The organism is Burkholderia sp. BCC1998, assembly GCF_905339875.1.
Classification (GTDB): Bacteria; Pseudomonadota; Gammaproteobacteria; order Burkholderiales; family Burkholderiaceae; genus Burkholderia.
In genome coordinates this window covers 1-56,513 of sequence record NZ_CAJPHE010000025.1, presented here as the reverse complement: position 1 = coordinate 56,513, position 56,513 = coordinate 1, and the positions used below count along the sequence as shown (strand labels likewise).

The window sequence follows — 56,513 nt, the reverse complement described above, 5'->3', positions numbered from 1 at the left end:
CGGCCGCGCTCGCCGGCCCCCGCAAGCGCGGCCGAGCAGGCGATCAGCCCTTGCGTCATCGCGGTGCCGAGCAGCCCGACCGCGACCATGCCCGCCAGCAACGCGACGCGCGTCGACGCGGCAGCCACGCCGATGCAGGCCGCCGTCAGCAGCAGAAGCTGGACGGCGAGCAGGCGTTTGCGGTTCAGCAGGTCGCCGAGCGGCACGACGAACAGCAACGCGAGCGCGCAGCCGAGCTGCGTCGCCGTGATGACGCCGCCGACTGCCGCCTGCGATACGCCGAAATCGCGGGCGATCGAATCGAGCAGCGGCTGCGCGTAGTACACGTTTGCGACGCTTGCCGCGCAGCAGACGGCCAGCAGCGCGACGAGCGTCGTGGATACGCGCGCGCGATCGGCCGGGCGCGCGGCACGCGATGTCGCGCTGGACGCGACGGTTCCCGAACGACAAGACGATTCCATGGGCTGCCTCGCACTCGCTTAAGTAGTTGCAATTTGAAACCAGTGTGAGTGTAGGAAAAGTAGTTTTAAAATGCAACTTGTGGGGCGGCGGGCAACGGGTCCGCGCACCGACGTGCCGGGCGCGTGGGAAGGCGACCGGCGCGACAGCGGAGAACAACATGGCCAGGCAGAAAAGTCTTGCGGATTCGCCGTGCCCGGTGGCACGGGCGACCGATATCGTCGGCGATCGCTGGGCGTTGCTGATCGTGCGCGACGCGTTCGACGGCGTACGCCGGTTCGGCGATTTCCGCGCGAGCCTCGGCGTCGCGAGCAACATCCTGTCGGACCGGCTCAGGATGCTGGTGGACGCGGGCGTATTCGACGTCGTGCCCGCGTCGGACGGCAGCGCGTATCAGGAGTACGCGTTGACGAAGAAGGGCGAGGGGCTGTTTCCGGTGATCGTGATGCTGCGGCAGTGGGGCGAGGCGAACCTGTTCGAGCGCGGCGAGCCGCATTCGGTCCTGGTCGAGCGCAAGACGGGTCGTGCGATCCGCAAGCTCGCACTGCGGCACGACGATGGTCGGCCGCTGAAGGCGGCGGATACGGTCGTGCGGAAGGTGGGCGACGAGCGGGGGTGATACGGGCGTGATGATCCCGGACGTGATGACCCCAGACGCCGTGCCGAGGACGCCGTGCGACGCAAGGACCGTGTCTTTACCGTTGCGCGGCGTCGCCGCATCGGTCGCGCGCCCGGTGGCGGCCGAGAGTCCCGTTCAAGCGGCTGCAGCCCCCGCCCGATGCGCACCGCTTTCATGCGCGCCACGATGTCGCGCGCGATGACAACGACTGTCGAAAACCATCCGGCCATGACGCATGGGCGCGATCGGCGCGATCGGCGCAATCGCGTTCGCTATTGCAGGAAAACGGGTGGCGTCTGGCCGCTCAGTGCCGTTCGCCGCGCCAGCGCCCCGGCGCGACGCCGAAGCGTTTCGTGAACGCGTGCGTGAAGGTGCTCTGGTCGGCGAAGCCGACCATGCCGGCGATGTCGACGAGCGGATGGCGGCCGTCGGCGAGCAGCACGACGGCGGCGTCGAGCCGCAGCCGCTGCAGGTAGCGATGCGGGGTTTCGCCGAACGCGTCGACGAACAGTTGGTGAAACCGGCGCATCCCGTAGCCGCAGTGCGCGGCGAGATCGGCGATGCGCAGCGGCTCCGCGAGCCGCGCGCGCAGCCAGCGGTCGATGCGCGCGAAATCCAGGCCTGCCGCGGGCGCGGCGAGGCTGGCGTCGCCGAGCAGCGCGTCGCACAGACGCGCGGCGGCCTGCCACTGGAAGCGATGCGCGTGCCGCGTGTCGCCGGCCGGGCCGTCGAGCTGCGCGGCCGCTGTCGCGACCTGCGCGACGAGCGACTTCAGCGCCGGGTCGATCGACACGGCACGCGCGCTGTCGAACAGGCGCTGCGGCACCGCGAGCGACGCGGCGGGCAGGTCGAGCACGAGCTGCCGATTGTCGCCGAGGCCCGCGTAATCGTGGCGCGAGCCGGCCGGAATCAGCCAGGCCGCGTGCCGGTCGATGCGCTGGCCGACGCCGTCCACCGCCATCACCATCGCGCCGTCGACGCCGAGCACGACCTGGTGAAAGTCGTGCACGTCGGACGCTTCGCACGTGTCGTAACGGCGCAGCGCGATGGCGGGAGACGGGATGCGTTCCATCGGAAGGACGTCGGCCGGCGTCGTCAGACGGCGAGCAGTTCGACTTCGAACACGAGCGTCGCGTTCGGCGGGATCACGCCGCCTGCACCGCGCGGGCCGTAGCCGAGTTGCGGCGGGATCGTCAGGCGACGCACGCCGCCGACCTTCATGCCCTGCACGCCTTCGTCCCAGCCCTTGATGACCATGCCGCCGCCGAGCACGAACGCGAACGGGTCGTTGCGGTCCTTGCTCGAGTCGAATTTCTGACCGTCGGTCAGCCAGCCCGTGTAGTGGACGCTGACGGTCTGGCCGGCTTGCGCTTCCGCGCCAGTGCCTTCGGTCAGCTCTTCGATTTTGAGGCCCGATGCGGTCGTGGTGACAGACATGACTTCTCCTGAAAGGGGTTGGGTAAAACCGCTATTGTAGGCGAGCGCGCAGGGGGCCGCCGCAGGCGGCGAGGGCACGGCCGCGTGCCTGTCGCACGCCGGTCGCGGCGGCGCTCACGCATCTCGCGCTACACACGAATGGAACGCATGTTTGAATTGTTCCCGGACCGGCTCGAAGGAGTTGCACCGCGCGAACGCCGCACGCGTATGAATCGGCGCTATCCGGCCGCTCGGCGTCGCGTCGATAAACCGCCGCGCGACGCCGCAAAACGCCCGTCGCGCGGGGCTTGCGCGCCGATTGCGATTCGCGAGCGCGTCGCCCGCCTGCCGGTTGCGCACGGTTGCGCGCGTTCGAATCGCGACCCGCCCGAACGCCGCCCGAACGTCGTTTTTGTCACGTTGCCGACCGTGCCCTGTTTGGAAGCGCGCATCTACCGCGCGGCTTGCGCGCGGCGTCGGCCGGCGCCTATCTTTACAGCTATCGATGTCAAGATTTGGGCGTTGCGCGATGCGCTGCCCGGGCGCACGCCGGCACGGCCGCAATGCTCGCAACGGCCGGCCGGGCCGCCCGGAAACAAGGAGAACGACGAACATGAAGTCAGCCGCTTCCGCCACCGCGGCCGAGGTGATGCCGGTGCGCCGCGACCTGCGCTTCGACCTGCCGGTCGAACGCGCGAAGGACTGGCACGGGCTCGGCCCGCACGTGACGCACTTCTTCAACGCGCTGTCGCTGCTGTTTCCGGCCGGCGAACGATTCTTCATGGATTCCGTGCGCCACTATCGCGACCGGATCGACGATCCGGTGCTGAAGCGGCAGGTGCTCGGCTTCATCGGGCAGGAGGCGATGCATACGCGCGAGCACGTCGAATACAACGAGCTGATGCAGGCGAACCGCCTGCCCGCGCGCAAGCTCGACAAGCGCATCTGGACCGTGCTCGGTTACATGAAGCGCAAGCTGCCGCATTCGGTGCAGCTCGCGCATACGGTCGCCGCCGAGCACTACACGGCCATGCTCGCCGACTGGCTGCTGCGCGATCCGACGCGCCTCGAAGGCTCGGTCGACGGCTACCGTCAGATGTGGGTGTGGCACGCGCTCGAGGAAACCGAGCACAAGGCCGTGTCGTTCGACGTCTGGAACGTCGCGATGAAGCCGGGCCTGCGCCGTTATCTGATCCGCATCGGCGTCTATCTGCTGACGACGCTGACGTTCTGGCCGACGGTGTTCCTGCTGCACGCGACGCTGTTGTCGCGCGATCGCGACATCGAGCATCGCGTGCGCGGCATGCTGCGCATGCTCGCGTTCCTGTACGGGCCGCGTCGTGGGCTGTTTCCGCGGATCGCGGGCGAGTGGCTGAGCTTTTTCCGGCCCAGCTTCCACCCGTGGGACCGCGACAACCGCCATCACCTCGCGCGGGTCGACGCGCTCGTCGCCGCGTACGGTGAACACGACGGCGCGTCGGCCGGCCGTGGTCGCGCCAACGCGCTCGCGCCGCTCGCATCGGGAAGCTGACCCGCTCGCCGCGCTGCCCGGCGCGTGTTGCATTCCTGCATCATCCCCGTTTTATCCGACGATTGACCGGCATCAAGCGGAAACGGTTGCGGGTACCGGGCCGGTGCGGCCGACCGGGCGTGCCGGCCCGTGCCGCCGGTCCGATCCCGTGTGCCCGGCCTCGCGTGCCGTCCCCGCGCGCCAGCACTGGCGCGGCGTCGGGTGTTCGCGATTGGTCCGGCCTCGCTTCGCGCCCGCCGCGCCACCGGGATAACACCCATCTAGCCGCGCGTCGGCGGCGTCGATATACCGTTCATGAAAGGGTTCGCCCGGCACGCGATTATTCCCCGGGGGGATTTTATTCGGACGAAAATGCGGCCAATATGTCGGTTCGATCGACGTCCGTCGGACGCGGCGGCGAGCCAGCGCACGATACCAACGCCAAGCGGGGAACAACGATGGTTGCAAGGTCACCCGACGCAAGCGGGACGGCGGCGTCCGAGACGCCGCTCGTATCCGTCACCGCTCCCGAGGCCGGACGCAAGCTGTTCGTGATCATGCGTTCGCCGGACGAGCCGTTGCTGGCGCAACTGCGCGGGCTCGGCTGGGATATCTCGGTCGCGAAGACGGCCGGCGCCGCGCAGAACATGACGTCCGGCGTGAACGTCGCCGCCGGGCTCATCGATTTCTCGGGCTTCACGTCGCGCGACTATCCCGCGCTGAAGGCGTGCCTGAGCCAGCCGGCGATCGGCTGGATTTCCATCGCGCAGGCCGGCATCACGATCGGCGCTGCCGTGCGCGAACTGATCCGCAGCTATTGTTTCGATTACGTGACGCTGCCGCTGCCGTACGAATGGATTTCGCACGTGCTCGGCCACGCGCGCGGGATGGCCGCGCTCGATCGCGTCGACGGCGCCGCATACGCGGCATCGATCGGCGAGCACGGGATGATCGGCAACTGCGAAGCGATGCAGCAGCTGTTCAGCACGATCCGCAAGGTCGCGAAAACCGACGCGAGCGTGTTCATCTCCGGGGAGTCGGGCACCGGCAAGGAGCTGACGGCGCTCGCGATCCACGAGCGCTCGGCACGCGGCAAGGGGCCGTTCGTCGCGATCAACTGCGGCGCGATCCCGCATCACCTGCTGCAGTCGGAACTGTTCGGCTACGAGCGCGGCGCGTTCACCGGCGCGAACCAGCGGCGCGCGGGCCGGATCGAATCGGCGAACGGCGGCACGCTGTTTCTCGACGAAATCGGCGACATGCCGGTCGAAAGCCAGGCGAGCCTGCTGCGTTTCCTGCAGGAAGGGAAGATCGAGCGGCTCGGCGGCCAGGAATCGATTCCGGTCGACGTGCGGATCATCTCGGCGACGCACGTGGACCTCGACGGCGCGGTCGAAGCCGGCCGCTTCCGCGCCGACCTCTATCACCGGCTCTGCGTGCTGCGCATTCACGAGCCGCCGCTGCGCGCGCGGGGCAAGGACATCGACATCCTCGCGCATTACGTGCTGCAGAAATTCAAGGGCGACAGCGGCCGCAAGATCAGCGGCTTCACGTCGGCCGCGCTCGACGCGATGCGCCGCTACGAGTGGCCCGGCAACGTGCGCGAGCTGATCAACCGGGTGCGCCGCGCGATCGTGATGGCCGAGAGCCGGCTGCTGACACCGCACGATCTCGGGCTCGAGGTTCCGGGTGAAACGGAGCCCGTGACCCTCGAGCAGGCGCGTTCGCTCGCCGAGCGCGTCGCGATCGAGAACGCGCTGCTGCGCAACGATCACCGGATCAACAAGGCCGCCGCCGAACTCGGCATCTCGCGCGTGACGCTGTACCGGATGATGATCGAGCACGGACTCAACGACCACGACAACTCCGGCGACAACGGCGGGAAGGACGGCTCGCCGCCCGACGACGCCGACCACCAGCGAGTCGGCTGAAGGCGGCCCGGAAGCGTCCGCGGCTGGTCCGTGCGCGGGCGTCCGGCGGCATGTAAAGGGCGTGAAACGTTTCCTGCCGGCGGCTGTGCAAAAAGCCCCGGCAAACGCGGGCGGCGACGCGCGGCCCGCGCCGGGAAAATTTTCCGGCTCGTCCGCGCGCCTTGTCCGGCAAGGCGTTGCCGCCACGCGACCGAGGCCGCTCGCGCCCGGCATGTTTCAGTTTCGCAACGTCCGGCATGTCCCGCCCGTCCGAGCCGCACACTGGTCCGATGAAAGGCTTGTGCCGCCGGCCCCGAACGAAGCTGGCGCGCTCCTTGCACAGGTTGGGGTGCGAGAGTCGACGACGCGACGTCCGGCCGGTTCGGCAGCGAACCATTCGAGAACCGGCCAGGACGCAGTCCGCGGGGATGACGGCCGGACGGGCAGCATGGCCCCGCTCCGGGCGGCATGGGCCGTCGTCGTCGGATCGTCGGAGCACCGGCGGTGTCCGGTTGCCGGCACAAGCAACGACTCGAATACGGGGTAGAAAAATGAACGATCTCAACACGCCGCGACCGGCAGGCCGCGATCGCAGTGATTCGACCCATCGCCGGTCGACCGCGCACCTTGCTGCCGGCCGGCACGCGTCGACAGGCCACCTCTCCGCGCCCGGTGCGAGGCGGATCCGGCTGATACCCGGTCATCCGCGCCGGGCCGGTGCTTTCCCGCTCGCCAATCCGGTCCGCATGGGGATGTGCACGCGGGCGCCGATACCCCGGCGCCCGGTCTTCGCTTATTGACGACGTCGAGCGCCTGCGGTCGCCAGCGCAGGCGATCCGTTTGCCATGCGAATGACGTGCGGCATCCGGTTGCGCGATACGGACGATGAAACCGGTGCGACGGCGGACGTCAGGGAGGCGTCGCCGTCCGGCGAGCAGGGGAGGGGCGGTCGGGCCGCGCGCGACGGGCATCGCACCCGTGCGCGCGCGGCGCCGCTTCAGCCGCCGTAGATGTCGAAGTCGAAGTACTTCGACGCGAGCCGCTTGTAGGTGCCGTCCTTGACCATGTCGAGGATCGCGCGATCGATCTTCGCCTTCAGGTCGGCGTCTTCCTTGCGCAGCCCGATACCGGCGCCGATGCCGAGCACCTTCTCGTCGACGAGTTCGGGCCCGACGAACTGGTAGCCGGCACCGCGCGGCGACTTCAGGAACCCGATCGCGGCCTGCACCTCGTCCTGCAGCGCGGCGTCGAGGCGGCCAGACGTCAGGTCCGCGTACACGCCGTCCTGGTTCTGGTACGACACGACGTTCGCACCCTGCTTCGCCCAGTACGCCTTCGCATACGCTTCCTGCGTCGTGCCCTGTTCGACGCCGATCGACTTGCCCTTCAGCGATTCGGCCGTCGGCAGCAGCGGCGAGCCCTTCTTCACGACGAGCCGCGTCGGCTGGTTGTAGATCTTCGTCGTGAAGCCGATCTGTTCCGCACGCTGCGGCGTGATCGACATCGACGACAGCACCGCGTCGAACTTCTTCGCCTTCAGCGCCGGGATCATCCCGTCGAAATCGTTCTCGAGCCACACGCATTTCGCCTTCAGCCGTGCGCAGATCTCGTTGCCGAGGTCGATGTCGAAGCCGACGAGCTTGCCGTCGGGCGCCTTCGATTCGAACGGCGCGTAGCTGGCGTCGGTGCCGAAGCGCAGCGTGGTCCAGTCCTTCGCGACGGCGGGGCCTGCCGATACCGCGAGCAGGGCGATCGAAACGGCGGCAATCAGTCTCTTCATGGTGGTTCCTTGGCGTGGTCTATCCGGTTCTGGGCGACACGGTTGCTGCGGGGACGCACCGCGTCCCGGTACGCTGTCCGCACGGACATTAACGCAGAAAATAAAATCGCAGTCCAGAATGGACAAAAAATATCGATCCTTCGGGAGGAATGCCGGCACGTCGGGGGACGACCCTTGCAAAAATACGAAAATGGACTAATCTTGTTAGTAAATTCGTTTCGAGACTAACGATCATGTCACAGCCCGCCTTCGATCCGCATTCCGCCCCGCGGCAGGCTTCGGTCGCGCAGATGTCGGCGGCCGGCCTGCGCGCGTTCTTCAACATCGCGCGCGACTGGGAGCTGACGATCGACGAACAGATCGTCCTGCTCGGCTCGCCCGGCCGCTCGACGTTCTTCAAGTGGAAGGCGTCGCCCGAATCGGCGCGCCTGCCGCGCGATACGCTCGAGCGGCTATCGCTGCTGCTCGGCATCTACAAGGCGCTGCAGATCCTGCTGCCGCAGCGGGCCGCGGCCGACACCTGGGTCAAGCGGCCGAACGACGCCGCGCCGTTCGGCGGCAAGCGCGCGCTCGACCGGATGCTCGCCGGCAACGTCGGCGACCTGGTCGCCGTCCGGCAATACCTCGACGCGATGCGGGGTGGCTGGGCGTGACGATGCCGATCGAAGCAGTACAGCACTGGCCCATGACCGTCGTCGACTGGGCACCTGCCTATCGCGTGATTCCCACTCGTTTTCCAGCCATCAACCTGTTCGACCGCGTCGCGTCCGCCGAGGATTTCGATGCGCTCTATGCGCTCGAATCGCTGACCAACGATCGCATCCGCAACGAAGTCGGCACGCTCGAACTCGTGCCGCCGGCGGAGCGTCGCTACGGCCCGGGCTGGGGGCCGATCATGGCCGCGTTCACGCATCTGAATCCGCAGGGCAGCCGCTTTTCGGACGGCAGCTACGGCGTGTTCTACTGCGGGCGGTCGCGCGATACGGCGATCGCCGAAACGCGCTATCACAGCGGGCTGTTCCTGGCCGCGACGAAGGAGGCGCCGATGCGTCAGCAGATGCGGCTCTACACGGTGTATGCGCAGGGCGACGTCGCCGACGTGCGCACGTGGCCGCAGCGCAGCCCGGCGCTGCTCGATCCGCTCGATTACGGCGCGGGGCAGGCACTCGGCCGCGCGGTGCGCGACGCGGGCGGCGCGGGGATCGTCTATCCGTCGGTGCGCGACCCGCGCGGCGAGTGCCTCGCGGCGTTTCGCACGACGCTGCTGCGCGATTGTCATCACGCTGCGTATCTCGAATACAACTGGAACGGATCCGCGATCGATGCGGTGTTCGAGCTGAACCAGGTGGGTTAGCGCAGTGCTCGCGCACGCAAACGCGCGCGTGAGCGTGAGTCCGCCGAGCGTTGCCGGCCCGCGGCCTGCGCAGGCCCGTTATCGGCGTGAACGTGGGCCTAAGGCAGCGGCAGGTCGCCCGCATGACGCGCGCGCGCGTCGGCCTGCGTCAGCGACCACGTGTCGCCCGTGCGCGGCTCGACGATCGTCAGGCGTCCCGACGGTGCGAACGCGCCGGTGTCGATGAACCATTGCGCGCCGATGCGCTGCGGCGCACGCACCGGCGTGTGGCCGGTGCAGGTCAGCGACAGGCCGGCCTGCCGGGCCGGGTCGACGAGCCCCTGGACCAGGTCGCGCCCCCAGATCAGCCGCTCGCGCACGTCGGGCGAATAGCTGCCCGCGTCGAGTTCGGCGTCCGGACCGAGGAATTCCGCATGCAGCACGTTGAAGCGCGCGGGGCCGTCGCCGATCACGCGTACGAGCGGCAGCGCGTCGACGCGCGCCGCGTGCGCGTGCAGCCGTTCCGGCGTGAGGTCGGCGCCCCAGTCGCCGCCGATCCCGCGCCACGCATCGTGCGACAGCTTGCCGCGCGCGACGAGGCTCAGCACTTCTTCGTGATTGCCGCGCACCACGTGGCACCACGGGCGGTCGAGCAGCTCGAGCGCGGTTTCGGACGCGGGGCCTCGGTCGACGAGATCGCCGACCGAGAACAGCCGGTCGCGAGCCGGATCGAAGCCGATGTCGTGCAGCAGCGCGCGCAGCACATCCACGCAGCCGTGCAGATCACCGACGACGAAGTCGCGGCCGGCCGCGTTCGCGGGATGGTGGCAGAGGACGGGAGTCATCCCGATATCTTAGGCGCTCACGCCAGTCGCAACGTCATGCAGGAATGGCGATAATCGGGGCGGTACCCGCCGGCGCTGCCCGGCGGGCCGTTCGCACGCGGGCCGAACCCTTTCCATCCGCTTTCGGAATCACACGATGACGCTTTATCCGCAGGTATTACGCAACCGGCCGCGAATGGTCGCCGCCTTCGCCGCGGGCGTGCTGTGCGCGCTGCTGCTGCCGTTGCAGTTGAGACCGACCGCGCGTGCGCTGATCGGCTGGGATTGCACGGTCTGGCTGTATCTCGTGCTGATGTGGGGGCGCATGGTCACCGCACATCACCACCAGGTGCGCGAGATCGCGATCCGCGAGGACGAGAACGCGACGACCGTGCTGACGGTGATCTGCATTGCGACGGTCGCGAGCGTCGCCGCGATCGCGATCGAGCTCGCCACCGCGAAGAACGTCGGCTTTCGTGCCGGGCTCGGCCACTATGCGGTCACGGGCGCGACGCTGTTCGGCGCATGGTTCCTGATCCCGACGATCTTCACGCTGCACTATGCGCGGCTCTATTACGGCTCGCCGAGCAGCGATCGCGCGCTGCGGTTTCCCGACCGCAACCCCGAGCCCGACTACTGGGATTTCCTGTATTTCGCCTTTACGCTCGCGGTCGCGTCGCAGACGGCCGACGTGTCGCTCGCGAATCGCGCCGCGCGTCGCGCGGTGCTCGCGCAGTCGATCCTGTCGTTCTACTTCAACATGGCCGTGCTCGGGCTGTCGATCAACGTCGCGGCAGGGTTGCTGAGCTGACGCGGATGACTTGAGCCGTTCTTACCGATCGCCGCGCTCGAGCTCGGCGGTCGGCGGCCCGCGCGTGGCTCGCTATCGAGACAGCGAGCGATCGGCGGATGCGTGCCGCCGTCGCCACGCGCCATCGCGGCTTCGAGCGGAAAGCGCGTCCGGATGGTGGCCGCGCTGACGCTGCGACTCGCCGCGTCGCCCCGACTCACGCCGCCTCATGCCGTCACGCGCCGCGCCGCACCGCGATCCACGCGCCCCAGAACAGGCTCGAGAAAAAGCGCAGCGGCGCATCGAAGCCCGCATCGTGCAGCAACGCGAAGACGGCTTCCTCGGCAGCGGGCGGATCGGCGCCCTGCAGGATTTTCGCCAGCTGCGCACGCACGGCGTCGGGCGTCGCGCCCTTCATCCGCCAGCGCTGCTGCCACGCGTCGAGCAGGCGAGGGTGCTCCGCATAGCGGCGATAGTTGGCCGCGATCACGAGCGGTGCACCGGGCTTCAGGCGGCGCGCGATCGCATCCAGCAGCGCGGCCTTCGCCGCATCGCCGGGGACGTGATGCAGCACGCCGATCAGCGTCGCGCCGTCGAACGCCGGCGCATCGGGCAGCGCGTCGACGCCGGCCTCGACGAATCGCGTGCGGGCGGCGAACCCCGCCGCTTCGACGTTGGCACGCGCGAGCGCGAGCATCGGCGCGGACGGATCGACGGCCGTGAACTGCCAGCCCGGTTCGAGCGCCGCGGGCACGCAGATTTCCTGCCCCGTGCCGCCTGCGCCCACGACGAGGAGCCGCGCATCGCGTACACCGATCGCCGACGCGAGCATGCACGCGGCGAGTTCGTGGCACGCGTCGTAGCCGGCGAGCGCGATGCGGGATTGTTCGGCGTATTCGTGCGCGCGTGCCGGATCGAACTTCGCGGCGCTGGCGGGGAGCGACATGGAGATTCCTCGAATTCTCGCGCGGGCGGGGTGCCCACGCGCATCGCACCGAGCGTAAGCGCGGGGCCGCGGCGCAACAAGGCGAGCGACCATTCCGGTATGCGGACTACCCGATTCGGCGCGCATCGCGCGCAATCGATGCCGGGGGTCGATTCGCATTTAAAAATGTGAGGATTCGATGCGTCGCGATCGTGAAAGCGGCGCATACTTTTCTTCCCCCCTGCCTGGCCGTCGCATGCCGGGCCCGATGCGCCGCGCGAATCGCGCGGCCATGCCGCTCGGCACGCACGAGGAGCGCATCATGTCAGATTGTCCGCACGATCCGTATGCGCAGCACTACATACACTGCCTGCCGTCCGGCGCGCAGCCCTGCGGCGCGCTCGGCACGTCGCCGCGCACGCATTTCCGCGTGTGGGCGCCGGGCAGTACGCACGTTCAGCTCGAACTCGATACCGGCTACGGCCCGACGCTCGTCCCGATGACGGCGGCCGGTCCGCACTGGTTCGAAGTGTTCGTCGAATGCGGTGCGGGCGCGCGTTACCGTTACCGGCTCGACGATGTCGTGTCGATTCCCGATCCCGCGTCGCGTTCGCAACCGGACGGGCTCAACGGCCCGAGCGAGGTCGTCGATCCGCGCGCGTTCACATGGCGCAACACGTTCTGGCGCGGCCGCCCGTGGGAAGACATCGCGCTGTACGCGATTCGTCCGCACGCGGTGGGCGGCTTCGACGGCGTGCGCCGCCGGTTGCCGCAGCTCGCGCGCCTCGGCGTGACCGCGCTGGAGTTGCTCGCGTCGCCGCACGACAGCCTGCCGTTCGCGCCGCTCGCGTCCGAGGGCGGCCCCGATGCGTTGAAGGCATTGATCGACGCCGCGCACGGCTACGGTCTCGCGGTTCTGCTGGAACTCGATTACGCGCGCTTCGGCAGCGGCACCGACGCACTGCGCCATTACGCGGTGCCGTTCTTCCATACGCGCGACGATCCGCTGCAGGCGGCGCCGCTTGCGCTCGACCATCCGGAAGTCTGCGACTTCTTCTGCGACAACGCGCTGTACTGGATCGACGAATACCGTTGCGACGGCCTGCGGTTGCGCGAGGCCGACCGGATCGGCACGTCGTGGCTGCGCGAGATCGCCGACCGCGTGCGCGCGGCCGTGCCGGCCGACCGGATGATCCACCTCGTGCTCGGCAGCGAGCGTCATCCGGTGCACCTGGCCGATACGCATTTCGATGCGCAGTGGAACGGTTGCGGAGAACGCGCATTGCACCGGCTGACGGGGCGCGACACGTCGGCGCACGAAGGGATTTCGCCCCACCAGTCGATCCACACGCTCGCGCGCGCGCTGACCGCCGCAGGCGCGGCGTTCCAGCCGGCGGCGGCGGGCGACGGCCCGTGCGCCGAAGGGCTGTCGCTCACGTCGCTGGTGCTGTCCGACGGCGCGTGGCGCGACAGCGAACAGCGCGACAGCGAGCAGGCGGCGGGCCTCGCGGCGCTTGCGTTGTCGCTGCTCACGCCGCAGATCCCGCTGATCTTCGACGAAACCGCGCGCGATGTCGATCGCGCGCATTTCGTGCAGTCGGCGCTCGCGGTGCGCGCGAAGCTGATCGCGCCGCGGCTGTCCGATTGCCGGCCGCAGGACGCGCATGCGCTGAAGGCGAGCGGTGACGGCGATGCCGACGCGCTGCTCGCGTCATGGCGGCTCGCCGACGACGAGACGCTGACCATCGCGTTGAACCTGTCGCCCGACGCGGTGCCGTTCGATGCGCCGCGCGGGCAGGTCGTGTTCGAGACGCCGGCACGCGCACGCGACCGGGTCGACGAAGGGGAGTTGCCGCCGTATTCGCTCGTCGCGTGGCTGACGGGCGACGTCAACCGGTACGCGCTGACGCACGACGTGCGTCGGATCGACGACCGCGCATGGCGCGCGATGCGTCCCGTTCCGCACGCGTGATGCCTGGCATGCCGGGCGCTGGCGCGCCCGGCCGCGCTTACCAGAAACCGCGAATGCCCGCGACGCCGTACGCGCCGTGGCGGCGCGCGTCGTCGAGATGCGCGCGCGTCATGCCGCCGAGCGCATAGACCGGCATCGCGGCCTGCGCGGCCAGCGCAGCGAATTGCGTCCAGCCGAGCGTCGGCGCGCCGGGATGGCTGAGCGTCGGCAGCACGGGCGACAACGTAACGAAATCCACGCCCGCGCGCGCGGCCAGCACGAGATCGTCGGCCGCATGGCAGGCGGCCGACATGCGGCGAGCGGCCGGCAGCGGCCGGTGCGCGACGGCGCGCAGCGCGGCGCCGTCGAGATGCCAGCCCGCGCCGTCGAGCCGCATCACGCCGGCCGCGTCGATCGGCCCGTTGAGCATCAGTTGCGCGCCGGCCGCGTCGCAGCGCGCGAGCGCATCGGCGGCCAGCCGTGCGAACGCGGCCGCGTCGAACGACTTCACGCGCAGCTGCACGAGCGTTTCGCCGCGCGCGAGCACGGCCGACAGCGTGTCGAGGAATGCGTGGCAATCGGCGGCCGACGCGGACGCCGGCTCCGGCGTGATCACGCAGCAGCGCGGCAGCGTCGGCGTCATCGCGCGCGGCCCGCGGCGGCCGTCATTCGTCGGCCTCCTTCGCGATCTTCGGATAGACGCGCACCAGCACGATGCGCGGACCGTTCATCTTCTTCACGACGACGTCGAAGCGATCGAACGACACGCGCTGCCCTTCGGTCGGCAGATCGCTGAGCGCGTGAATCACCAGGCCGCCGACCGATTCCGCACGCCCTTCGTCGATGTCGATGCCGAGCGCCTGCTCGAGCGACACGACGGGCAGGCTGCCCTTTCCCATCAGCGTGCCGTCGTCGAGGCGGCTCCAGTCCGCGTCGCCCTGGCGGAACTCGTCGTGGATCTGGCCGACCAGCGCACCGAGCAGGTTGTCGAGCGTCAGGAAGCCGATCGGCTTCTCGCCCTTGTTGCCGACCAGCGCGAAGTGCGGCGCGCCCTTGCGGAAGCGGCGGAACAGTTCCAGCGCCGGCGTGTCGGGCTTCACGTACTGCACCGGGCGCACGTAGTCGGACAGGTCTTCGAGCGCCGCGCCGGCGTGACGCGCGAGCAGCAGGTCCTTCAGGTGGATCAGCCCGCTCACCTGTTCGCGCGACGCATCCTCGAACAGCGGATAGCGGCTGAAGCGGTGCCGCGCGACGATTTCCATGTTGTCGGGCAGCGGCAGGTCGCGGCGCAGGCCGATCATTTCATGCGCCGGCCGCATCAGGTCCGACACCGTCATCGACGAGAAATCGAGCGAGTGCGCAAGCGTGTTCCACTCGTCGTTGGTGTACGTGCCGCGCGCCGGCTGGGCCGCGTTGCCCGCGCTGCGGCGGCTGCGCAGGATCAGCTTCAGCTCGTCGGTCGAGTAGTGCGCATCGCCGCCATGGTCGGCCGACAGGCCCGCGAGCTTCAGCACCGCGTTCGCGCTGGTGTTGAGCACCCAGATCGCCGGATACATCGCCCAGTAGAACGCGTAGAGCGGCAGCGCGACCCACAGGCCGACCTTCTCCGACTGGCGGATCGCCATCGATTTCGGCGCGAGCTCGCCGACCACGATGTGCAGGAACGAGATCAGCGAGAACGCGAACACGAGCGAAATCAGGTGCACGATGCGCTCGGACTGCACGCCGATCAGGTCGAGCAGCGGCCCGATCAGTTCCGCGAACGCCGGTTCGCCGACCCAGCCGAGGCCGAGCGACGCGAGCGTGATGCCGAGCTGGCAGGCGGACAGATACGCGTCGAGCCGGCCGTGCACGATCGCGAGGATGCGCCCGCGCAGGCCGTGCTTGCGGGCAAGTGTCTTGACGCGCGTCGCGCGCAGTTTGACGAGGCCGAATTCGGCTGCGACGAAAAACCCGTTGAGGGCCACCAGGAACAACGCGCCGATGAGCGCGAAGATCTGTAACAAAGAATCGCTCCAGTCATGACAGGCCCAACAGTATAGGGCCGGAAAGGGAAATGTAATGTGTCGGGCGGCCGATGGCTTACACCGGCGCCTCGCAGGGGACGGTGAGCGACAGGGTGACGGCGGCGACGTCGGCGAACGGGGCGTGGGTGAACGAGCCGCCGTGCGCGAGCGCGACACGCTGGCACAGCGCGAGCGCCGCTGCGACGCGCTTCGCGTCGCGCGGGTGCAGCATCTCGCGGCGCGCGAACGGTTCGAATGCATGCGGCAGCGCCGGATCGGCGAGGGCGGCGGCGTTCACGTCGCAGGCGACGTGCGCGACGTACTGCGCGCCGTCACGCGCGCACGTGAACGTCACGCGGCTGCCGGCGGCGCTGGCTTCGACGGCCGTCGTCAGCATCGTCCAGAGCGCCTGCGCGATGCGCTCGCGGTCGGCGGTCAGCGACGGCTCGCCGTCGGGCAGCGTCGCGTCGACGCTCACCTGTCGTGCGTCGGCGAGCGCGCAGCGCACCAGTGCGAGCGTGTCGTCGAGCAGCGGGCGCAGCGCGAACGGCTGTGCGGCGATCGCCAGGGTGCGCGTGGCCGCGCGCGGTGCGTCGAGCACGTCGTCGATCAGCGCGACCTGCTGGTCGATCCCCGCGCGGATGCCCGCGAGCGCGCGTTGCAGGTTCGGGTCGGCGCTGGCGAGCTGGCGCTCGAGCACGTACGCCCAGCTGTGCATCGCGTTCAGCGGGCTGCGCAGGTCGTGCGAAGCGATGGACAGCGCCTGGTCGCGCTGGAACAGCGCGGCCTCGGCGGCATAGTGCGCTGCGCGTTCGCGCAGCAGGTCGGCGGCGGGATCGACGGGAGTGGACGTCACGGGGCTGGCCTGTCGGAAGCGGTTGGCATGAAAAGCACGCGAACCGCCATTATAGGGATCGTGCGTGTCACGCCGGCAGCGCGTCCTCGTCCTTTTTCCGTGCGTCGCCGTTCGGCAGCAACTGGCAGGCGAGCAGGCCGGCGAGCATCAGCGCGCAGCCGACCAGCGCGCGCAGCGTCAGCGTCTCGCCGAGCGCGGCCCAGCCGGCGATGGCCGCGAACACCCCCTCCATGCTGAAGATCACGGCCGCGTGCGCCGGCGCCGCATCGCGCTGCGCGACGACCTGCAGCGTATAGCCGACGCCGACCGACAGCAGCCCGCCGTACAGCAGCGTCGGCAGCGCGCGCTTCAGCATCGCGAGGTTGACCGGCTCGATCGCGAGGCCGGCCGCGAGGCACAGCACGCCGCACGCGACGAATTGCAGGAACGCGAGCACGAGCGGATCGTGCCGCTTCGCGAAATGGCCGACGGTCATCACGTGCGCGGCGATGACCACGGCGCCCGCGAGCTGGAACCAGTCGCCGTAGAGCACCGAGAAATGCTCGTCGATGCTGAGGAAGTACAGGCCGAGCGCCGCGAGCAGCGCGCCGAACCACGTGCCGGCGCCGATCCGGTGGCGGACGAACACGCCCATCAGCGGCACGATCACGACGTACAGCGAGCTGATGAAGCCCGCGTTCGCGACCCGCGTGTACTGCAGGCCGACCTGCTGCAGCGAGATCGACACGGCGAGCAGCACGCCGAGCGCGAGGCCCGGCGCGAACAGGGCCGGCTCGCGGCGAATCGCCGCGAACTGCGCGCGCGAGCCTGCGTTGACCATCAGCAGCGGGAGCAGCACCAGCGCGCCGAGCAGGAAGCGCAGCCCCGTGAACAGGAACGGCCCGATCACGTCGAGGCTCAGTCGTTGCGCGACGAACGCCGAGCCCCAGATCGCGGCGGCGGCGAGCATCAGCAGGTTGGCACGGAGGTGCTTGCGGGCGTCGGGTTTCATCGGAATTCGTCAGGGGATTGCGGGCAGCGGAACCGCGTAGTTTACGCCGAGATTGCAAGGCTGTCGGAAAACCTGCGAAGTGCGGCCGCCGCGCGGGCGTCGCGCACGCGCGAATACAGCACGACCTGCGAATGCGGCAGCGGCGGCAAACCGAATTTCGTGCCGACGTCGACCAGCGTGCGCGGCGCGACCCGCCGGGCCAGCGGACAGACCGCGAGCCCGGCCGCGGCGGCGGCCGTGACCGCCGCGACGCCGCCGCCCGTAAAGCGCTCGCGCCACGGCCGCCCCGCATGCTCGAGCGCACGCAGCGCGGCGGCCCGCACGCCGCACGGCCCGGCCAGCACCGCGAGCGGCAGCGGCTCGCCCGCGCGCGGCGCCCAGTCGGGCGCGGCGAGCCATGCGAGCGGTTCGGTGAACAGCAGCGTGCCGTCGTCGCGCGGCGGATCCTCGCCCGGTTCGTGTCGCACGATCGCCGCGTCGAGCCGCCGTTCGTCGTATTGCGCGAGCAGGCTCGCCGACATGCCCAGATGCATCTCCAGCGACAGCCCGGGATCCTGCCGGTGCAGGCTCGTCAGCACGGCCGGCAGGTCGGGCACCGCGACATGCTCGCTGACCCCGAGCGACAGGCGGTGCGTGCCGGCCGAAATCGCGCCGAGCGCCTGGTCGTGCGCGTCGAGCAGCGCGCGGGCGGCCGGCAGGAAGTTCTCGCCGTCCGCCGCCAGCTTGACGACGCGCGGCGTGCGTGCGAGCAGCGGCTTGCCCAGGTGCGCTTCGAGCCGCTTCAGCTTCAGGCTGACGGCCGATTGCGTGGTGCCGAGCGCGTCGGCGGCGCGCGTGAAACTCGCGAGATCGGCGACCAGCACGAATGCGCGCACCGCATCGAGGTCGAGGACTTTCATTTCAAATCTAAATGAATGAAATATCGGATGATGACTGTTCATTATAGTTCTGCGCGCCTAACCTGACCTTGCGTTTCCGATTCTCAACGTCACCGAAAGGAGCAGGACCATGCCATTCACCCGTATCGCCGTGCGCGAAGGCAAACCGGCCGCCTACCGTGCGGCGCTCGTCGACGGCGTGCACCGCGCGCTGATGCACACGTTCAACGTGCCCGAGGACGACATCTTCATGGTCGTGACCGAGCATTCGGCCGAGAACTTCTTCTTCGGCCGCCACTACCTCGACATCGAACGCAGCGACGATCTGGTGATGGTCCAGATCACGGCGAACAACACGCGCACGCTCGAGCAGAAGCAGGCGCTGTACCGGACCATCGCCGAGAATCTCGCGCGGCAGCCCGGCGTGCGGCCGCAGGACGTCTTCATCAGTCTCGTCGAAGTGCTGAAGGAGGATTGGTCGTTCGGCAACGGCATCGCGCAATACGTCGTCTGATACGTCGTTTGATGCGTGACAGGGGCGACAGGGCCAGATCGTCGCCAACGCATATTGGCCGCGTGTACTATGGAAGCTGCTTCACGGACGACGCCGGCACGGAGGACGTGCCGGCGATTCTTCATGTGCAGGAGCCTCCATGTCGCGTGTGCTGGAAATCGTGTTGTGCCTGTCGCTGGAAGGTTGGCCGGTCAGGGCGGGAAGCCGGGCCCGTGGTGAGCAGCGCGACTTCGGCGCCGAACTCGTCCGTGCGTGGCGGATCTGTCCGCAGGTGCGGATGCGGCGCGGCCAGGAACGCGTGACGATCGAGCCATGCCAGGTCGAGGAAGCCGAGCCGAGCCCCGGCGAGTGCTGGTGGACGTGGATCGAGTCGAACGCGCACGGCCGGCGGGTCGTCGCGTCGCGCACGAAGGCATTCGCGCCCGGCGTCGTGGAGCGCGAACTGTTCGATGCCGAACACGCGGGCATCGCGGTGGCCACGCCCGCATCGGCGCCGATCGCCGATGCGGATGCGCCGCAGGCGACCGGCGAGGGCGACCGCGTGACGCCCGACGCCGTTGCCGAAGCGGCGCTCGCCGCATCGTCCGGGCCGGCGCCGCTGCGGCTCGTCAGCGAGCGGCGGCGCGGGCGCTGGGCGGACGACAGCGGCGTGGTGGTCGAGATGACGCTCGACGACATCATTCTGCACCGTGGCACCGAACCACCGCGCCGCCAGGTCGAGCTGCGCCTCGCGGCGCCCGACTGGGAAACCGTCGCCGCGCGCACGGCCGCGCTGCGCGCGCTGTTCGCCGCCGCGCGCGAGCTCAGCGGCGCATGGCCCGCGTTCGTGCAGCTCACCAGCGTGATCGATCGCGCGTGCGCGGGCGAGCCCGCCGTCGCTCGGCCGGTCAAGGCGCAACTCGTCGACCTGACCGGCATCCGCACGCAGCGGGCCGCGCTGTTCGCGCTGTCCGGCGACATCGCCGCGCAATGGCTCGGCAACGAGGGCGGCGTGCTCGATCGCGACGATCCCGAGTTCGTGCACCAGATGCGCGTCGCGCTGCGCCGGCTGCGCACGCTGATGCGCTTCTTTCCACGCTTCGCGGACGAGCAATGGAAGAACACGTTCGGCGCCGACTTGCGCTGGGTCGCGTCGCTGCTCGGCACGGTGCGCGACTGGGACGTGTTCTCGACCGAAAGCCTGCCCGCGCTGATCGCAGCCGACGGCGGCAGCGCCGACTGGGACGGCACGCTCGACGCCGCGCGCGTCCAGGCGACGGCGGCGCGCGTCGAACTGCGCCAGGCGTTGCATTCGGCGCGCTATGCGCGCCTGACGCTCGGCTGGCTCGAATGGCTGAGCGCGCTCGCGCTGCCGCCGGCCGCCGGCGACGACGACACGCCGTCGCTGCGGCGCCACGCGACCAAGCGCGTGCGGCGGCTGTTCGGTCACCTGTATGCATCGCCGTCGCTCACGTCGCTCGACACGGCCGCGCGGCACCAGGTGCGGATCGACGCGAAGCGGCTGCGCTATGCGCTCGAGTTCTTCGCGTCGCTGGCCTCGCGTCGCACGCGCAACGAAACGGTCAAGACGCTCGCGCGCGTGCAGAGCGTGCTCGGCGAGGCGAACGACACGATCGTCGCGCTGCATCATCTCGAGCAACTGGCGGCGCCCGCGTACCAGCTCGGTTTCGTGCGCGGCTACGGTGCGGCGCTCGAGCAACGCGCCGCGCGCGACGCCGAGGCGCTGCTCGCGAGCCTGCGCCCGCCGAAGCTCGACGGCAAGCCACGTTGAGCGGCGCGCGCTCACTATAATGGCCACCCGTTTTCTTCCGACAGACCGATGAGCGACGCATCGCCTCCTTCCTCTTCCGCCGGGCCGCTCGAACTGGGCGGCGAACTGTGGCTGCGCGCGGGTGAGCAGACGCTCGGCGGCGCCACCCGCATCGCGCTGCTCGCGGCGATCGGCGACACCGGGTCGATCACGCGCGCGGCAAAGGCCGTCGGGCTCAGCTACAAGGCCGCGTGGGAGGCGATCGATACGATGAACAACCTGGCCGGCGAGCCGCTCGTGACGCGCTCGACAGGCGGCAAGGGCGGCGGCGGCACGACGCTGACGCCGCGCGCGACGTCGCTGATCGCCGCGTTCCGCACGATCGAGCGCGAGCATCGCCGCTTCATCGACGCCGCGAGCGCGGCGGTGTCCGGCTTCGACGTCGACTGGGCGCTGATCGGCCGGATCGGGATGAAGACGAGCGCGCGCAACCAGTGGTTCGGCAAGGTCGAGTCGATCGTGCGCGGCACGGTGAACGACGAGGTGACGCTCGTGCTGCCGGGCGGGCAGGCGATCGTCGCGGTGCTGACGCACGAAAGCGCCGACGCGCTCGGCCTGCAGCCGGGCGCGGACGCGTGCGCGCTCGTGAAGGCGTCGTGGGTCGTGCTGGCGGTCGACGACGACGGCGGAGCCGACGCGACCTTGAAGGTGTCCGCACGCAACCAGTTGCACGGGACGGTCGAAACGGTCACGGCGGGCGCGGTGAACAGCGAGGTGACGCTGGCGCTCGACGGTGGCGGGACGCTCACGGCCGTGGTCACGAACGACAGTGTCGGCGCGTTGCAACTCGACGCCGGCCGGCGTGCGATCGCGCTGTTCAAGGCATCGAGCGTGATTCTCGCGGTGACGGGCTGATCGCACGACGGCGGCGCGCGCCGTCCCTGTCGATGACCGTGGGCGGACGCGGCGAAACCGGCGCCGCCCGACATGCAGGAGGCGCCGGTTTCGATCCCCTTTTCAGCTCGTTCCAGCTTGTGCCGCACGTGCGGCTTCTCTCAGGCTCCAACGTGGCCACATGGGCCACCGCCTTCGCGCGATCACGTGACGCGCGTCGGCCACTCGGCGTGCGGCGTTGCGGCCTGCACGCGTCCTTCGCTCAATTGCACGACCTGGTCGCCGAACGCGGCGACGTCGTCGGGATCGTGCGAGATGAGCACCATCGGGATATCGAGCCGCGCCTGCAGTTCGGCGAGCTCGTGGCGCATGCGCTGGCGCAGCGCGCCGTCGAGCGCCGCGAACGGCTCGTCGAGCAGCAGGATGTGCGGCTGCGCGACCAGCGCGCGGGCAAGCGCGACGCGCTGTTTCTGCCCGCCCGACAACTGCGACGGGAATTGCCCGGCGAGCGTGTCGAGTTCGAACGCCTGCAGCCAGTACGCGACTTCGGGCGGCACCGCCTTCGCACGCGGGTTGCGCAGGCCCGGCGTGAGCCCGAACGCGATGTTCTGGCGCACGTTCAGGTGCGGAAACAGCGCATAGTCCTGGAACAGATACGCGACGCGGCGTGCACGGGTCGGCACGTCGATGCCGCGCGCGGAATCGAACAGCGTTTCGCCGTTCAGCGTGATCGTGCCTTCGTCGGGTGACAGCAACCCGGCGATCGCCTGCAGCGTCATGCTCTTGCCGGCGCCGGACGGCCCGAACAGCACGACGCGCTGCGTGCCGGCCGTAAACGACACGTCGAGCGTGAAGCGGCGCTCGGCGTTCGCGTAGGTCTTGCGGATATCGACGGCGACGCTCATGCGGGCCTCCGTCGTGCCGCGCCGTGCGTGCGGGAAACCGCCCGCGCGACGGGGCGGCGGGTTGCCGCGACCGGTGCGGCGCAGCGGTACGGATGCGGCTGGCGCGTCATGTCGGCTGGCTCCGTCCGGCACGCGACGGCACGAGCCAGCCGGTCGCGAGCAGCACGAGCACGCAGGTGATCGACGTCACCAGCACGAGGAAATTGGCCGTGCTGTCGTCGCCGGCCTGCACCGCCGCATAGATCGCGACCGACAGCGTCTGCGTGCGGCCGGGCAGGTTGCCCGCGATCATCAGCGTCGCGCCGAATTCGCCGAGCGCGCGCGCGAAGGCAAGCAGCGCGCCGGCCAGGATGCCGCGCGTGGCGAGCGGCAGCGTCACGCGGAAGAACACCGCGGCTTCGCCGAGCCCGAGCGTGCGTGCCGCGCGCTCGAGATGCGGGTCGACGCTTTCGAACGCGGCGCGTGCCGATTTCAGGATCAGCGGAAACGCGACGACCATCGACGCGATCACCGCGCCCTGCCACGTGAAGACGAGTTCGATGCCGAGCGTGTCGAGCCACGCGCCGAACACGCCGTGCCGGCCGAGCAGCACGAGCAGGTAATAGCCGAGCACCGTCGGCGGCAGCACGAGCGGCAGCGTCAGCAGCGAATCGACCACGTCGCGCAGCGGCGAGCGCCAGCGCGCGAGCACGAAGGCGGCGGCGACGCCGAGCACGATGTCGAGCGCGGTCGCCCAGCCGGCGACCTTCAGCGACAACAGCAGCGGTACCCAGGCGTCCTGCATCATGCTGCGCTCACTTGCCCGCGGGCTTGAAACCGAACGTCGCCAGCACGGCCTGGCCCTGCGGCGACGCGACGAAGTCGATGAACGACTGCGCCTGCGCGGCATGGCGGCTGTCCTTGACCACCGCGATCGGATAGGTGATGGCCGTCTGCGTCGGCACGGTCAGCGCGACCTTCACGCGGCCCGGCATGATCGCCGCGTCGGTGCCGAACACGAAGCCCGCGTCGACTTCGCCGCGCGCGACGTAATCGAGGCTCTGGCGCACGTTGGCGGCCAGCACACCCTTCGCGCTGACGGCGTCCCACACGCCTGCCGCGCGCAGCGCGCCTTCGGTGTAGCGGCCGACCGGCACCGACGCCGGGTCGCCGTACGCGATGCGCTTCACGCCGGGCGCCGTCAGGTCGTTCAGCGACGTCGGCGCGGCCGCACGGCTGTCCGCCGGCACGATCAGCACGAGCGAGTTCGCCGCGAAATCGCGGCGCGTGCCCGGCACGATGACCTTTTCGCTGACCGCGCGATCCATCGCCTTCTGGTCGGCCGAGGCGAACACGTCGGCCGGTGCGCCCTTGGCGATCTGCTGCATCAGCACGTCCGACGCGCCGAAGTTGAACAGCACCTTGGTGTCCGGATGTTGCTTCTGGAACGCATCGCCGACGGCCTTGAACGCGTTCGTCAGGCTCGCGGCCGCCGACACGACCAGCTCGTCGGCAGCGCAAGCCGGCGCGCTGAACGCGATGCCCGCGGCAAGCGCGGCGAGCGGCAGCAGGCGGAGCAGGGTGCGGCGAAGCGGGCGGACGGTCGAGCGCATGGTCGGGGCGTTTGAGTGGTTGGAAACCGTAATCGTAATATAGGGCGGGTTATAACGCTCGACATACCGCTAATGCGACGGCGCGCATGACGATCTTCAGACTTGAAAGGCGACCGGATGACGTGCGTGCGGCCCGTCACGCGTGCAGCAGCGGCTGCGACGAATCGGTGCGCTGCAGCGACGACGGCTGCGATGCCGGCCGGTAGTTCGGATTCGCTTTCCAGCGGGCGCGGACGAACGGCCGCTCGTGCCCCGACAGCTCCAGCGCGACCCTGGTGACCCAGCGGTGCGACGGCACCGTGATGCCGTGCAGTGCGACGGTGACGAGCGCGAGGCTCGCGACGACCGCCGCCACCGACCAGCGGTGCGGCACCGCGTGCCACGAGCCGGCGATGAACGCCAGCGCGGCGATCGCGCCGACGATGCAGCCGGTGATCGATTCGGACGGCGAATGCGCGTCAAGCGCGACGCGCGACACGCCGACCGCGATGCCGGCCGCGAGGCCGAGCGCGATGCCGGCGATCCGCACCGGCGTGCGCGTGCGGATCAGCGCGAGGAAGATCGCGACGGGATAGACCGACGTCGACAGCATCGCGTGGCCGCTGAATCCCGTGAAGTCCCACGCGCGGATGCCGATGCCCCAGCCGAGGAAGGCGATCTTCGTGAGCGCGACGACCCCGATCGCGGCCGCGAGCACGCCGAGCCACGCGGCCGCGCGCTGCCACGAGTAGCCGAGCGCGAGCCATACGGCGATCGTGATCGCGAGCGGCAAGGTCAGGCCGGCGCCACCGAACGCGGTGATCGTGATCCACAGGTGAGAGGGCAGGTCGAACATCGGGAGGGGAACGAGCAGGGGCGGGACGAATGCTTAAATCAACGCGCGAGCCGGGAAGAACGACTACAACGGATACAAGCGGCCAAACCCCAGTATAGCGCCGCGTGTGTTCGAGGCCCGTTTTTTGCGCCGAGGGGAACTCTCCGCGCGCAGGAAAAATCCCAGAAACAATGTTATGGTGCATTGCACAAAGTCGAATGATGCACCCCGTGTCGTATCCCTATTTTTCCTGACTGCGAGCCCGATTGATGACCAAAAGTCTGACGAAGGTATGGCTAGGCGGCATGAAACGAATGCTGTCTCCGGCCGCCAAACGCGCGGCGCGCGAGGCCCAGCGGATCGCGCGCGATACGCTCGAGGCCGCCGCATCGCCCGCCGCAACCGATCTGTCCCCGCCACGCGAGTCGCGCGTGCGGCCGCGCGCGGCCGCCTGGGCGGCCGGCGAGTGGACGCGCGGCGAGCATCCGATGGCGCCCGCGCTGGGCCGCCTGGTCCAGCAGCTCGCTTACGGCCTGTACGTTCCGCCTGGCCGGCGGCGCGGCGCGATACCGCTGGTCGTGATGCTGCACGGCTGCCAGCAATCGGTCGACGAGTTCGCGCAGGGCACCCGGATGAACCTGCTGGCCGACAAGTACGGTTTCGCGGTGCTGTATCCGGAGCAGTCGCTGCGGGCGCATGCGCACGGCTGCTGGCACTGGTATGAAGACACCGACCGCGCGGGCCGCGGCGAGGCGGATGCGGTCGTGTCGCTCGTCGATGCGCTCGTCGACGAGCACGGCTTCGATGCATCGCGCGTCTACGTCGCCGGGCTGTCGGCCGGCGCGGGCCTGGCGGCGCTGCTCGCACTGCATCACCCGGACCGCTTCGCGGCGGTCGCGCTGCATTCGGGCCCCGCGCTCGGCGAGGCGAATTCCGGGATCAGCGCGATGGACGTGATGCGGCGCGGCCTGCGGCAGAACCCGGCTGCGGTGGTCGACACGCTGGTCGACACCGGGGCATATCCGGGCATGCCCGTGCTGATCGTGCAGGGCGACGGCGACCATGTCGTCGCGCCGAAGAATGCGGACCAGCTGACGGTGCAGTTCATGCGCCTGAACGGGCTCGCGGACAGCCGCGGCGCACTGCGCGGCGGCGAGCGGGTGGAGACGCGCGAGGCCGGCGCGCAGATCACCGACGTGCGTCGCGACGGCGAGTCGATCGTGCGGCTCTGTCACGTGAAAGGGCTCGATCATGCATGGTCGGGCGGCGACGAGGCGGTGCCGTTCCACGCGGCGGTCGGCCCCGATGCGAGCGCAATGATCTGGACCTTTTTCGAAGAGAATCGCCGCACTGTGGCGACCTGACGACGCACCTTCCGATCGATGCTGGCCAAAGGCTAGGGTTTTCCCTATAATTCGGGAAAACCCTAGTCAAAGAACCTCTGGATTGCGAGATCGACCATGTACCTGCTGAGCCACCTCTTCCTGATGCTGACCAAGAACGCTGAAAAGGCCGCGAAAGAGCGCGCCGACGCGTACCTTTCCGAAGCAACCGACATCTACGATCTCGAATTCCGCATGCGCAAGATCGATCGCGAAGCGGCGATGAACCGTCCGTTCTCGTTCGGCTCGCGTTAAGCAGCGCAGCGGGGGCCGGCATGTCAGCCGGTCCGGCGAATCACGCAAAAGGGCGTGTGCGGCAAGCAGCCGCACACGCCCTTTTTGCATTCGACGTCGTGCGTCGCGTCAGACGACCGTCAGGCGCACCGGCACGTTGTTGCGGGTCGCGTTCGAGTACGGGCACACGTGGTGCGCCTTGTCGACCAGCGCCTGTGCATCGGCCTTGTCGAGCCCCGGCAGCGACACGCGCAGTTCGATGTCGAGCCCGAAGCCGCCTGCGTCGTTCGGGCCGATGCCCACTTCCGCGGTCACTTGCGTGTCGGCCGGCAGCGTCTGCTTGTTCTGGCCCGCGACGAATTTCATCGCGCTGAGGAAACAGGCCGAGTAACCTGCGGCAAACAGCTGTTCCGGGTTCGTGCCCTCCGCGCCCGTGCCGCCGAGTTCGCGCGGCGCGGCCAGCTTCACTTCCAGCCTGTTGTCGGCGGATACCGCGCGGCCGTCGCGGCCGCCCGTGCTCGTGGCGCTGGTCTTGTACAGAATGTTCATGGTGCAGCTCCTGTCGGAAGAATGGGAGGAAGCGGTCCGGTCGGACGGGTGTCGCCGGCCACGAGGAAAATATAGAACACAAATGATTTGTGTGCAAATGAAATTTTGAAGAAAAGGCCCGGCAGTGCCGGGCCGTTTGCGATCGCGGGTTCGTCAGCCTTCGTTCGCGGCCGACAGCGCGTGGCGCAACTGCTGGAGATCCGCGCGCAGCCTGACCAGGAACTCGGGCGTTTGCTGCATCGCGCAAAAGAGATCGGCGGGCACCGAGCGCGCCTTGTCCTTCAGCGCGCGGCCTTCCGTTGTCAAGCGCACGTTGACGATGCGCTCGTCGGTGACGCTGCGCACGCGTTCGACGTAGCCGAGCGCCTCGAGCCGCTTCAGCAGCGGCGTGACGGTGGCCGGATCGAGGTCGAGGCGGGCGGCGATGTCCTTTACGGCGATGTCGTCGCGCTCCCACAGCACGAGCATCGCCAGATATTGGGGATAGGTCAGCGACAGCTTGTCGAGCAGCGGTTTGTACGCCTTCGTCATCGCATGCGATGTCGAGTAGAGCGCGAAGCACAGTTGCTCGTCGAGCGTCTGGGGCAGCGGGGGCAGGCGGTCCATGATTCGGGCGGCGCGGCGGACGCGCTAACGATTTGTACGCAAATTATTTTGCGCGCAAAAGATTCGGTTGAACAGGGGTGGGGCGTGGCGCGGAGGACCCGCGCCGGGCTGGCCGGGAGGGGGATGGACGGCCGGCGGCGGGCGCCGGCCGAACGGCGTCAGCGGCCGGTGGTGGGCGTCGCCGCGCCCGGTTCCTGCACGCCGAAGCAGCCGCGATAGGTCGCGTAGAACGAGCAGTACATCATCGTGACGATGAGGATCGTCACCGGCATCATGATCGTCAGCACATAGGCGCCGGCGCCGAGCGCCTGCAGCAGCAGCGACAGGCCGAACGACGTGCCGAGCGCGACGCCGAACCACAGCAGCCCGTACACGACGAATGCGCCGCGATTGCGCCAGCAGCTGACGATGCTGAAGAACAGCGCCTTGGCGGGCGGAATGTCGTGCCACGCAGTGAGCACCGGCGCGAACCAGAACAGCATCGCGACCGGCGCGTAGAGCAGCGTCGCCAGCAGCAGCGCGCCGAGCGTGCCTTGCGCGGCGAGCGTTTCCGGCGTCGGACTCGCTTCGTTCGTGGCGCCGAGCATCATCTGGAGCAGCCCACCGCCGTCCACGAGGGACGACGCGGCGAACACCAGCACCATCAGCGCGACATAGACCACGCCGAGCACGAGCAGCCGCTGCGTCGTCGCGGTGCCGTACGAGCGGAAGCCGTCGATGAGGATCGTCGGCATCACCGGCTTGCCGGCCACCGTGTCGCGGCATGCGGCCATGAAGCCGACCGCGATGCCGGGGATGAACAGCAGCGGCAGCGCCGCGCCGATCACCGGCACCATCGACACCAGCGTGATCGCCAGCAGGTACGTGAAAAACAGCGTGATGAACGCGAGCGGGTTCCGGCGGAACAGCCAGATGCCTTGACGGAACCAGACATAGCCCGCTTTCGCGGGCACTTCGATCAGTTGCATGCGGTATGGGTCTCGGGAAGCGCGGGCGTGTGGGCGATACGCTCACGCAGGATGCGTTCGAAATGACCGGGATCGTGCGGTTTGAGCATTTCGGCCGCGCGCGGCAGGTAGAAGTCGTACAGGCGCGACACCCAGAAGCGGTACGCGCCCGCGCGCAGCATGTCGCTCCAGTGGCGGCGCTCCTCGGCCGTGAACGGCCGGACCGTCTGGTAGGCGCGCACCAGCGCATCGGCGCGCGCGACGTCGAGCACGCCCGTCGCGAGGTCGACGCACCAGTCGTTGACGGTGACCGCGACGTCGAACAGCCATTTGTCGCAGCCCGCGAAATAGAAATCGAAGAAGCCGCCGAGCCGTACGTCATGACCGGTGCCGGGCGCCGCGTGCGCGAACAGCACGTTGTCGCGGAACAGGTCGCAGTGGCACGGGCCGCCCGGCAGCGCCGCGTAGTCGTCCGACGAGAAGAACGCGGCCTGGTGCGCGAGTTCGTCCTCGAGCAGCGTGCGCTGCGCGTCGGAAACGAACGGGACGATCGCCGGCACGTTCTCCTGCCACCACGGCAGGCTGCGCAGGTTCGGCTGGTGACGCGCATAGTCGCGCCCCGCGAGGTGCAGGCGCGCGAGCATCTGCCCGACCTCGATGCAGTGTTCGACCCCCGGCGCGAGTTCGGCGGCGCCGTCGAGCTTCGTGACGATCGCCGCCGGCTTGCCGTGCAGCTCGCCGAACAGTGCGCCGTCGTCGCGCGGGACCGGATCCGGCACCGGCACGCCGTGGCTCGCCAGATGGCGCATCAGGTCGAGGTAGAACGGCAGCTGTTCCGCCGTCAGCTTTTCGAAGATCGTCAGGACGTATTCGCCGCGCGTCGTCGTCAGGAAGAAGTTGCTGTTCTCGATGCCGGACGGAATGCCGCGGAACGCCAGCACGTCGCCCAGTTCGTAGTGGCGCATCCATTGCGCGAGATCGGAGTCGGAAACAGCGGTGAAAACGGCCATGCGAGATGCGTCTGGTCAGTTGTCGGCACGCGCGCGGCGTGCGGCGCGACAGGAGGTGAAGGGAATGCCGGCGCGCCGCGTCGGGACCGACGCGGCGCGGCAGGAAATCAGTAGCGCAGGTTGACCGACGGCAGGCGCGTGATCGGGACGCCCGCGTCGTGCGGCTTCGGCGACGTGTCGAGCGTCGAGCTCATCTGGTAGCGCGTGCCGAAGTTCGACTTCACGTCGATCTCGACCGGCTTGCCGCGATCGCGATACTCGGTGACCTCGGTGCCGCTCTTGCTCTTGGCATGGAAGCTCGGCGTGCGGCGGATGTCGGCGAAGTCGACTTTCGACGTGACTTCGGCGCCCGGCCGGTTGATCTTGCGGAGATCGGGCAGGCCGGCGGCCTCGTTGGCCTCGGCCCGGGCCTGCGCGTCGGCGTCGGGCGTGCCGCCGGCGGCGTAAGCGGCGCCGGCAGCGGCAAACGTGCCCGCGAACACGGCGGCAGCGGCGACGAGAATGAGCGGCTTCATGATGAGTCTCCAGTGAACCTTCCGATTTTAGCAAATACTGCGCGCGGCCCGGCCCTCGCGTGCAAGCGGCGTGCAAGCGGGCGGCCATGAGCGTGACCGGGTTCCGTGGTAATGTCGTCCGATCAGACGAGGTGATGAAAATGAAGAACGATTTGAGCCGCCGGCATCGGGTGCTGACGCCCGAGAGTCCGCCCGTCGAAGCATTCGACGATTCCGTCGCCGCCGTCGCGCGGCTGTCGGCCATCTACGACACCAACACGGGCTTCCTGCGCGATGCCTTCGCGCGTTATCGCCGCCACGAACCGATCACCGAGCACGTGCGTGCGTGCTATCCGTTCGTGCGGATTCGTACCGACGTCAACACGCACGTCGATTCGCGCCGTTCGTACGGTTTCGTCGCGGGTCCGGGCGTGTTCGAGACGACCGTCACGCGCCCCGACCTGTTCGCGAACTACTATCGCGAGCAACTGCGCCTGCTGTCGAAGAACCACCATGTGAAGATCGAGATCGGCGTCTCGTCGCAGCCGATTCCGGTTCACTTCGCGTTTCCCGAAGGCATCCACCTCGAAGGCGAGCTCGACCGCGACCGCCTGCTCGCGATGCGCGACATCTTCGACACGCCCGACCTGTCGTACCTCGACGACCGCATCGTCAACGGCACGTTCGAGCCGGCGCCCGGCGAGCCGCATCCGCTTGCGCTGTTCACCGCCGCGCGCGTCGACTTCTCGCTGCACCGGCTGCGTCACTACACGGCGACGTCGCCCACGCACTTCCAGAACTACGTGCTCTACACGAACTACCAGTTCTACATCGACGAATTCGTGAAGCTCGGCCGCACGATGATGACGGAAAGCGACGATCCCGAGGTGCGCGCGTACCGCAGCCAGTACAGCGCGTTCGTCGAGCCGGGCGACGTCATCACGTACAACGCGAACCTCGGCAGCGAGCCGGCCGAGGGCGCCGCACCGCCGCGGCTGCCGCAGATGCCCGCGTATCACCTGAAGCGCGCGGACGGCAGCGGGATCACGATGGTCAACATCGGTGTCGGCCCGTCGAACGCGAAGACGATCACCGATCACATCGCGGTGCTGCGTCCGCACGCGTGGGTGATGCTCGGCCACTGCGCCGGCCTGCGCAACACGCAGCGCCTCGGCGACTACGTGCTCGCGCACGGTTACGTGCGCGAGGATCACGTGCTGGATGCGGACCTGCCGCTGTGGGTGCCGATCCCGGCGCTCGCCGAAGTGCAGCTCGCGCTCGAGCGCGGCGTGGCCGAGGTCACCCGTCTCGAAGGCGCCGAACTGAAGCGCGTGATGCGCACGGGCACGGTCGCGAGCGTCGACAACCGCAACTGGGAGCTGCGCGATCACCGCGAACCCGTGCAGCGGCTGTCGCAGAGCCGTGCGATCGCGCTCGACATGGAAAGCGCGACGATCGCCGCGAACGGGTTCCGGTTCCGCGTGCCGTACGGCACGCTGCTGTGCGTGTCCGACAAGCCGCTGCACGGCGAGCTGAAGCTGCCGGGCATGGCCGACACGTTCTATCGCGGGCAGGTCGACCAGCATCTGCAGATCGGCGTGAAGGCGATGGAGATCCTGCGCACGAACGGGCTCGACAAGCTGCATAGCCGGAAGCTGCGGAGCTTCGCGGAAGTGGCGTTTCAGTGATGTGAACGCCGCGCAAGCCGCGGGCGTAACGACAAAGGCCGCACGCGAACTTTCGTTCCCGTGCGGCCTTGTTCTTTGTCCTGCAGTGCGCGAGCCCGATCGAACCCGCGCTCGGATGCTCAGCACTCGCCCTTCTTCGCGTGTCCCGGCGGGCAGTGGTAGCCGCCGTGACCATGATGGCGCTCGTGATCTTCCCACTCGCGGCGTTCCCAGTAGCGGCGGCCGTCCCAGTAACGATCGCCGTGCCAGCCGACGATGACCGCGGGCGCCGGTGCGACCACGACAGGCGCGGGCGCGACGACGACCGGCGCGGGCGTGCCGATGTTGACGTCGACGTTGACGGCGTGGGCGAGGCCGGACAGCGAAACACCGAGGCCGGCGAAGGCGAGGGCGATCAGCGAACGTTTCATGTTGTTTTCCGTGATGTCGTTGTCAAAAGGCCGGCGCGACGCGATGGACGCGAGGGGGGATCGTTCCACCGGGGGGACGCCACGCCGACAAGAGGCAGTGTGCGGGCGCCGCACGGAAAATGCGAGCGGCATTTGTTACGGCAGATTGACGTCAGGCCGGCCGGCTGGACCGATGGCCGGCAGCGTGATTTGACAATGGTCGGTCGCGGGCGTGGCACGCGTCGAATGCGTTGTGCGGCACCGGCCGCCCGAATTTGACATTCGACGGTGCGCGGCTGCGTTGCGGGATTAACGCGGCGTTACAAAATGACGCGCGGCAGGTGGCGGAATCGCCATGCCTGCCGCGCGGGAAGCGGGATGCCGGCCGTGAAGGCCGGCCATCGAGCCGATCGAATTACAGATAGAACATGCGGTCTTCTTCGGGCCGCGGCGGATGATCGTCGCCGTCCGCGCCTTCTTCCTCGCCGCTGTCCTCGTAGAACGCGAGCACGGCGTCGAGCACCTGGTCGGGATCGTCGATCACCTGCATCAGGTCCATGTCTTCCGGATTGATGAGGCCGTTCGGGATCAACTGGTCGCGGAACCATTGCAGCAGCCCCTGCCAGAACGTGCTGCCGACGAGAATGATCGGCACGAGGCGCGACTTCTTCGTCTGGATCAGCGTGAGCACTTCGGACAGTTCGTCGAGCGTGCCGAAGCCGCCCGGCATCACGATCACCGCGTCGGAGTTCTTCACGAACGTGACCTTGCGCGTGAAGAAGTGGCGGAAGCGCAGCGAGATGTCCTGGTAGTGGTTGCCGGCCTGCTCGTGCGGCAGCTCGATGTTCAGGCCGACCGACGGCGCCTTGCCGGCGTGCGCGCCCTTGTTCGCGGCTTCCATGATGCCGGGGCCGCCGCCGGAGATCACCGCGAAGCCGGCGTCGGACAGCTTGCGCGCGATCTGCACGGCCAACTTGTAGTGCGGCGTATCGGGCTTCAGACGGGCAGAACCGTAGATGCTGACGGCCGGGCGGATCTCCGACAGGTACTCGGTCGCCTCGATAAACTCTGCCATAATCGTGAACATCTGCCACGATGCGCGCGCCTTCTTGGCCGTCGCGCGTTCTTGATCTGCGAGCGAACGCAGACTCGGAATCACTTTTCTCTTGTTCATAATGCCTGAAGAACGAAATCTGGAAGGTAAGACCCTGCTATTGGTTGACGGTTCGAGCTATCTGTATCGGGCTTACCATGCGATGCCTGATTTGCGTGGCCCTGGCGGGGAGCCGACCGGAGCGCTCTACGGAATCATCAACATGCTGCGTCGTATGCGCAAGGAAGTCAGTGCAGAGTATAGCGCTTGCGTGTTCGATGCAAAGGGCAAGACGTTCCGCGACGACCTTTATGCCGACTATAAGGCAAACCGTCCGTCCATGCCGCCCGATCTTGCATTGCAGGTCGAACCGATTCACGGCGCCGTGCGCGCGCTCGGCTGGCCGCTGCTGATGGTCGAGGGCGTCGAGGCCGACGACGTGATCGGCACGCTCGCACGCGAAGCCGAACGGCACGGGATGAACGTGATCGTATCGACCGGCGACAAGGACCTCGCGCAACTCGTCACCGATCACGTCACGCTCGTCAACACGATGACCAACGAGACGCTCGATCGCGACGGCGTGGTCGCGAAGTTCGGCGTGCCGCCCGAGCGGATCATCGACTACCTCGCGCTGATCGGCGACACCGTCGACAACGTGCCCGGCGTCGAGAAGTGCGGGCCGAAGACGGCCGTGAAGTGGCTGTCGCAATACGACAGCCTCGACGGCGTGATCGAACACGCAGGCGAGATCAAGGGGGTGGTCGGCGACAACCTGCGTCGTGCGCTCGACTTCCTGCCGCTCGGCCGCAAGCTTGTGACCGTCGACACGGCCTGCGATCTCGCGCCGCATCTCGAATCGATCGAAGCGTCGCTGAAGAGCGACGGCGAAGCACGCGACCTGCTGCGCGACATCTTCGCGCGCTACGGCTTCAAGACGTGGCTGCGCGAAGTCGACAGCGCACCCGCCGAAGGCGGCGGCGCCGATGCGCCGGAAGGTGACCCCGCCCCGGTGGTGGCCGCAGACATCGTCCGCGAGTACGACACGATCCAGACCTGGGAGCAGTTCGACGCATGGTTCGCGAAGATCGACGCGGCCGCGCTGACCGCGTTCGACACCGAAACCACGTCGCTCGACCCGATGACCGCGCGGCTCGTCGGCCTGTCGTTCTCGGTCGAGCCGGGCAAGGCCGCGTATCTTCCGGTCGCGCATCGCGGTCCCGACCTGCCCGAGCAGCTGCCGATCGACGACGTGCTCGCGCGCCTGAAGCCGTGGCTCGAATCGGCCGACCGCAAGAAGGTCGGCCAGCACCTGAAGTACGACGCGCAGGTGCTCGCGAACTACGACATCGCGCTGAACGGCATCGAGCACGACACGCTGCTCGAATCGTACGTGCTCGAATCGCACCGCACGCACGACATGGACAGCCTCGCGCTGCGTCATCTGGGCGTCAAGACGATCAAGTACGAAGACGTGGCCGGCAAGGGCGCGAAGCAGATCGGCTTCGACGAAGTGGCGCTCGAGCAGGCCGCGGCGTATGCGGCCGAGGATGCGGACATCACGCTGCAGCTGCATCAGGCGCTGTATCCGCAGGTCGCGCGCGAGGCGGGCCTCGAGCGCGTGTATCGCGAGATCGAGATGCCGGTGTCGCTCGTGCTGCGCAAGATGGAGCGCACCGGCGTGCTGATCGACGACGCACGCCTGCAGGCGCAAAGCAGCGAGATCGCGACGCGGCTCATCGAGCTCGAGGGCCAGGCGTACGAACTGGCGGGCGGCGAGTTCAATCTCGGCTCGCCGAAGCAGATCGGGCAGATCTTCTTCGAGAAGCTGCAGTTGCCGGTCGTGAAGAAGACGCCGAGCGGCGCGCCGTCGACCGACGAGGAAGTGCTGCAGAAGCTCGCCGAGGATTACCCGCTGCCGAAGCTGCTGCTCGAGCATCGCGGGCTGTCGAAGCTGAAGTCGACCTACACCGACAAGCTGCCGCGCATGGTGAATCCCGCAACGGGCCGCGTGCACACGAACTATGCGCAGGCGGTCGCGGTCACGGGCCGTCTCGCGTCGAACGACCCCAATCTTCAGAACATTCCGGTGCGCACGGCCGAAGGCCGGCGGATCCGCGAGGCGTTCATCGCATCGCCGGGGCATCGCATCGTGTCGGCCGACTATTCGCAGATCGAACTGCGGATCATGGCGCACATTTCCGGCGACGCGTCGCTGCTGCGCGCGTTCTCGCAGGGCGAGGACATCCACCGCGCAACCGCCGCCGAAGTGTTCGGCGTGACGCCGCTGGAGGTCAATTCCGACCAGCGCCGGATCGCGAAGGTGATCAACTTCGGGCTCATCTACGGGATGAGCGCGTTCGGCCTCGCGTCGAACCTCGGCATCACGCGCGATGCGGCGAAGCTCTACATCGACCGCTATTTCGCGCGCTACCCGGGCGTCGCGCAGTACATGGAAAACACGCGCGCGGTGGCGAAGGAGAAGGGCTACGTCGAAACCGTTTTCGGCCGCCGCCTGTGGCTGCCGGAGATCAACGGCGGCAACGGCCCGCGCCGTCAGGCCGCCGAGCGCGCCGCCATCAACGCACCGATGCAGGGCACGGCGGCCGACCTGATCAAGCTGTCGATGATCGCGGTGGACGACTGGCTCACGCGCGACCGGCTCGCGTCACGGATGATCATGCAGGTGCACGACGAACTGGTGCTCGAGGTGCCCGACGCAGAACTGTCGCTCGTGCGCGAGAAGCTGCCGGAAATGATGTGCGGCGTGGCGAAGCTGAAGGTGCCGCTGGTCGCCGAAGTGGGCGCCGGCGCGAACTGGGAAGAGGCACACTGACGCACCCCCGTGCGATTCCCGTTTCCCGCGGCATATTGTTGCAGGGATGCTGAATATCGAGATGGTTTGCTTGTGGTCAACGCGCAAGCTCCCGGACAATGCAAGTCAGTCAGGTCATTGTCGCGGGGGCAGCGCGCCCTGTGTTCCGGCATCGAACGCATCGAAGTGTTTCGAACTGCACATCGATGATGTCCGAACCGGTTAATCCAACGGGCGGCGCGAACGCATCGCGTCTGCCTCGTGCGGCGGCAGCAGTTTCGAATCGCAAAGGGGGAATCAGATGCATCGGATCATCATCGTAGGCGGCGGCGCAGGCGGCCTGGAACTGGCGACGCGGCTCGGCGACCGTTACGGCGCGCGCGGCAATCGTCCCGCACGTGCGCTCGTCACGCTCGTCGACCGCAATCCGACCCACATCTGGAAGCCGTTGCTGCACGAGGTCGCGGCCGGCAGCATGGACCCGTTCACGCAGGAGCTCGAATACGCGGCGCAGGCGCGTTGGCATGGCTTCGAGTTTCAGCAGGGCGAGCTGACCGCGCTCGACCGCACGGCGAAGCGCATCACGCTGTCGCCCGTCAACGACAGCGACGGCGCGGAGCTGCTGCCGGCACGCGACCTGGAATACGACACGCTCGTGATCGCGATCGGCAGCACGACGCACTTCTTCGGCGTGCAGGGCGCGGCCGAAAACGCGATCGCGCTCGATACGGTCGGCGAGGCCGAGCGCTTCCGCAAGCGCCTGATCGCCGCGTGCATGCGCGCCGAGCATCAGGCGCCGGCGCAGCCCGCGCCCGGGGCGGCGGCCGAACCGCGCATCCAGGTCGTGATCGTCGGTGGCGGCGCGACGGGCGTCGAGTTGTCCGCCGAGCTGCGCAATACCGCGCAGGTGCTGTCCGTCTACGGGCTGCACAAGCTCGACCCGCAGCACGACGTCGGCATCGTGCTGATCGAATCGGGGCCGCGGATTCTGCCCGCGCTGCAGGAGCGCGTATCGACGGCAACGGCCGAGCTGCTCGAAAAGCTCGGTGTGCGCTTGATGCTCGCCGAGCGCGTGACCGAAGTCGCGCCGGGTTTCGTGCACACCGCGAGCGGCAAGACGGTGCGTGCGGATCTCACGGTCTGGGCGGCCGGCATCAAGGCGCCGTCCGTGCTGTCGAATCTCGACGGCCTGCAGGTCAACAAGCTCGGCCAGCTCGACGTGCGCCGCACGCTGCAGACCTTCACCGACGACAACGTATTCGCGCTCGGCGATTGCGCGGCCTGCGTGTGGCCCGGCAACGAGCGCAACGTGCCGCCGCGCGCGCAGGCGGCGCACCAGCAGGCGAGCTTCCTGCTGAAGGCGATCGGCTGCCGGCTCGACGGGCGTTCGCTGCCGGAATTCACGTATCGCGATTTCGGATCGCTCGTGTCGCTCGGTCATTTCAGCGCGGTCGGCAACCTGATGGGCGGGCTGATCGGCGGCAACATGCTGATCGAAGGGTTGTTCGCGCGCTTCATGTACATGTCGCTGTACCGGCTGCACATCGCGGCGCTGCACGGCTATCCGCGCATGATGCTCGATACGGTCGCGCACTGGCTGCGCCGCACGACGCTGCCGCGCGTCAAGCTGCACTGACGCGGCTGCACGTTCGTGCGCCAGGCGGGCAGGGAATGCGCATCGCGCGCATTTCCTGCCCGTTGTCGTTTCAAGTGCAGGGTGGTCGTGCGTTCGCGTGCCGGGCCTGTTTATTGCGCATCTCTATTGCGCGTCGTTTCGTCCCGACCCGCCAGCATTCGAGCGCGTGAAAGCGTTTGCCGCATGTGCGCCGCGGATGAACTTGCCGGGCCGGATCGCGGTTGTCGATACCGTTACGGACGCCGCCGGATTACGCCTTCGTAATCGAGTCTTACACATCTGACAGTTGACGTGACAACGGATTATTGGGCATCTTGTGCGGGTTTCCGCTTGCGGCGGAGTGTCAACCGCCGCGACATCCGCGCCGTCCGCCGGCGCGATGCCCTGTCAGGTCCAAGCCATGACCGTGACGGCGGCGCCCAATCGAGGAGTGCATTCATGTTGAAACCCGAAGTCGACAGCCTGGTTCCCCGTGTTCCGTTCTCGCGCCGCAAGTTCATGCAGGCCGCGCTGGGCGGCACCTTCGCGGCGGCCGTGCTGCCCGTGTCGGCGCAGACGATCACGACCGACAGCGCCGGGCTGGACGTCGACACCATCGAGATCCGCTCGGGCGACGCGAGCATCCCCGCGTATCGCGCGCAGCCGGTCGGCAAGACGAACCTGCCGGTCGTCATCGTGATCCACGAAGTCTTCGGCGTGCATGCGCATATCGCCGACGTCTGCCGTCGCTTCGCGAAGCTCGGCTATCTCGCGATCGCGCCCGACCTGTTCGCGCGCCAGGGCGACGCGTCGAAGTATCCGACCATCCAGGCGCTCGTCGACAACATCGTCAACAAGGTGCCGGACCGTCAGGTCACCGAGGATCTCGATGCGACCGTCGCGTGGGCCGGCAAGAATGGCGGCGACCTGTCGCGTCTCGGCGTGACGGGGTTCTGCTGGGGCGGCCGCCAGGCGTGGCTGTATGCGGAGCACAATCCGCACGTGCTGGCGGCCGTCGCGTGGTACGGGTTCGTCGAAGGCAAGACCGACGAGATGACACCGTTCAATCCGGTCGATCATGCGTCGTTGCTGAAGGTGCCGGTGCTCGGGCTGTACGGCGAGAAGGATTCGAACATCACGCAGGCGGCGCTCGCGAACATGCGCAAGGCGATCCAGGCGAGCGATTCGAAGCTCGCGCGCCAATCGGAGATCGTCGTCTATCCGGATGCCGGTCATGCGTTCTTCGCGGATTACCGGCCGAGTTACGTGAAGGGCGATGCCGAGGACGGCTGGAAGCGCGCGATCGAGTGGTTCCACAAGTACGGCGTGATGTAAGCGACAAGGCGGCAGATGCCGCCGCCTCGTCGACGTGTCGCGCCGGTGCTTACGGGTTCGGGCCGGTCGCGATCGGCCGCGACGGATCGGCGCTCCATTCGCTCCACGAGCCCGGGTACAGCGACGCACCGTGAAGCCCGGCGATCTCGAGCGCGAGTGCGTTGTGGCACGCGGTCACGCCGGATCCGCATTGCAGGATCGCGTTGTTCGGTTCGGTGCCGGCCAGCAGCGCGGTGAACGTCTCGCGCAGTTCGTGGCCGGTCTTGAAGCGGCCGTCGGCGGCCAGGTTGTCCTTGAAGAACCGGTTGCGTGCGCCGGGAATATGGCCGCCGACACGATCGATCGTTTCGTTTTCGCCGCGATAGCGATCCGGCGCGCGCGCATCGATCACGACGCGCTGGGCCGACGTCACGTTCGCGAGCACGGCTGCCGCGTCGACCGTCGATTCGAGCGGGGCCGCCGCGCGGAAGTCGCCGGCGGCCGGGTGCGGCACGTCGGCGGTCAGCGGCTGGCCGGCTGCTTCCCATGCCTGCAGGCCGCCGTCGAGCACTGCGACGGAATCGTGCCCGAGCCAGCGCAGCAGCCACCACAGGCGCGCCGCATAGGCGCCGCCGTGTGCGTCATAGGCGACGACCTGCTGGCCCTGCTTGACACCGCGGCTGGCGAGCAGCGTGGCGAGCGCGTCGCGGGTCGGCAGCGGATGGCGGCCGTTCGTGCCGGTCTTGCGGCCGGACAGGTCGCGGTCGAGATGGAGATACTGTGCGCCCGCGATATGGCCGGCTGCGTAGGCGGCTTCGCCTGCGCCCGGATCGGCGAGATCGAAGCGGCAGTCGAACACGGCAACGCTGCCCGGCGCCGCGGCCAGGCGCTCGGCGAGATTGGTTGCTGAGATGAGCGTGGTGTAGTGGGTATGTGGCATGACGGCTCCCTGGAGTGCAAACGGCCTGATACTCCAAGTCTAAACAAAAAAAGACGGGCCGGAACCCGTCTTTTCATATGCCGAATGCCGTGCGGCGCGCAAGCACCGCGCGCAGGTCAGAGATCGCCGAGATGGCGGCGCAGGAACTCGTGGAAGTGCTGCATGCCGTCTTCCATCGGGCTCTGGTACGGGCCGACCTGCGATTCGCCGCGCGCCATCAGTGCACGGCGACCTGCGTCCATCCGCATCGCGATTTCGTCGTCCTCGATGGCCGTCTCCATATAGGCGGCGCGCTCGGCCTCGACGAACTCGCGCTCGAACAGCGCGATTTCCTCGGGATAGTAGAACTCGACGATGTTGGTCGTCTTCTGCGGGCCGCGCGGAATCAGCCACGACACGACGAGCACGTGCGGATACCACTCGATCATGAGGCCCGGGTAGTAGACCATCCAGATCGCGCCGAACTCCGGCGGCACGCCATTGCGGAATTTGAGCACCTGCTCGTGCCACGTCTTGTAGGTCGCGCTGCCCGGTTTCGCGAGCGCGTTGTGCACGCCGACCGTCTGCACGCTGTACCAGTCGCCGAACTCCCATTTGAGATCGTCGCACGACACGAAGCTGCCGAGGCCCGGGTGGAACGGGACGACGTGGTAATCCTCGAGGTAGACCTCGATGAACGTCTTCCAGTTGTAATCGCACTCGTGCACTTCGACGTGATCGAAGTGATACTCGGAGAAGTCGAAGTGATGCTTCGTGCCGAGGTTCGCGAGATCGCGCGCGACGTTGCGGCCTTCGGCCTCGAACAGCAGCCCCTGCCAGTTCTGCAGCGGGCTCTTGCCGAGGTTCAGGCACGGCTTGTCGGGGAAGTGCGGCGCGCCGAGCAGCTGGCCTTCCAGATCGTACGTCCAGCGGTGCAGCGGACACACGATGTTCTGCGTGTGGCCGCGCCCGTTCAGCATGATCGCCTGCCGGTGGCGGCACACGTTCGACAGCAGTTCGATCTGGTTCGCCGGGTTGCGGACCAGCACGCGGCCTTCCTTCTCGGACGGCAGCGCAAAATAATCCCCCGCCTCGGGCACCATCAACTCGTGCCCGACGTAACGAGGTCCTTTCTTGAAGAGGGTTTCGATCTCGCGCTCGAGCAGCGCCTCATCGAAGTATGCAGTGACTGGAAGCTGGCTGTGAGCCGACTTCAACTGAAGCGCATCGCTCAGATTGGACATTCCCACTCCCGGTGTTAGCGTGAAAGCAGTGAACAACCCAACCATCGAAAAATCGATTTAGGGAAACGCGGAATTATACCCGGTTCGCCTCGCAAGGCTAGGATTAAGTGCCTGATTTGTGTCAATTTTTTGTCCGGCGGCGATCGGGTGGCGCACAATGTGTGTCGAAGAAGGGGCCCGAATGCGTGCCCGGGTGCCCAAGTCGGCAGGTCGGAAAATTCTCTTTTGCCGTAGAATGTCCGACTTGTTTTGAAATTTGACACCCTCGTCCATGGCGAAAACCGCATCCCAAGGCGCCACCCCGCCCGGCAATGGCACCGAACCGTTGCCGGACAACTATGAAACGGCGCTCGCGGAACTCGAGACGCTGGTTGCCCGGATGGAAGGCGGCACGTTGAGCCTCGAGGATTCGCTCGCTGCGTATCGCCGCGGTGCGACTCTCGTTGCGTTTTGCCAACAGCAGCTCGAGAAAGTGGAGCAGCAGGTTCGCGTGCTCGACGGCGCGACGCTGAAGCCGCTTTCGTCCGGAACGGCCGCCACGGACGGCGAAGACGACGATCTATGACATTCGAACAATGGATGCGGTCCGTGCTCGACCGTGTCGAGGACGCACTCGGCCACTATTTGCCGGCTGACAACGTGGTGCCCACGCAACTCCACGAAGCGATGCGCTACGCGGTCCTCGGCGGCGGCAAACGCGTTCGCCCGCTGCTGTGCCATGCAGCAGGCGAACTGACCGGCGCGACCGAAGCGGCGCGCAACGCGGCAGCGGCGGCGCTGGAGATGATCCACGTCTACTCGCTCGTGCACGACGACATGCCGTGCATGGACGACGACGCGCTGCGACGCGGCAAGCCGACCGTGCACGTGCAGTACGACGAGCCGACGGCGCTGCTGGTCGGCGATGCGCTGCAGTCGCAGGCCTTCGTCGCGCTGACCGACGCCGCCGCGCTGTCGCCGGTGCAGCAGGCCGCGCTCGTGCGCGAGCTGGCGCTGGCGAGCGGCTCGATCGGCATGGCCGGCGGGCAGGCGATCGACCTGGCGAGCGTCGGCCTCAAGCTGACGCGCGAGCAGCTCGAGACGATGCACCGGATGAAGACGGGCGCGCTGTTGCGAGCGGCCGTGCGGATGGGCGCGCTGGCGGGCGACACGCCGTCGGCGGAGGCGATGGCCGCGCTCGACGTCTACGCGGGGGCCGTGGGTCTGGCCTTCCAGGTCGTCGACGACATTCTCGACGTCACGACCGATTCGGCGACGCTCGGCAAGACGGCCGGCAAGGATGCGGCGAACGACAAGCCGACCTACGTATCGATCCTCGGCCTCGACGCGTCGCGTGAGCTCGCAGCCCAGCTGCGCGCCGAAGCGCATGATGCGCTGAAACCGTTCGGCGCACGCGCACAGCGTCTCGCCGAACTTGCCGACCTGGTGGTGAACCGGGTCAGCTGACGCGAAGCCCGCCGCTGCGCACACGCTACGGTGCGTGCAATAGAATGCGGGCGCGTTTGATTTCCTACAATGGAACGACGATGTACGACTTGCTGAAAACCATCGACGACCCGGCGGATCTGCGCCGCCTCGATCGTCGCCAACTCCAACCGCTCGCGGATGAACTGCGCGCGTTCGTGCTCGACAGCGTGTCGAAGACGGGCGGCCATCTGTCGTCCAACCTCGGGACGGTCGAGCTGACGATCGCGTTGCACTACGTGTTCAACACGCCGAACGACCGGATCGTCTGGGACGTGGGTCACCAGACCTACCCGCACAAGATCCTGACGGGCCGCCGCGACCAGATGCATTCGCTGCGCCAGTACGACGGCATCTCGGGTTTCCCGCGCCGCAGCGAGTCGGAATACGACACGTTCGGCACCGCGCACTCGAGCACGTCGATCTCGGCGGCGCTCGGGATGGCGATCGGCAGCCAGCTGAACGGCGACGACCGCTTCTCGATCGCGGTGATCGGCGACGGCGCAATGACGGCCGGCATGGCGTTCGAGGCGATGAACAACGCGGGCGTGTCGGAGGATGCGAAGCTGCTCGTGATCCTCAACGACAACGACATGTCGATTTCGCCGCCGGTCGGCGCGCTGAACCGCCATCTCGCGCGCCTGATGTCGGGCCGCTTCTACGCGGCCGCGCGTGCGGGCGTCGAGCGCGTGCTGAGCGTGGCGCCGCCGGTGCTCGAACTCGCGCGCAAGCTCGAGGAGCACGCGAAGGGCATGGTCGTGCCGGCCACGCTGTTCGAGGAGTTCGGCTTCAACTACATCGGCCCGATCGACGGTCACGATCTCGATTCGCTGATCCCGACGCTGCAGAACATCCGCGAACTGCGCGGCCCGCAATTCCTGCACGTGGTGACGAAGAAAGGCCAGGGCTACAAGCTCGCCGAAGCGGATCCCGTGCTCTATCACGGCCCCGGCAAGTTCAACCCGGCGGAAGGCATCAAGCCGTCGGCCACGCCCGCGAAAAAGACTTATACGCAAGTATTCGGCGAATGGCTGTGCGATGAAGCCGAGCGCGATACGCGCGTCGTCGGCATCACGCCCGCGATGCGCGAAGGCTCGGGCATGGTCGAGTTCGAGAAGCGTTTCAAGGATCGCTACTACGACGTCGGCATCGCCGAGCAGCACGCGGTGACGTTCGCGGGTGGTCTCGCGACCGAAGGGCTGAAGCCCGTCGTCGCGATCTACTCGACGTTCCTGCAGCGTGCGTACGACCAGCTGATCCACGACGTCGCGCTGCAGAACCTGCCGGTCGTGTTCGCGATCGACCGCGCGGGCCTCGTCGGCGCCGACGGCGCGACGCACGCGGGCGCATACGATCTCGCGTTCATGCGCTGCATCCCGAACATGACGATCATGGCCGCGTCCGACGAGGACGAGTGCCGCCAGATGCTGCACACGGCGCTGCAGCAGCCGAACCCGACCGCGGTGCGCTATCCGCGCGGCGCGGGCACCGGCGTGCCGACGGTGAAGGAATTCACCGAGATCCCGCTCGGCAAGGGTGAAGTGCGTCGCCGTACGTCGCAGCCGGAAGGCAAGCGCGTCGCGATCCTCGCGTTCGGCACGATGGTCGCGCCGTCGCTCGCGGCGGGCGAGGAGCTCGACGCCACGGTCGCGAACATGCGTTTCGTGAAGCCGGTCGATGCGGCGCTCGTGCGTGAACTCGCCGAGACGCACGACTACCTCGTCACGGTCGAGGAAGGCTGCGTGATGGGCGGTGCGGGCTCGGCCTGCGTCGAAGCCCTGATGGAGAGTGGGGTTATCCGACCCGTAATACAATTGGGCCTCCCTGACCAGTTCATCGATCATGGCGATCCCGCGAAGCTGCTGTCGCAATGCGGCCTCGACGGCGCGGGCATCGCGAAATCGATTCGCGAACGCTTCCTGAGCCCGGCGGCCGATGTCGCCGATCAGGCGAAGCGCGTCGCATAAGCTGGCGCCGCCTGCGGGCGGCGTCGGTGCGACTGGCGCAACCGGTCTACATTGATGCGGAAAACATGGGCCTGCGGGCCCATGTTGCTTTTCCGGCTGCCGCGTGACGCGGCGTGCGCGTCGTCGAACGCGCGGCTTACAAGGATTGAACAAGATGAACCAGATGAATCCCGCCTTCGTGATGCCCGACGTGCAGAGCACGGTGGATACCCGCCAGATTCCGATTCAGCGCGTGGGCGTGAAGGCGGTCCGGCATCCGTTGACGGTGTGCACCGAGAGCGGCGACGTGCAGCCGAGCGTCGGCGTCTGGAATCTCGACGTGCGCCTGCCTGCCGATCAGAAGGGCACGCACATGTCGCGCTTCGTCGCGCTGCTCGAAGAGAACCGTGCGCCGCTGACGGTCGAGCGCTTCCGCGCGATGCTCGCGTCGATGCTCGAGAAGCTGGAAGCCGAGGCCGGCCGCATCCAGGTCACGTTCCCGTACTTCGTGAACAAGACGGCGCCGGTGTCGGGCGTGCAGAGCCTGCTCGACTACGAAGTGACGCTCGCGGGCGAATGCCGCGACGGCGAAACGCGCCTGTTCCTGAAGGTGCTCGTGCCGGTGACGAGCCTGTGCCCGTGTTCGAAGAAGATTTCGCAGTACGGCGCGCACAACCAGCGCTCGCACGTGACGATCGATGCCGAACTCGCAGCCGACCTGCCGGTCGAGGCGCTGATCCGCATCGCGGAAGAAGAGGCGTCGTGCGAGCTGTGGGGCTTGCTGAAGCGTCCGGACGAGAAGTTCGTGACGGAGCGCGCGTACGAAAACCCGAAGTTCGTCGAGGATCTGGTGCGCGACGTCGCGCAGCGTCTCGACGCGGACGAGCGTGTGATCGCCTACGTGCTCGAAGCCGAGAACTTCGAATCGATCCACAATCACAGCGCGTATGCGCTGATCGAGCGCGACAAGCGACACCCTGCGTAACGTCGGGGCGCTGCGGCGCTGCGTCGAATTGCCGCTGCAATGAAGAAGGCCGCTCGAATCGAGCGGCCTTCTTGTTTTCCGTCCGGCGCGTGCAGGTGCGAGCGACGTTGCGCAGCGCCGTGCCGCGCGACTCAGCGTGCGAGCGACGCGAGATCCCAGCGTGGCTTCACCGTGAACGCGTAGTCCGCATTCGCCTGCTCGGGCCAGCGGCCGAGCCGCAGTGCGCCGGCGAGCGCGATCATTGCGCCGTTGTCGGTGCAGAGCGCGAGATCGGGGTAGTGCACGTCAAAGCCGCGTTTGGCCGCGGCGGCCGACAGCGCCGCGCGCAACTGGCGGTTCGCACCGACGCCGCCCGCGACCACGAGGCGCTTGAGCTTCGTCTTCTTGAGCGCGGCGAGCGATTTCGCAACGAGCACGTCGACGGCTGCGTCGACGAAGCCGCGCGCGAGATCGGCCTTCGCGCGCTCGAGCGCAACGCCCTCCAGCTTCGCCGCTTCGAACTTCTTCATCTGCGTGAGCACGGCCGTCTTCAGGCCGCTGAAGCTGAAGTCGAGATCGCCCGAATGCAGCATCGGGCGCGGCAGCACGACCGCGCCCGGCGTACCCGTTTCCGCGAGCTTCGACACTTCCGGGCCGCCCGGATAGCCGAGGCCGATCAGCTTCGCCGTCTTGTCGAACGCTTCGCCGGCCGCGTCGTCGAGCGTCTCGCCGAGCGTCTCGTACACGCCGACGTCGGTCACGCGCATCAGTTGCGTGTGGCCGCCCGACACCAGCAGCGCGATGAACGGGAACGGCGGCGGCTCGTCGACGAGCAGCGGCGACAGCAGGTGGCCTTCGAGGTGATGGATGCCGACGGTCGGCTTGTTCCATGCGAGCGCGAGCGCGTTCGCGATGCTCGCGCCGACCAGCAGCGCGCCGGCGAGGCCGGGGCCTTGCGTGAATGCGATCGCGTCGATGTCGTCGCGGCGCGTGCCGCTTTGCGCCATGACTTCCTCGAGCAGCGGCAGCGCGCGGCGGATGTGGTCGCGCGACGCGAGCTCGGGCACGACGCCGCCGTATTCGCGGTGCATCGCGATCTGCGAATGGAGCGCATGCGCGAGCAGGCCGCGCTGCGTGTCGTAGAGCGCGAGGCCGGTTTCGTCGCAGGAGCTTTCGATGCCGAGAACGAGCATGGGTCAGGGCGGGGCGCGCTGCATCGAGCGCGCCGCAGGAAGGTAGACGTAACCGCAAATTATAGCAGGCGAGGGTCGATCGCCGCTTTGCGCGGCCCGGGCCGCAGGCCGGGCAGGGACAACGCTTCTGTAACCTTCGTGGGGTCGGTTCACATGTTGAACAGGATGCTGCCGCTTCAACGCGGTTCCCATCCGCGCCGGTCGACGACGGATGGCTCTGTGGCGATAGACGTCAAGACTCTCGGCTGCGTTCTCGTGGAGGCTCGGAGTAGGCCGTGTTCCAGATCGCCTCCCTGTACCGGGGAAGACGTATGAGTCGCGCGAATGCACAGCCGGCACACGACGGCCAGGTTGACGGCCGATGCAGCGCGTTTCCGGTGAAATCGAGCTGAAGCGAGTTGTCGGACACTTGCGCGACGGCATCGATCTTCACGCGTCGATGCCGCCGCCGATTTCGTCAGATGGCGAACAGCATCGCGGCAAAGGCTGCATGGAGCCAGCCAACATGTGCGAGTTGGCGGTTACGCACCTGCGTTGCTCGGAACGACCATTGCAGGAAGAAGATGGCCAGTACCGTGATGAACGCGGCGAGAATGGACGGCGCCGCCCCTGCGCGGCTCCGGGAATAAGTGCCCCGATGCGTACGTTTAGGTATCGCGCGCGCCCGAGAACGTTCATGCCGTCACACAGGCAGGGGGGCCTTGCGCGCTCGATGAATAGCGCACGGCAGTCGCTCAACTCGCGGCAGACGCGATGCTTCAATGTCTATGGAGGGAGCCATGTATGCCATTTGCAGAGTCATCGTCGTCGCGGGCGCGGCCGTCCTTGGTGTGACGCCGCAGGCAAGCTGGGCGCAGCATACAGTCGACGCGACATTGCTATCCAACTCGATTCAGCTCAAGACGCATACCGTGAAGTCTGGTCGCGTCACGCTTGATGTCAAAAATGCCGCTGACAACAACATGGAACATGAGCTCGTCGTGCTCAAGACGGATCTGTCTGACGATGCGCTCCCTGTCAGAAAAGGAGAGGTAATGGAGCACAGGCTGACGAAAATCGGGGAAGTCGAAGATATCGCGCCCGGCAGGAGCAAGCGTGTGTCATTCAAGCTCGCACCCGGCCACTACGTGCTGATCTGCAACAAGCCGGGGCACTATGAATCCGGCATGCACACAGTGCTTGTCGTGGCACCGTGAATTGCAACGCGGGCTTGCTAGAACAATGGCCGTCAACGACACGTGTCGATATGCGGAGACTTACGTGCATCGGCGTTCGGCTTCCGCCGACAACTATGGATCGACATCGATCGGAGCGAGTTCGCCCGCTTCGGTGACCATGCTTCGAAAATTCATGATGCGCGGGCGAGACGGGCGGAATAAACGAGGTTGCCGATTCGTTTACTAGCTGCTCTTCCACGTTCGGAGTTCCATCATGAAACAGATCCATGCGGCGTTCGGTGCTGCGTTGTCGGCTGTCGTGCTGGCGAGCGTCGTGGCGTGTGGCGGCGGTTCGTCTCACGAGAGACAGTACGCGGTCAGTGCGCTGGTCTCCGACGGCGCTGTTCCGGCTGCGCACGTGGATGCCAACCTGAAGAATCCATGGGGCATTGCCTTCAATCCCAAGGGCTTCGTCTGGGTCGCGGATAACGGCACGCAGCACGCGACGCTCTACGATGGCAACGGCGTGCCGCAATCGCTCGTCGTGACGATCCCGCCGGGCACGAGCGGCGACCCCGCTCCGACCGGGATCGTGTTCAATGGCACGAATGACTTCATGGTGACCCAGGGCGCCAAATCGGGGCCTGCAGCGTTCATTTTCGTTGGCGAGGGCGGGACCATGACCGCATGGTCGCCCGCGGTCGACCCGACGTCGGCAATCACGGTGTTCGACAGCGGCGGCGCCGCCGTCTACAAGGGGCTCGCGATTGCCAGTAACAACGGGGCGAATTTCCTGTACGCGACGGACTTCCACAACAACCGGATCGACGTGTTCGACCGGACCTTCGCCAAAGTCACGCCAGTCGGCGCGTTTCAGGATCCCGCTTTACCTGCGGGATTCGCGCCATTTGGCATCCAGGCGCTCGGCTCGAAACTGTTCGTCGCCTACGCGAAGCAGGATGCGGCAGCACATGATGACGTCAAGGGCGCAGGCTTCGGCGTGATAGATGTGTTCAGTCCGTCGGGACAATTCCTGCAGCGCTTCGCTACCGGCGGGTCGCTGAATGCGCCGTGGGGTATGGCACTGGCTCCTGCGAATTTTGGACGCTTCAGCAACGCCGTCCTGATCGGCAACTTTGGCGATGGCATGATCCACGCGTTCGATGCGACGTCCGGGACCATGCTCGGGACCCTTGAGCACGCTGACGGCAGCGCAATCGTCGAGGCTGGACTGTGGGGCATCGCATTCGGGAATGGGCTCAACAGTCAGCCCACTAATACGCTGTTCTTCGCGGCCGGCACGAACGACGAAGCGGATGGTCTCTATGGCCGCATCGACGTGGGGCCGTGATCGCCAGGATGACCTCAGCAGCCAGCTGAGGAGCGAGCCGCGCCGAGACTTGATCGGGCAGTCGAAATCCATAAGCGTCGGTTTGGCCAAATGTCACCTCATTCATCGATTGGGACGATCGATCTGCAGGGGCAAGTGAATGTTCGTAAGCGCCTCGCAGCTTCACAAGTGACCTCATTGACTCGCTCAACCTGCCCAGGCTGTGCGGAGCCAGTTCCAATGCGACCTTGACTTCCACTAAAAGCAATCAAACACCGTGTGGTCAATGGAAAGAGAACAAGCGCATCGTCCGAACCGAATCCGAGAGTGTCTCTGGACGGCAACCGTCCATGTTGTCCCAAGGCAGGATCGGGAACCCGGGATAGGGCCGGCTGCTGACGAGGAAGTCGCTGGTGGATGAGATCAGCCGCATTCAGGTTCTCCTGCCGACCCGCAAGGATGAGGACCGTCGATTCACGGTTGCGAGTGCAACCTGCGAATCGGGGCTGCGCCCCCATCCAAGCGTTGCGTTCTCCGCCGTCGCATGTATCATTCGCCCTTCCTCAAGATATTCATCAGTCGCCTACCTCTAAGTGGCTGATAAATATGCATAATTCCTAGCCTATGCAAAGTTCCTGAACAAACCGCGCCATGGAAACTTACGACATCGCCGTGATCGGCGCGGGCGCCGCCGGGATGATGAGCGCCGCGGTCGCCGGGCAACTCGGCCGCCGCGTGGTGCTGATCGACCATGCGCCGCGGCTCGCCGAGAAAATCCGCATCTCGGGCGGCGGCCGCTGCAACTTCACGAACCTCCATGCGGGCCCCGACAACTACCTGTCGTCGAATCCGCATTTCGCGCGCTCGGCGCTTGCGCGCTACACGCCGCGCGACTTCCTCGGGCTGCTCAAGCGTCACCACGTGACCTGGCACGAAAAGCACAAGGGGCAGCTCTTTTGCGATCACGGCAGCGACGCGGTCATCGACGTGCTGAAGCATGAATGCGACGCGGGCGGCATCGCCTGGCGCCGGCCGGTGGTCGTCGACGCGGTGCGCCACGCGCCGTCCGACGGCTTCACGCTCGACACGCAGCAGGCGGGGCCGATCCGCGCACGCGCGCTGATCGTCGCCACCGGCGGCCTGTCGATCCCGAAGATCGGTGCCACCGACTTCGGCTACCGGCTCGCGAAGCAGTTCGGCCACAAGCTCGTCGATACGCGGCCCGCGCTCGTGCCGCTCACCTTTGCGTCGCAGGACTGGGAGCCGTTCGCGGCGCTGTCCGGCGTGTCGCTCGAAGTGCGCGTGTCGACCGGCGACAAGAAGCGCGGCGGCGAATTCGTCGAGGACCTGCTGCTGACCCATCGCGGCCTGTCGGGCCCCGGCATCCTGCAGATCTCCAGCTACTGGCACTCCGGCGACCCGATCCGTATCGACCTGCTGCCCCAGCGCGACGCGGTGGCCGACCTGCTCGACGCGAAGCGCACGTCGAAGCGCCAGATCGGCTCGCTGCTCGCGGACTGGGTGCCGTCGCGCCTCGCCCACGTCTGGCTCGACACGCACCGCGTCGCGGCCGACGCGCGGCTCGCGGACCTGCCCGACAAGACGCTGCGCCAGATCGGCGACGCGCTGTCCGGCTGGACGCTGACGCCGAACGGCACCGAGGGCTACAAGAAGGCCGAGGTGACGAAAGGGGGCGTCGATACGCGCGAACTGTCGTCGGCGACGATGATGAGCGCGCGGGTGCCGGGGCTGTTCTTCATCGGCGAGGCGGTGGACGTGACGGGCTGGCTCGGCGGTTACAACTTCCAGTGGGCATGGGCGTCCGGCACGGCGGCCGGGCAGGCTGCGGCGGAGTTCTCGCGCGGCGCCTGACACGGCTGCGCGCCCTGCCGTTGACGGGACCCGGCCCTTATGTCTTTGCACGACGCTCTGCTATACTCGTAAGTCTTCCCTGCAAACCTTTATTCGTGTCGGATCATGACGATCATTCGCGTTAAAGAAAACGAGCCGTTCGAAGTCGCCATGCGTCGCTTCAAGCGCACGATCGAGAAGAACGGTCTGCTGACCGAGCTTCGTGCGCGGGAGTTCTACGAAAAGCCGACCGCCGAGCGCAAGCGCAAGAAGGCTGCTGCGGTGAAGCGTCATTACAAGCGGATTCGCAGCCAGACGCTGCCGAAGAAGCTGTACTGAACGATTGAGCGCCGCGCGGTTCGCTGAGCGGCGCACCGGCGACCTCCGCACGATCGGCCTCGTTCCGGGGCCGCGAGTCGCCGATGCCGGATTCGAGCAACCCGCTTGAGACTTAGTCCCAAGCGGGTTTTTGTGTTGACGCCCGTTCGCGGGCGTCGAAGTCACGTTTCCATCCCGGGTGCAAGATGAGTTTGAAAGAGCAGATCAGCGAAGACATGAAGGCCGCGATGCGCGCGAAGGAAAGCGAGCGTCTGGCGACGATTCGCCTGCTGATGGCCGCGATCAAGCAGCGCGAGGTCGATGATCGGGTGACCCTCGACGACGCGGGCATCACCGCGGTGATCGACAAGATGATCAAGCAGCGCAAGGACTCGATCAGCCAGTTCGAGGCCGCCGGCCGCGACGATCTCGTCGCGAAGGAGCAGGCCGAACTGACGGTGCTGGGCGCCTACATGCCCGCGCAGCTGTCGGACGCCGAAGTGGCTGCCGAAGTCCAGGCCGCGGTCGCGGCAACCGGCGCAGCCGGCCCGCAGGACATGGGCAAGGTGATGGGCGTGCTGAAGGGCAAGCTCGCCGGCCGCGCCGACATGACGGCCGTTTCCGCGCAGGTCAAGGCCGCGCTGTCGAAGTAAAACCCGCTTCCCGGCGCGTCGCATGCGCGTGCGCCGGAGCGTCGTATTGTCTTTTTTTCGCTCGATCCCACGGTGATTCCGCATTCGTTCCTGCAGGATTTGCTGAACCGCGTCGATATCGTCGACGTGGTGGGCCGGTACGTGCAGCTCAAGAAGGGCGGCGCCAACTTCATGGGGTTGTGCCCGTTCCATAACGAGAAGAGCCCGTCGTTTACCGTCAGCCCGACCAAGCAGTTCTATCACTGCTTCGGCTGCGGCGCGCACGGCACGGCGATCGGCTTCCTGATGGAGCATGCGGGGCTCACGTTCCCGGAAGCCGTGCAGGAGCTCGCGCAGTCGGTCGGCCTGACCGTGCCGCACGAGCCGTCGATGCGCGGCGGCGGCGGTGGGGGCGGCGGCGACTATCCGGCGCCCGTGTCGAAATCGGTCGCGACCGCGCTGTCCGACGTGATGTCCGCCGCGTGCGACTACTACCGCAAGCAACTGCGTGGCGCGACCGTCGCGATCCAGTACCTGAAGAACCGGGGCCTGACCGGCGAGATCGCCGCGCGCTTCGGGCTCGGCTATGCGCCGGACGGCTGGCAGAACCTCGAAACGGCGTTCCCGGACTACCGCGACGACTCGCTCGTCGAATCGGGGCTCGTGATCGTCAGCGAGAAAACCGACGCGCAGGGCGTGGCGCGACGCTACGACCGGTTCCGCGAGCGGATCATGTTCCCGATCCGCAACGTGAAGGGGCAGGTGATCGGGTTCGGCGGACGCGTGCTCGGCAGCGGCGAGCCGAAGTACCTGAATTCGCCGGAAACGCCGCTGTTCAACAAGGGCAGCGAACTGTACGGGCTGTTCGAGGCGCGCCTCGCGATCCGCGAGCGCAAGTACGTGCTGGTCGTCGAAGGCTACATGGACGTCGTCGCGCTCGCCCAGCTCGGCTTCCCGAACGCGGTCGCGACGCTCGGCACGGCATGCACGCCGATCCACGTGCAGAAGTTGCTGCGCCAGACCGACACGGTCATTTTCAGCTTCGACGGCGACTCGGCCGGCCGGCGCGCGGCGCGCCGCGCGCTCGAAGCGTGCCTGCCGCATGCGGCGGACAACCGGACGATCCGATTCCTTTTCCTGCCGGCCGAGCACGATCCGGACAGCTATGTACGCGAATTCGGTGCGGACGCGTTCTCCGAGCAGGTCGAGCGCGCGATGCCGCTGTCGCAATTTCTGTTGAACGAAGCAATTGCGGGCAAGGCGCTCGATCAGCCGGAAGGTCGCGCGAAGGCGCTGTTCGACGCGAAGCCGCTGTTGCAGGCGCTGCCGGCAAACGCGTTGCGCGCGCAGATCATGCACATGTTCGCCGACCGTCTCGATATCCCGTTCGAGGAAGTCGCGGGATTGTCGGACGTCGATGCACGCATCGCGGCGCCGCCGCGCCAGGCGCCCGCGCGCAGCGAGCGGCGGCGCGTGACGGACAGCGAAAAGCGCGCGTTGCGTACGCTCGTGATGCATCCGCGGATCGCGTCGCAGCTCGACGACGAACAGCTTGCGACCCTGCGCGCGCTGCCGCGGATCGGCGAGTTGTTCGCCGAAGTCGTCGAGCATGCGCGTGCGCTGGGCGACGGCGCGGAGTTCCGGCTGCTGTCCGATGTCCTGCGGACCTCCTCGAACGGCGCGACTTACGAGGAAATCTTCCGCGAAATTCTGGACTATGATGAAAACGTCCGCGATTTGCTGTTACAGAATCCGGAAGACGAGACGGTGCCCGAGCGGCAGCGTGAACAGGAACGGATCGCGGGGGAGGAACTGCAGGCCGCGGTGCTCAAGATGCGCTATGACGCCTGCTGCGACCGGCTTGATCGGCTGGCGCGGCAATCGACCTTCACACCCGAGGAACTGGCCGAATTGACGGAATTGAACCAGCAGCGAACCGACATGAAACGTCGGCTCGGGCTGTAGGCGGCCGGGGCGCTGAGAGAGGGCGCCCCAGCGTGCTATAATATAAGGTTTCCAGCGGTTTGTTTTCTAAGCAGAGGCGAGAATCGCGATGGCAAAGACGACAGGCGGAAAGAAAGCAGCAGGCAAGGGCTCGACGGAGCCGACCACCAAGGTCACAGCGGCCAAGTCTGCTTCTTCCACCAGGACAACGTCTTCAGCCGCGTCAGCCCCTGCAGGAAAGAAAACCGCGGCCGGCACTGCTCAGGCTGCGCCGGCGCCGGCAGCCAGAACACGGGCTGCCGCCAGACCCGACTCCGGGCCGGCCCAGCCGGCGGCGAAGCGGGCAAGTGCGAAAAGCGCAAGGGACACGACTGCCGCCGCGGACGAAACGGCAGTACGTACTACTCATGCACCTACGGTTCAACCGGCTGTCGTCCAGCAGCCGCGAGTCGATATAGCCGGTACGGCGAACTCCATGACCAAAAAGCTGAACGAAGTATCCGTCGATGACGACGCAAATCAGAGCGACGAGCAGCCCGCAGCCGCGGCTGCCCCGGGCAAATCCAAGGTGCGCGATCGTCGCGCCAAGGAAAAGGCGCTGCTGAAGGAAGCGTTCGCGACGAGCACGCCCGGCACGGCCGAGGAGCTCGAAGAGCGCCGCGTGAAACTGCGCGCGCTGATCAAGCTCGGCAAGGAGCGCGGCTTCCTCACGTATGCCGAAATCAACGACCATCTGCCGGACAACTTCACCGAGACCGAAGCCCTCGAAGGCATCATCGGCACGTTCAACGACATGGGCGTGGCGGTTTACGAGCAGGCTCCGGACGCGGAAACGCTGCTCCTGAACGACAACGCGCCGGCCGCGTCGTCGGACGATGAAGTCGAGGAAGAAGCGGAAGTCGCGCTGTCGACCGTCGATTCGGAATTCGGCCGCACGACCGATCCGGTCCGGATGTACATGCGCGAGATGGGCACGGTCGAGCTGCTCACGCGCGAAGGCGAAATCGAGATCGCGAAGCGGATCGAGGACGGCCTGCGCCACATGGTGATGGCGATTTCCGCGTGCCCGACGACGATCGCCGACATCCTCGCGATGGCCGAGCGCGTCGCGAACGAAGAGATCCGCGTCGACGAGCTCGTCGACGGCCTGCTCGATCCGAATGCTTCGGACTCCGCCGATACGGACGGTTTCTCCGCGAAGGAAGCGGAAGCGATCGAGAACGAGGACGAGGAAGCCGAAGAGGAAGAGGAAGAAGAGGAAGAGGAGGAAGACGACGGTGCCGCGCAGGCGTCGGCCAATGCCGCCCAGCTCGAAGCCCTCAAGCGCGCCTCGCTCGACAAGTTCTCGCAGATCAGCGAGTGGTTCGACAAGATGCGCCGCGCGTTCGAGAAGGAAGGCTACAAGTCGAAGTCCTACCTGAAGGCGCAGGAAACGATCCAGACCGAACTGATGACGATCCGCTTCACCGCGCGTACCGTCGAGCGTCTGTGCGACACGCTGCGTGCGCAAGTGGACGAAGTGCGTCAGGTCGAGCGTCAGATCCTGCACATCGTCGTCGACAAGTGCGGCATGCCGCGTTCGGAATTCATCGCGCGCTTCCCCGGCAGCGAGACGGATCTCGACTGGGCCGAGAAGATCGCGGCCGAAGGCCATGCGTACAGCGCGGTCCTGTCGCGTAACGTTCCGGCGATCCGCGAGCAGCAGCAGCGTCTGATCGACCTGCAGGCGCGCGTCGTGCTGCCGCTGAAGGACCTGAAGGAAACCAACCGCCAGATGGCGGCCGGCGAACTGAAGGCGCGTCAGGCGAAGCGTGAAATGACCGAGGCGAACCTGCGTCTCGTGATCTCGATCGCGAAGAAGTACACGAACCGCGGCCTGCAGTTCCTCGACCTGATCCAGGAAGGCAACATCGGCCTGATGAAGGCGGTGGACAAGTTCGAATACCGTCGCGGCTACAAGTTCTCGACCTATGCGACGTGGTGGATCCGCCAGGCCATCACGCGTTCGATCGCGGACCAGGCGCGCACGATCCGTATTCCGGTTCACATGATCGAAACGATCAACAAGATGAACCGCATCTCGCGGCAGATCCTGCAGGAAACCGGTCTCGAGCCGGATCCGGCAACGCTCGCCGAGAAGATGGAGATGCCGGAAGACAAGATCCGCAAGATCATGAAGATCGCGAAGGAGCCGATCTCGATGGAAACGCCGATCGGCGACGACGACGATTCCCATCTCGGCGACTTCATCGAGGACAACAACACGGTCGCGCCGGCGGATGCCGCGCTGCATGCCAGCATGCGCGACGTCGTGAAGGACGTGCTCGATTCGCTGACGCCGCGTGAGGCGAAGGTGCTGCGGATGCGCTTCGGTATCGAGATGAGCACCGATCACACGCTCGAAGAAGTCGGCAAGCAGTTCGACGTCACCCGCGAGCGGATCCGTCAGATCGAGGCCAAGGCGCTGCGCAAGCTGCGTCATCCGAGCCGTTCCGACAAGCTGAAGTCGTTCCTCGAAGGGAACTGATTTCCAGCGTCTCACTTGCGAACGCCGCCGGTATCCGCGTGATGTCGGTGGCGTTTGTCCTCTTTAGCGGCTTTGTTGTTACAATGCCGGCCCGGCTTCGTTGCCGGGGTGGCGTGTAGCACCGGTTGCTTCCCGTCTGGGCCCCTAGCTCATGCTTGGTTAGAGCAGCGA

Annotated in this window: 52 protein-coding genes (1 of these 52 running past the window's edge); 27 read left to right on the top strand and 25 right to left on the bottom strand. The window is 67.3% G+C overall.

Annotated features, from left to right (window positions below; all coding sequences use genetic code 11):
• Positions 1-461, bottom strand: partial view of an MFS transporter gene (locus U5A56_RS31340; RefSeq protein ID WP_321926350.1) — the beginning only. It extends 775 nt beyond the left edge of the window; only the first 461 of its 1,236 coding nucleotides appear in the window; it begins with the start codon at positions 459-461; its stop codon lies beyond the left edge, outside the window.
• Between the two features lie 158 nt (positions 462-619).
• Here U5A56_RS31340 and U5A56_RS31335 point away from each other — a divergent pair, with 158 nt between their 5' ends.
• Entirely contained in the window at positions 620-1,078 is a 459-nt protein-coding gene (locus U5A56_RS31335) for a winged helix-turn-helix transcriptional regulator (RefSeq protein ID WP_124486454.1), read from the top strand.
• A gap of 304 nt (positions 1,079-1,382) precedes the next feature.
• Here U5A56_RS31335 and U5A56_RS31330 read toward each other — a convergent pair whose 3' ends face one another.
• Both U5A56_RS31330 and U5A56_RS31325 read right to left on the bottom strand, forming a co-directional pair.
• Positions 1,383-2,150, bottom strand: a complete 768-nt coding sequence (locus U5A56_RS31330) for an AraC family transcriptional regulator (RefSeq protein WP_044846592.1) — start codon at positions 2,148-2,150, stop codon at positions 1,383-1,385.
• Positions 2,151-2,173: 23 nt separating this feature from the next.
• Complete coding sequence (locus U5A56_RS31325) at positions 2,174-2,515, bottom strand: FKBP-type peptidyl-prolyl cis-trans isomerase (RefSeq protein WP_044846591.1); 342 nt, start codon at positions 2,513-2,515, stop codon at positions 2,174-2,176.
• Positions 2,516-3,107: 592 nt separating this feature from the next.
• On the opposite strand from U5A56_RS31325, the gene U5A56_RS31320 reads away from it, so the two are divergent.
• Positions 3,108-4,025: a metal-dependent hydrolase gene (locus tag U5A56_RS31320; RefSeq protein WP_321926347.1), complete on the top strand. Its 918-nt coding sequence runs from the start codon at positions 3,108-3,110 to the stop codon at positions 4,023-4,025.
• A 437-nt stretch (positions 4,026-4,462) separates the two neighbouring features.
• Positions 4,463-5,935: a sigma-54 dependent transcriptional regulator gene (locus tag U5A56_RS37215; RefSeq protein WP_044846589.1), complete on the top strand. Its 1,473-nt coding sequence runs from the start codon at positions 4,463-4,465 to the stop codon at positions 5,933-5,935.
• Between the two features lie 976 nt (positions 5,936-6,911).
• Here the strand turns inward: U5A56_RS37215 and U5A56_RS31305 are convergent.
• A complete protein-coding gene (locus U5A56_RS31305; RefSeq protein ID WP_044846588.1) occupies positions 6,912-7,694 on the bottom strand; it encodes an ABC transporter substrate-binding protein in 783 nt (260 codons plus the stop codon).
• Positions 7,695-7,927: 233 nt separating this feature from the next.
• On the opposite strand from U5A56_RS31305, the gene U5A56_RS31300 reads away from it, so the two are divergent.
• Entirely contained in the window at positions 7,928-8,347 is a 420-nt protein-coding gene (locus U5A56_RS31300) for an MbcA/ParS/Xre antitoxin family protein (protein ID WP_321926345.1), read from the top strand.
• Between the two features lie 2 nt (positions 8,348-8,349).
• On the top strand, positions 8,350-9,048 hold the full coding sequence (locus U5A56_RS31295) for an RES family NAD+ phosphorylase (RefSeq protein WP_124646469.1): 699 nt from the start codon (positions 8,350-8,352) through the stop codon (positions 9,046-9,048).
• 98 nt (positions 9,049-9,146) lie between these two features.
• On the opposite strand, the gene U5A56_RS31290 is transcribed toward U5A56_RS31295, so the two are convergent.
• The gene (locus U5A56_RS31290; protein WP_321926342.1) at positions 9,147-9,872 is read right to left on the bottom strand and encodes a metallophosphoesterase; all 726 of its coding nucleotides are present in this window, start codon (positions 9,870-9,872) and stop codon (positions 9,147-9,149) included.
• A gap of 136 nt (positions 9,873-10,008) precedes the next feature.
• Between U5A56_RS31290 and U5A56_RS31285 the strand changes: the two genes are divergently transcribed.
• Positions 10,009-10,662 carry a DUF1345 domain-containing protein gene (locus tag U5A56_RS31285; RefSeq protein ID WP_044846584.1) on the top strand — a complete coding sequence of 218 codons (654 nt, stop codon included), beginning with the start codon at positions 10,009-10,011 and terminating at the stop codon, positions 10,660-10,662.
• Between the two features lie 214 nt (positions 10,663-10,876).
• Here U5A56_RS31285 and U5A56_RS31275 read toward each other — a convergent pair whose 3' ends face one another.
• Positions 10,877-11,587 carry a class I SAM-dependent methyltransferase gene (locus U5A56_RS31275; protein WP_321926340.1) on the bottom strand — a complete coding sequence of 237 codons (711 nt, stop codon included), beginning with the start codon at positions 11,585-11,587 and terminating at the stop codon, positions 10,877-10,879.
• A 301-nt stretch (positions 11,588-11,888) separates the two neighbouring features.
• Here U5A56_RS31275 and U5A56_RS31270 point away from each other — a divergent pair, with 301 nt between their 5' ends.
• Positions 11,889-13,538, top strand: a complete 1,650-nt coding sequence (locus tag U5A56_RS31270) for a DUF3459 domain-containing protein (RefSeq protein WP_321926338.1) — start codon at positions 11,889-11,891, stop codon at positions 13,536-13,538.
• A gap of 37 nt (positions 13,539-13,575) precedes the next feature.
• On the opposite strand, the gene U5A56_RS31265 is transcribed toward U5A56_RS31270, so the two are convergent.
• From U5A56_RS31265 to U5A56_RS31245, 5 genes are all read right to left on the bottom strand, one after another.
• On the bottom strand, positions 13,576-14,160 hold the full coding sequence (locus tag U5A56_RS31265; RefSeq protein ID WP_321926337.1) for a thiamine phosphate synthase: 585 nt from the start codon (positions 14,158-14,160) through the stop codon (positions 13,576-13,578).
• Positions 14,161-14,182: 22 nt separating this feature from the next.
• A complete protein-coding gene (locus U5A56_RS31260; protein ID WP_044846581.1) occupies positions 14,183-15,523 on the bottom strand; it encodes a hemolysin family protein in 1,341 nt (446 codons plus the stop codon).
• 76 nt (positions 15,524-15,599) lie between these two features.
• Positions 15,600-16,379: a HAMP domain-containing sensor histidine kinase gene (locus U5A56_RS31255; RefSeq protein ID WP_321926335.1), complete on the bottom strand. Its 780-nt coding sequence runs from the start codon at positions 16,377-16,379 to the stop codon at positions 15,600-15,602.
• A gap of 67 nt (positions 16,380-16,446) precedes the next feature.
• Positions 16,447-17,370 carry a DMT family transporter gene (locus U5A56_RS31250; protein WP_044846579.1) on the bottom strand — a complete coding sequence of 308 codons (924 nt, stop codon included), beginning with the start codon at positions 17,368-17,370 and terminating at the stop codon, positions 16,447-16,449.
• Between the two features lie 41 nt (positions 17,371-17,411).
• A complete protein-coding gene (locus tag U5A56_RS31245; protein WP_124486442.1) occupies positions 17,412-18,269 on the bottom strand; it encodes a LysR family transcriptional regulator in 858 nt (285 codons plus the stop codon).
• Positions 18,270-18,378: 109 nt separating this feature from the next.
• Here U5A56_RS31245 and U5A56_RS31240 point away from each other — a divergent pair, with 109 nt between their 5' ends.
• The 3 genes from U5A56_RS31240 to U5A56_RS31230 all read left to right on the top strand — a co-directional run bounded on the left by U5A56_RS31240 (position 18,379) and on the right by U5A56_RS31230 (position 21,427).
• A complete protein-coding gene (locus U5A56_RS31240) occupies positions 18,379-18,762 on the top strand; it encodes a tautomerase family protein (RefSeq protein ID WP_124571627.1) in 384 nt (127 codons plus the stop codon).
• Between the two features lie 139 nt (positions 18,763-18,901).
• Entirely contained in the window at positions 18,902-20,533 is a 1,632-nt protein-coding gene (locus tag U5A56_RS31235) for a CHAD domain-containing protein (RefSeq protein ID WP_321926331.1), read from the top strand.
• Positions 20,534-20,581: 48 nt separating this feature from the next.
• Positions 20,582-21,427 carry a TOBE domain-containing protein gene (locus tag U5A56_RS31230; RefSeq protein ID WP_124486439.1) on the top strand — a complete coding sequence of 282 codons (846 nt, stop codon included), beginning with the start codon at positions 20,582-20,584 and terminating at the stop codon, positions 21,425-21,427.
• 182 nt (positions 21,428-21,609) lie between these two features.
• Here U5A56_RS31230 and U5A56_RS31225 read toward each other — a convergent pair whose 3' ends face one another.
• From U5A56_RS31225 to U5A56_RS31210, 4 genes are all read right to left on the bottom strand, one after another.
• On the bottom strand, positions 21,610-22,311 hold the full coding sequence (locus U5A56_RS31225) for a sulfate/molybdate ABC transporter ATP-binding protein (RefSeq protein WP_124486438.1): 702 nt from the start codon (positions 22,309-22,311) through the stop codon (positions 21,610-21,612).
• Positions 22,312-22,417: 106 nt separating this feature from the next.
• Positions 22,418-23,095, bottom strand: a complete 678-nt coding sequence (modB, locus tag U5A56_RS31220) for a molybdate ABC transporter permease subunit (RefSeq protein WP_124921428.1) — start codon at positions 23,093-23,095, stop codon at positions 22,418-22,420.
• Positions 23,096-23,105: 10 nt separating this feature from the next.
• Positions 23,106-23,903 carry a molybdate ABC transporter substrate-binding protein gene (gene modA, locus U5A56_RS31215; RefSeq protein ID WP_321809776.1) on the bottom strand — a complete coding sequence of 266 codons (798 nt, stop codon included), beginning with the start codon at positions 23,901-23,903 and terminating at the stop codon, positions 23,106-23,108.
• 136 nt (positions 23,904-24,039) lie between these two features.
• Complete coding sequence (locus tag U5A56_RS31210; protein WP_044845257.1) at positions 24,040-24,738, bottom strand: phosphatase PAP2 family protein; 699 nt, start codon at positions 24,736-24,738, stop codon at positions 24,040-24,042.
• Positions 24,739-24,986: 248 nt separating this feature from the next.
• On the opposite strand from U5A56_RS31210, the gene U5A56_RS31205 reads away from it, so the two are divergent.
• Together U5A56_RS31205 and U5A56_RS31200 are read left to right on the top strand one after the other, a co-directional pair.
• Positions 24,987-26,081, top strand: coding sequence for a PHB depolymerase family esterase (locus U5A56_RS31205; protein ID WP_321926328.1), 1,095 nt, complete (start codon positions 24,987-24,989; stop codon positions 26,079-26,081).
• Positions 26,082-26,177: 96 nt separating this feature from the next.
• On the top strand, positions 26,178-26,354 hold the full coding sequence (locus tag U5A56_RS31200) for a DUF3563 family protein (RefSeq protein WP_006753395.1): 177 nt from the start codon (positions 26,178-26,180) through the stop codon (positions 26,352-26,354).
• A 108-nt stretch (positions 26,355-26,462) separates the two neighbouring features.
• On the opposite strand, the gene U5A56_RS31195 is transcribed toward U5A56_RS31200, so the two are convergent.
• The 5 genes from U5A56_RS31195 to U5A56_RS31175 all read right to left on the bottom strand — a co-directional run bounded on the left by U5A56_RS31195 (position 26,463) and on the right by U5A56_RS31175 (position 29,960).
• Positions 26,463-26,882 (bottom strand): organic hydroperoxide resistance protein, encoded by a 420-nt coding sequence (locus tag U5A56_RS31195; protein ID WP_040139352.1) that lies wholly within the window; start codon positions 26,880-26,882, stop codon positions 26,463-26,465.
• A 153-nt stretch (positions 26,883-27,035) separates the two neighbouring features.
• Positions 27,036-27,488, bottom strand: coding sequence for a MarR family winged helix-turn-helix transcriptional regulator (locus U5A56_RS31190; protein WP_044845259.1), 453 nt, complete (start codon positions 27,486-27,488; stop codon positions 27,036-27,038).
• Between the two features lie 158 nt (positions 27,489-27,646).
• Entirely contained in the window at positions 27,647-28,456 is an 810-nt protein-coding gene (locus U5A56_RS31185) for a BPSS1780 family membrane protein (RefSeq protein WP_124486434.1), read from the bottom strand.
• Positions 28,447-29,445 carry a homoserine kinase gene (locus U5A56_RS31180; protein WP_321926326.1) on the bottom strand — a complete coding sequence of 333 codons (999 nt, stop codon included), beginning with the start codon at positions 29,443-29,445 and terminating at the stop codon, positions 28,447-28,449. The genes U5A56_RS31185 and U5A56_RS31180 overlap by 10 nt, the downstream gene beginning before the upstream one ends.
• Before the next feature lie 107 nt (positions 29,446-29,552).
• Entirely contained in the window at positions 29,553-29,960 is a 408-nt protein-coding gene (locus tag U5A56_RS31175; RefSeq protein WP_044845262.1) for a hypothetical protein, read from the bottom strand.
• Positions 29,961-30,100: 140 nt separating this feature from the next.
• Here U5A56_RS31175 and U5A56_RS31170 point away from each other — a divergent pair, with 140 nt between their 5' ends.
• Positions 30,101-31,627: an AMP nucleosidase gene (locus tag U5A56_RS31170; protein ID WP_044845316.1), complete on the top strand. Its 1,527-nt coding sequence runs from the start codon at positions 30,101-30,103 to the stop codon at positions 31,625-31,627.
• A 119-nt stretch (positions 31,628-31,746) separates the two neighbouring features.
• On the opposite strand, the gene U5A56_RS31165 is transcribed toward U5A56_RS31170, so the two are convergent.
• Together U5A56_RS31165 and U5A56_RS31160 are read right to left on the bottom strand one after the other, a co-directional pair.
• Positions 31,747-32,037, bottom strand: a complete 291-nt coding sequence (locus U5A56_RS31165; protein ID WP_044845263.1) for a hypothetical protein — start codon at positions 32,035-32,037, stop codon at positions 31,747-31,749.
• 394 nt (positions 32,038-32,431) lie between these two features.
• On the bottom strand, positions 32,432-33,190 hold the full coding sequence (locus tag U5A56_RS31160) for a TIGR00730 family Rossman fold protein (protein WP_044845264.1): 759 nt from the start codon (positions 33,188-33,190) through the stop codon (positions 32,432-32,434).
• A gap of 1 nt (position 33,191) precedes the next feature.
• On the opposite strand from U5A56_RS31160, the gene polA reads away from it, so the two are divergent.
• From polA to U5A56_RS31145, 3 genes are all read left to right on the top strand, one after another.
• Complete coding sequence (gene polA / locus U5A56_RS31155; protein ID WP_124523276.1) at positions 33,192-35,945, top strand: DNA polymerase I; 2,754 nt, start codon at positions 33,192-33,194, stop codon at positions 35,943-35,945.
• A 280-nt stretch (positions 35,946-36,225) separates the two neighbouring features.
• The gene (locus U5A56_RS31150; protein ID WP_044845266.1) at positions 36,226-37,560 is read left to right on the top strand and encodes an NAD(P)/FAD-dependent oxidoreductase; all 1,335 of its coding nucleotides are present in this window, start codon (positions 36,226-36,228) and stop codon (positions 37,558-37,560) included.
• Positions 37,561-37,998: 438 nt separating this feature from the next.
• Positions 37,999-38,874, top strand: a complete 876-nt coding sequence (locus tag U5A56_RS31145) for a dienelactone hydrolase family protein (RefSeq protein WP_321926322.1) — start codon at positions 37,999-38,001, stop codon at positions 38,872-38,874.
• A 49-nt stretch (positions 38,875-38,923) separates the two neighbouring features.
• On the opposite strand, the gene U5A56_RS31140 is transcribed toward U5A56_RS31145, so the two are convergent.
• Positions 38,924-39,793 (bottom strand): sulfurtransferase, encoded by an 870-nt coding sequence (locus U5A56_RS31140; RefSeq protein WP_124486430.1) that lies wholly within the window; start codon positions 39,791-39,793, stop codon positions 38,924-38,926.
• 116 nt (positions 39,794-39,909) lie between these two features.
• Positions 39,910-41,016 carry an aromatic ring-hydroxylating oxygenase subunit alpha gene (locus U5A56_RS31135; RefSeq protein WP_044845269.1) on the bottom strand — a complete coding sequence of 369 codons (1,107 nt, stop codon included), beginning with the start codon at positions 41,014-41,016 and terminating at the stop codon, positions 39,910-39,912.
• 271 nt (positions 41,017-41,287) lie between these two features.
• Between U5A56_RS31135 and U5A56_RS31130 the strand changes: the two genes are divergently transcribed.
• The 4 genes from U5A56_RS31130 to folE2 all read left to right on the top strand — a co-directional run bounded on the left by U5A56_RS31130 (position 41,288) and on the right by folE2 (position 45,411).
• Positions 41,288-41,581, top strand: a complete 294-nt coding sequence (locus tag U5A56_RS31130; protein ID WP_044845270.1) for an exodeoxyribonuclease VII small subunit — start codon at positions 41,288-41,290, stop codon at positions 41,579-41,581.
• Positions 41,578-42,462 (top strand): polyprenyl synthetase family protein, encoded by an 885-nt coding sequence (locus tag U5A56_RS31125; RefSeq protein WP_044845271.1) that lies wholly within the window; start codon positions 41,578-41,580, stop codon positions 42,460-42,462. The genes U5A56_RS31130 and U5A56_RS31125 overlap by 4 nt, the downstream gene beginning before the upstream one ends.
• An 80-nt stretch (positions 42,463-42,542) precedes the next feature.
• Positions 42,543-44,447: a 1-deoxy-D-xylulose-5-phosphate synthase gene (gene dxs / locus U5A56_RS31120; protein WP_044845272.1), complete on the top strand. Its 1,905-nt coding sequence runs from the start codon at positions 42,543-42,545 to the stop codon at positions 44,445-44,447.
• Positions 44,448-44,601: 154 nt separating this feature from the next.
• Complete coding sequence (folE2, locus tag U5A56_RS31115) at positions 44,602-45,411, top strand: GTP cyclohydrolase FolE2 (RefSeq protein ID WP_321926319.1); 810 nt, start codon at positions 44,602-44,604, stop codon at positions 45,409-45,411.
• 131 nt (positions 45,412-45,542) lie between these two features.
• Here folE2 and tsaD read toward each other — a convergent pair whose 3' ends face one another.
• A complete protein-coding gene (tsaD, locus tag U5A56_RS31110) occupies positions 45,543-46,583 on the bottom strand; it encodes a tRNA (adenosine(37)-N6)-threonylcarbamoyltransferase complex transferase subunit TsaD (protein WP_044845274.1) in 1,041 nt (346 codons plus the stop codon).
• Positions 46,584-47,362: 779 nt separating this feature from the next.
• Here tsaD and U5A56_RS31105 point away from each other — a divergent pair.
• From U5A56_RS31105 to rpoD, 7 genes are all read left to right on the top strand, one after another.
• Positions 47,363-47,779: a sulfocyanin-like copper-binding protein gene (locus U5A56_RS31105; protein WP_321809782.1), complete on the top strand. Its 417-nt coding sequence runs from the start codon at positions 47,363-47,365 to the stop codon at positions 47,777-47,779.
• Positions 47,780-48,014: 235 nt separating this feature from the next.
• On the top strand, positions 48,015-49,091 hold the full coding sequence (locus U5A56_RS31100) for a TIGR03118 family protein (protein ID WP_321926316.1): 1,077 nt from the start codon (positions 48,015-48,017) through the stop codon (positions 49,089-49,091).
• A gap of 630 nt (positions 49,092-49,721) precedes the next feature.
• Positions 49,722-50,942 (top strand): NAD(P)/FAD-dependent oxidoreductase, encoded by a 1,221-nt coding sequence (locus tag U5A56_RS31095; RefSeq protein WP_044845276.1) that lies wholly within the window; start codon positions 49,722-49,724, stop codon positions 50,940-50,942.
• 105 nt (positions 50,943-51,047) lie between these two features.
• Positions 51,048-51,260 carry a 30S ribosomal protein S21 gene (gene rpsU / locus U5A56_RS31090; protein ID WP_006479415.1) on the top strand — a complete coding sequence of 71 codons (213 nt, stop codon included), beginning with the start codon at positions 51,048-51,050 and terminating at the stop codon, positions 51,258-51,260.
• A 185-nt stretch (positions 51,261-51,445) separates the two neighbouring features.
• Complete coding sequence (locus tag U5A56_RS31085) at positions 51,446-51,892, top strand: GatB/YqeY domain-containing protein (protein ID WP_059524656.1); 447 nt, start codon at positions 51,446-51,448, stop codon at positions 51,890-51,892.
• 72 nt (positions 51,893-51,964) lie between these two features.
• Positions 51,965-53,836, top strand: coding sequence for a DNA primase (gene dnaG / locus U5A56_RS31080; protein WP_124486423.1), 1,872 nt, complete (start codon positions 51,965-51,967; stop codon positions 53,834-53,836).
• A gap of 88 nt (positions 53,837-53,924) precedes the next feature.
• On the top strand, positions 53,925-56,342 hold the full coding sequence (gene rpoD, locus U5A56_RS31075) for an RNA polymerase sigma factor RpoD (RefSeq protein ID WP_321926313.1): 2,418 nt from the start codon (positions 53,925-53,927) through the stop codon (positions 56,340-56,342).
• The last annotated feature ends 171 nt before the right edge of the window (positions 56,343-56,513 follow it).

Coding starts and splice junctions, on each gene's coding strand:
- U5A56_RS31250 (WP_044846579.1), bottom strand. CDS start 17,370: ATGAAACCCGACGCCCGCAAGCACCTCCGTGCCAACCTGCTGATGCTC.
- U5A56_RS31165 (WP_044845263.1), bottom strand. CDS start 32,037: ATGAAACGTTCGCTGATCGCCCTCGCCTTCGCCGGCCTCGGTGTTTCG.
- U5A56_RS31335 (WP_124486454.1), top strand. CDS start 620: ATGGCCAGGCAGAAAAGTCTTGCGGATTCGCCGTGCCCGGTGGCACGG.
- U5A56_RS31180 (WP_321926326.1), bottom strand. CDS start 29,445: ATGGCCGTTTTCACCGCTGTTTCCGACTCCGATCTCGCGCAATGGATG.
- U5A56_RS31150 (WP_044845266.1), top strand. CDS start 36,226: ATGCATCGGATCATCATCGTAGGCGGCGGCGCAGGCGGCCTGGAACTG.
- U5A56_RS31205 (WP_321926328.1), top strand. CDS start 24,987: ATGACCAAAAGTCTGACGAAGGTATGGCTAGGCGGCATGAAACGAATG.
- U5A56_RS31230 (WP_124486439.1), top strand. CDS start 20,582: ATGAGCGACGCATCGCCTCCTTCCTCTTCCGCCGGGCCGCTCGAACTG.
- U5A56_RS31275 (WP_321926340.1), bottom strand. CDS start 11,587: ATGTCGCTCCCCGCCAGCGCCGCGAAGTTCGATCCGGCACGCGCGCAC.
- U5A56_RS31270 (WP_321926338.1), top strand. CDS start 11,889: ATGTCAGATTGTCCGCACGATCCGTATGCGCAGCACTACATACACTGC.
- U5A56_RS31200 (WP_006753395.1), top strand. CDS start 26,178: ATGTACCTGCTGAGCCACCTCTTCCTGATGCTGACCAAGAACGCTGAA.
- polA (WP_124523276.1), top strand. CDS start 33,192: ATGCCTGAAGAACGAAATCTGGAAGGTAAGACCCTGCTATTGGTTGAC.
- U5A56_RS37215 (WP_044846589.1), top strand. CDS start 4,463: ATGGTTGCAAGGTCACCCGACGCAAGCGGGACGGCGGCGTCCGAGACG.
- U5A56_RS31240 (WP_124571627.1), top strand. CDS start 18,379: ATGCCATTCACCCGTATCGCCGTGCGCGAAGGCAAACCGGCCGCCTAC.
- U5A56_RS31245 (WP_124486442.1), bottom strand. CDS start 18,269: ATGAAAGTCCTCGACCTCGATGCGGTGCGCGCATTCGTGCTGGTCGCC.
- tsaD (WP_044845274.1), bottom strand. CDS start 46,583: ATGCTCGTTCTCGGCATCGAAAGCTCCTGCGACGAAACCGGCCTCGCG.
- U5A56_RS31160 (WP_044845264.1), bottom strand. CDS start 33,190: ATGAACAAGAGAAAAGTGATTCCGAGTCTGCGTTCGCTCGCAGATCAA.
- U5A56_RS31190 (WP_044845259.1), bottom strand. CDS start 27,488: ATGGACCGCCTGCCCCCGCTGCCCCAGACGCTCGACGAGCAACTGTGC.
- U5A56_RS31305 (WP_044846588.1), bottom strand. CDS start 7,694: ATGAAGAGACTGATTGCCGCCGTTTCGATCGCCCTGCTCGCGGTATCG.
- U5A56_RS31135 (WP_044845269.1), bottom strand. CDS start 41,016: ATGTCCAATCTGAGCGATGCGCTTCAGTTGAAGTCGGCTCACAGCCAG.
- folE2 (WP_321926319.1), top strand. CDS start 44,602: ATGAACCAGATGAATCCCGCCTTCGTGATGCCCGACGTGCAGAGCACG.
- U5A56_RS31140 (WP_124486430.1), bottom strand. CDS start 39,793: ATGCCACATACCCACTACACCACGCTCATCTCAGCAACCAATCTCGCC.
- U5A56_RS31125 (WP_044845271.1), top strand. CDS start 41,578: ATGACATTCGAACAATGGATGCGGTCCGTGCTCGACCGTGTCGAGGAC.
- U5A56_RS31325 (WP_044846591.1), bottom strand. CDS start 2,515: ATGTCTGTCACCACGACCGCATCGGGCCTCAAAATCGAAGAGCTGACC.
- U5A56_RS31105 (WP_321809782.1), top strand. CDS start 47,363: ATGTATGCCATTTGCAGAGTCATCGTCGTCGCGGGCGCGGCCGTCCTT.
- U5A56_RS31130 (WP_044845270.1), top strand. CDS start 41,288: ATGGCGAAAACCGCATCCCAAGGCGCCACCCCGCCCGGCAATGGCACC.
- U5A56_RS31295 (WP_124646469.1), top strand. CDS start 8,350: ATGCCGATCGAAGCAGTACAGCACTGGCCCATGACCGTCGTCGACTGG.
- U5A56_RS31185 (WP_124486434.1), bottom strand. CDS start 28,456: ATGCAACTGATCGAAGTGCCCGCGAAAGCGGGCTATGTCTGGTTCCGT.
- rpsU (WP_006479415.1), top strand. CDS start 51,048: ATGACGATCATTCGCGTTAAAGAAAACGAGCCGTTCGAAGTCGCCATG.
- U5A56_RS31300 (WP_321926345.1), top strand. CDS start 7,928: ATGTCACAGCCCGCCTTCGATCCGCATTCCGCCCCGCGGCAGGCTTCG.
- U5A56_RS31285 (WP_044846584.1), top strand. CDS start 10,009: ATGACGCTTTATCCGCAGGTATTACGCAACCGGCCGCGAATGGTCGCC.
- U5A56_RS31170 (WP_044845316.1), top strand. CDS start 30,101: ATGAAGAACGATTTGAGCCGCCGGCATCGGGTGCTGACGCCCGAGAGT.
- U5A56_RS31330 (WP_044846592.1), bottom strand. CDS start 2,150: ATGGAACGCATCCCGTCTCCCGCCATCGCGCTGCGCCGTTACGACACG.
- U5A56_RS31225 (WP_124486438.1), bottom strand. CDS start 22,311: ATGAGCGTCGCCGTCGATATCCGCAAGACCTACGCGAACGCCGAGCGC.
- U5A56_RS31195 (WP_040139352.1), bottom strand. CDS start 26,882: ATGAACATTCTGTACAAGACCAGCGCCACGAGCACGGGCGGCCGCGAC.
- U5A56_RS31320 (WP_321926347.1), top strand. CDS start 3,108: ATGAAGTCAGCCGCTTCCGCCACCGCGGCCGAGGTGATGCCGGTGCGC.
- U5A56_RS31175 (WP_044845262.1), bottom strand. CDS start 29,960: ATGAAGCCGCTCATTCTCGTCGCCGCTGCCGCCGTGTTCGCGGGCACG.
- U5A56_RS31145 (WP_321926322.1), top strand. CDS start 37,999: ATGTTGAAACCCGAAGTCGACAGCCTGGTTCCCCGTGTTCCGTTCTCG.
- rpoD (WP_321926313.1), top strand. CDS start 53,925: ATGGCAAAGACGACAGGCGGAAAGAAAGCAGCAGGCAAGGGCTCGACG.
- modA (WP_321809776.1), bottom strand. CDS start 23,903: ATGCGCTCGACCGTCCGCCCGCTTCGCCGCACCCTGCTCCGCCTGCTG.
- U5A56_RS31235 (WP_321926331.1), top strand. CDS start 18,902: ATGTCGCGTGTGCTGGAAATCGTGTTGTGCCTGTCGCTGGAAGGTTGG.
- modB (WP_124921428.1), bottom strand. CDS start 23,095: ATGCAGGACGCCTGGGTACCGCTGCTGTTGTCGCTGAAGGTCGCCGGC.
- U5A56_RS31100 (WP_321926316.1), top strand. CDS start 48,015: ATGAAACAGATCCATGCGGCGTTCGGTGCTGCGTTGTCGGCTGTCGTG.
- U5A56_RS31085 (WP_059524656.1), top strand. CDS start 51,446: ATGAGTTTGAAAGAGCAGATCAGCGAAGACATGAAGGCCGCGATGCGC.
- U5A56_RS31290 (WP_321926342.1), bottom strand. CDS start 9,872: ATGACTCCCGTCCTCTGCCACCATCCCGCGAACGCGGCCGGCCGCGAC.
- dxs (WP_044845272.1), top strand. CDS start 42,543: ATGTACGACTTGCTGAAAACCATCGACGACCCGGCGGATCTGCGCCGC.
- U5A56_RS31095 (WP_044845276.1), top strand. CDS start 49,722: ATGGAAACTTACGACATCGCCGTGATCGGCGCGGGCGCCGCCGGGATG.
- U5A56_RS31265 (WP_321926337.1), bottom strand. CDS start 14,160: ATGACGCCGACGCTGCCGCGCTGCTGCGTGATCACGCCGGAGCCGGCG.
- U5A56_RS31210 (WP_044845257.1), bottom strand. CDS start 24,738: ATGTTCGACCTGCCCTCTCACCTGTGGATCACGATCACCGCGTTCGGT.